This is a genomic window from Microcoleus sp. PH2017_34_RAT_O_A (genome assembly GCF_020737885.1).
Lineage (GTDB): Bacteria > Cyanobacteriota > Cyanobacteriia > Cyanobacteriales > Microcoleaceae > Microcoleus.
Window position 1 is genome coordinate 1 of the sequence record NZ_JAEQDD010000138.1, and the last position, 44,112, is coordinate 44,112.

Below are 44,112 nucleotides of genomic sequence, written 5' to 3' on the forward strand. Positions count from 1 at the left end.
CCAGATAAATCGTCTGCCCAATCTTCACAAATGGTTTGTGGAAATTTTCGCTAAACCCACATAGCTATTGGATCATTCTTTTTGTGGAGGCCTCTAAATGCCAATTTAAAGAAATAGTATAAAATAGACCTCTTGCAAAAATAGTTAGGACGATGCTCAAAGCCATCCCACAACAATCTTTTTTCTTGTGGGATGGGCTTCTAGCCCGTCCCAAAATTTGGTTAAAAGGATTTTTGCAAGAGGTTTAATGTAATTTTTAATGAATTTGATACGATCTCAAACACCAAATCAGCTTTTATTGATACTCTTATCTTCAGTCCGCGGAGGCGGACATTGTTTGTGTAGCCCCGAATTCTATTCGGTGGGCTTTATTTGTGAAACATCGCAATTAATTCGGAGGTCTTTATTTGTGAAACAATACCCTTTATTTGTGAAACACTGCGCGATAAACTGGTTCCCCGCGTTTGAGAGTAGCAATTTCTCTTTCAGTGGCTACAGGCATGGGATTTTCTGCTAACCATTCACCGTTATTTGTGCGTTTAAAGCTAGGATGAGATGAAAAGCGATCGCACATTTCGACTTCTACTTCCTCAATATCCGATTGAATAAACACTTCGCCGCCAACAGCCAGATAAGTCGCCAACTCGCCGACTAATTCCTGCTGTACCACCCGCCGCTTGTGGTGCTTTTTCTTGAACCACGGATCGGGAAATTGAATGCTAACTCGCTGCAAAGTACCAGCGGGAAGTGTTTCTAAAATAGGCTTGAGAGAACTATTCGCATTACAAAACAAATAGTGCAGATTTGTCAAGCCTTTTTCGTCCCGCCAAAGATTTGCCTCGTCTACCAGAGGTTCCCGAATTTCTAATCCGAGAAAATTCCAATCAGCTTGTGCTTGCGCCATATGCCACAAAAACCTGCCTCTGGCGCAGCCGATATCTAAATGCAGTGGCAAATTTAAGTCGCTATATATTTTCGTCCAATCTGGGGGACTGGCGGATGTTTGATATCTCATCGATAGGGGATTTACGTGTTCCCGAACTCTAACTCTTGCCAATTTTGCTGTCTCCTGAATGTAATTTTTAACCGCTGATGCGGGCAGATTAACGTTGATTAACGCAGATATTTTTAGAAATGAAAAATCGCTGTCTTAGGATTTTTCATTTCTAATTATTGTATCAAGCTTCTGGTTCAATGCCTGCTGCTCTTAATTGTGCGGCTAGTCGATCGGCTCGCTGTCTTTCCCTTTCCACCATCTCTGCACCCCACAATAACATCTGTCCGCTTTCATCCCACCAGCGCAACCAATATCCGGTTCTTTCAGCCTTTGTTCCCTGCCAAACGCCTAGAAATAACCCAACTCCTTCTATCCAATAATGATTGTTTGCATCCGGCTGCTGTGCTTCATATCTTCCTGATGAATTCAACCGATACACTTCTAGCAATCCTGCCGCAGGCTCAAAAATACCATAGATTGGTACTCGCAGCATTTGCTCGTAAAAAAACCATTTTCCCGGGGGAAAAGTTGGTTTACTTGAATATTCGTCGTACTGATTAGCTGATAAAAACTCCAGCGCGATATCCGGGATTTCTCCTTCTAAGTTTGGGGTGTAACTGCGGCGAATTTCGGGGGCAGCAAGCGGTTGTACGTTGCGGGCATAAAACCAATCTGGCGCTTTGGTAACTAGCTTGTCGTTTAATGTCGCGCACACACACATATTCGGCGCAACTAAGATTCCCTCTAACAATAGTCCGGCAATTTCTAGGATTTCGCGCAGGGCGGCGGCGAGTAATGGTTGGTCGATATTTTCCACTGGTTCCTCGTCTAAGATGAAATCGTCTGGCAATTTTTCCCAGGTAATTTTTATGTCGGCTGTACTTACTGTCATAATATTTTACCTCTTAGCAAAAAATAGATTCAGCCTCCCCGCCATCAAAACTGTGCTGTTCCAGGTAAACTGTCAACTGTCAACTGTCAACTATCAACTGTTTACTGAGACTGCTGGAGTGCGGTTTGCAATACTTCCTTATGAAAGAGCGATCGCCCTACAATAAATTTTATCCTGTCTGGCGATAGTGCGGCGCCGTTGGCATAGTGATCCATCCAGGTTTTGCTGATTAAATAGGGATCTTCGGGCAATTCTGATAATAAGTATCCCGGCATTTCTAACTCGTCCATCAATTGGCTAACTTTGGGATCGTAGCTGAGGGCAAAACAGCGACATTCTTCGGATGCTGCCATAATTAAACTGTGGTAGCGCATCCCGATCGCCATTTCGACTCCCCGGAACACTCCTTTCAACTTTCTCGGATCGTCTAAACTAAGGATGCGGCTCCTTTTCGGCAGCGCTTCGTGCAAATGTTTGGCAATTTCTAAGTCGTGGGAAGCTTGGAAAGGCAGCAGCAAAATTAAGGTGCGAGTGGCTTTTTGAAAGTCAACTAAAGCTTGAGTTAGGATTGACAAACGGGCGGGTGTTAGTGTAGAGTGCGATCGCAAACAAACCGCAACTCTCGGCGACGGCAAATCCCACAAACCGGAGACGGGGGAATTTTCCAAAGCCCACACTGGATCGGGCGCTAATGTAAAGGGAATTTGCCAATCTGCAAGTATGGTAGCTGAGCCTTTATCGCGCACGCTGACGGCTGTGCATCCACCAAAACACCGCTGAGATAATTTACGAGTAATCTCACGATTTAAAGGGCCAATTCCCTGGGCCCAAGCAACAGTTTTTAAGCCCATCTGCTGCGCTAATCCCATCAAGCCACCATAGTAAAAAGGGCTGACAAGGCTGGTACTGTCTTGGATTAAACTACCGCCACCCCAGATTAGGGCGTCAGCGCTGCGGAGTGTATCGAGGACACCAAACGCATTCATGCGATCGCGCGCAGCTACTCCGTACCGCTGATTTGTCTCGACGGGATTGCCAGAAAGGACGATCGGCGTCACCCCATCTGGTAACATTTGCAGTAGCGAAGCCAACAGCGCCTCGTCGCCACCGTTGCCTTTACCATAATAGCCGCACAAAATTGCTCGCATTTCTACTCTTTTCTTGGTTTATGATGGGAATATAAATATTACAATATCTGAATTGTTGCGATCCATAAATTATTTTAACAGTCAACAGTTAACAGTCAACAGTTAACTGCCTGAAACAACTAAATACATCTTTCAACTTATTTCACAATACAAAAAATGCACGCTTTGTCAATTCCAACCTGGATTATTCATGTCTCTAGTGTCGTCGAGTGGATTGCCGCCATCTGGTTAATTTGGACTTACGGCGAAGTCACTAAAAACCGAGCTTGGTGGGGCCTTTCTGTCGGAATGCTGCCCGCCCTTGTCAGCGCTATGTGCGCCTGTACGTGGCACTTTTTCGACAACTCCCCAGCCCTAGAATGGATTGTTACCCTGCAAGCTGCGATGACTGTCATCGGTAATTTTACTCTGTGGGCGGCTGCTTGGTGGATTTGGCGATCGGCTCAGCAGTCAGTTGACAGTTGACAGTTGACAGTTGATAGTTGATAGGAAATCAGTCATTACTAACAAACTAAGGAGAAAAATCCTTGAAAAATAGCATTGTTTGGACAACATTGGCAGCTAGTTCACTGTTATTGACAGCCACATCTTTACTTCCCAGTCAAGCTAGTAATACATCCTTAATACTCGCCCAACAACCTAACTGTAAAAGTCCTCAAACGACACTGGATCAGAATGTGTGTTCCAGCCAAGAGTTTCAGGCAGCAGACAAAAAACTCAATCAAGTATATCAGCAACTTCAACCAAAACTCAACAGCAAACAAAAGCAGAGATTGATAGTCGCACAGCGAAGTTGGCTCAAGTTTAGAGATGAATCTTGCGATTATGAAGCAGGTTACTTTGAGGGTGGTAGCGTGGCTCCTTCTATCTACGGTTATTGCAGAGCCAGAGTCACAAAAGAACGTATTAAAGATTTGGAGGGTTATTTGGAACAAGCAAGTTTGTAAAAGTGCGTAGGCGTAAGCCAGGGCGTAGCCATCGCGATCGACAACAACTTACCCATTCTATCATCCATACCACAGCAAACTGATGTATTATGGTGTCATACCCCCCACCCTAAATTATCTTAAAAGTGATAATAAGCTTTGTTTTTTATTTTATCCTTTGACACGCCAATGGTGTAAGATTTAAAATCTAAAATCTACAATATAAAATCGCTATGTCTTTCGTTGGTTTGCACATTCACAGCGATTACAGCCTGCTAGACGGGGCATCTCAGCTACAGCAGCTAGCTGAACGGGCGGTGGAATTGGGGATGCCCGCGATCGCCCTTACAGACCACGGCGTGATGTATGGTGCGATCGAGCTAATCAAAGTTTGTCGAAATAAAAATATCAAGCCCATCATTGGCAATGAAATGTACGTCGTCAACGGCGACATCGAAGTCAAAGTTCGAGGTAGAAGAAAATACCATCAAGTTGTCTTAGCTAAAAATACGCAAGGTTATAAAAACTTAGTAAAACTTACCACAATTTCCCATTTAAAAGGAATGCCCGAAAGAGGTATTTTTGCCCGTCCTTGCATCAACAAAGAACTCCTCAAACAATACTCCGAAGGTCTCATTGTTACCAGCGCTTGTTTGGGTGGCGAAGTTCCCCAAATGATTCTGCAAAACAAGCTAGATACTGCCCGCGAAGTTGCCAAATGGTATAAAGAAGTATTTGGAGAAGACTATTATATAGAAATTCAAGACCACGGTTCCCAAGAAGACCGCATGGTTAATGTTGAAATCGTCAAAATTGCCCGCGAATTCAATATTAAAATAATTGCCACCAATGATTCTCACTATATTTCCTGCAACGACGTAGAAGCTCACGATGCTTTGTTGTGCATCAACACCAACAAACTGATTGAAGAAGAAAAGCGGATGCGCTACAGCGGCACAGAATATCTGAAGTCTGCTATGGAGATGGCGCAACTATTTCGAGACCATTTGGATGATGAAACGATCGAAGAGGCGATCGAAACCACCCTAGAAGTAGCAAACAAAGTATCAAGATACGATCTAACAGGAGAAGCTCGGATTCCCACAATCCCAATTCCCCCAGAACATACCGCCGATACCTATGTAGAAGAAATATCTTGGCTAGGATTATTAGAAAGACTCAAAGCCCGTACCAGAAATGAAATCCCCCCAGTCTACAAACAAAGACTAGAATATGAGCTAAAAATGATTCAGCAGATGGGTTTCTCTGAATATTTTTTAGTGGTTTGGGACTACATGAAATATGCTAGAGACAACAATATTCCCGTCGGGCCAGGACGTGGTTCTGCGGCAGGTTCTTTAGTTGCTTATGTCCTCAATATTACCAACATAGACCCGGTACACCACGGATTGCTATTCGAGAGATTTCTCAATCCCGAACGCAAATCGATGCCAGATATTGATAGCGATTTCTGCATCGAAAGACGGGACGATATGATTAAATATGTTACAGACAAATATGGTACAGACCGCGTAGCGCAAATTATTACCTTCAACAGGATGACATCAAAAGCTGTTTTGAAAGATGTTGCCAGAGTTTTAGGTATTCCCTACAAAAAAGCCGATGAGATGGCGAAAATGATTCCAGTATCGCGGGGGAAACCGGAAAAACTCAAAGTAATGATTTCCGATGCAACACCGGCACAGGAATTTAAAACCAACTACGAAAATACTATTTGTACTAATGCCGAAACTGGCACCGAAGTCCCAGTGCGTCAGTGGATTGACATGGCAATTCGCATTGAAGGAACTAACAAAACCTATGGTGTTCATGCCGCCGGTGTGGTGATTTCTTCCATCCCCCTTGATGAAATTGTGCCCCTGCAAAAAAATGAAAATGGTGCTGTAATCACCCAATATTTTATGGAAGACTTGGAATTTTTGGGGTTACTCAAAATGGACTTTCTGGGACTCAAAAATTTAACGACTCTCCAAAAAACTGTTGATTATGTTAAGCAAACTCAAGATATAACTATCAATGCTGAAGGCTTACCTTCTGACATAGAACGCAGAGCTCAAGAGACATTTACTAGGAACAACAAGTTACCCGGTGATGTAGCAAAGACTTATCAACTATTAGAAAAAGGAGATTTAGAAGGTATTTTTCAGCTAGAATCTTCTGGGATGCTGGATGTAGTAAAAAAAATCAAACCTTCTTGTCTGGATGATATTTCTTCTATTCTGGCGCTTTATCGTCCCGGCCCGCTGGATGCTGGTTTGATTCCACAATTTATCGATCGCAAACATGGTAGAGAAGTCGTTAAATACGACCATCCGCTGTTAGAACCGATTTTAAAAGAGACTTATGGAACGCTTTGTTTCCAAGAGCAAATTATGCGGATGGCTCAAGATTTGGCGGGCTATTCTTTAGGTCAAGCTGACTTGCTGCGCCGCGCAATGGGCAAGAAGAAGGCTGATGAAATGCAGAAGCAAAAGGAAACATTTATTGATGGCGCAACTAAGAATGGTGTCGCTCAAAGAGTTGCCGAAGAGTTGTTCGGACAGATGCTTCAATTCGCGGAATATTGTTTGAGCTATGACACGAAGATATTGACTATGGAATATGGGCCGATGGCTATTGGTAAAATTGTCGAGGAAGAAATTGAATGTACCGTTTACAGTGTTGATAATAATGGCCATATTTATACACAGCCAATTGCACAGTGGCATCGCCGAGGTCAGCAGGAGGTCTTTGAGTATTGTCTGGAAGATGGCTCGATAATTCGCGCGACAAAAGATCACAAGTTTATGACTTTTGACGGTCAAATGCTACCTATTGACGAAATCTTTGAAAAAGGATTAGACTTAAAACAAATCAACTCTAGCTCACATCTATAAAATGTATATAGACTATAGGAAACTAAAATCAGAACACAAGGAACAAATCATTTTAGCTTTTAACCAAGGCATGGAGTGTCGAGAAATCCCTAACTACCTTGGGGTAAGCGAGAGAGCAGTTTCAAGAGTTTTAAAAGAAGCTGACATTAATACTAAGCGACGAAACCGCTATACTTTAAATGAAAGCTATTTTGATATAATTGACTCTCAAGCTAAAGCCTATTTGTTAGGATTGCTAGCTGCTGATGGCTGCGTTACTCAAACTAATTATGTAGCTTTTGAATCAATTGACAAAGAACTCACAGAAATGCTCAGCATAGAGCTACAATACTCTGGTGAAATTAGAATTGTTCAGCCTCAAAATTATGCTCCTCACTACCGAATAAATTTTTCTTCTGAAAAACTGGCAAGCTCTTTACAGGGCTACGGCATCATAACAGGAAGGACTTTTCAGAAGTTACCTATTTTCCTAACTCCAAATATTTAGCGTCTTATGTGTTAGGGTACTTTGATGGTGACGGTTGTGCTTATGCAAACAAAGGTAGGAGTGGCGGTTTAGTCTGCATTGTTAGTTCCTTTAAATTTCCCTGCGAACTAACAAGGCACTTAGGCATGGGTTCTGTACAAGAGCATCAATTTAAAACAGTTTATTATTGGAGAATATTTAGTCGGAAAAATATACAAGCATTCTATGATTTTGTGTATCAGTATCCCAGATTAGGTTTACAACGAAAAAAGACTAAAATTGAAGATATTCTCAGGAGTTACAAACATGGTTAAAATCATTAGTAGAAAATCACTAGGAACTCAAGAAGTATATGACATTGGCGTTGAAAGAGATCATAATTTTACACTAGAAAATAGTCTGGTGGCATCTAATTGCTTTAATAAATCCCATTCAATGGCCTATGCCTATATCACTTATCAAACTGCTTATTTAAAAGCAAATTTTCCTGTAGAATACATGGCTGCACTGCTGACTGCTAACAGAGGCGACCAGGAGAAGGTACAGAGATATATTGCTAATTGTATCAAGCTGAAGATTGATGTTGAACCACCTGATATTAATGGTTCTGAACTTACTTTTACGCCATTGCCGATGGAGATGACAAAGGCGGAAAAACATAAAATTTTGTTTGGAATTTCGGCGGTTAAAAATGTTGGTGAGGGGGCTATTGAAAATATTTTGGAGGCGCGCAGGTCAGGGGGTGATTTTAATTCTTTACCAGATTTGTGCGATCGCGTAAATCTACATTCTGTCAACCGCCGCGCCCTAGAAGCCTTGATTCACTGTGGTGCTTTTGACAAAATCGCACCCAACCGCCAGCAATTAGTAAACGACTTGGAAGGGGTTATGAAATGGGCGCAAGACCGCAAAAAAGACCGAGAAACTGGTCAAGGTAATCTCTTTGACTTGTTAGGAGATACTAGCTTTGGGAAGTCGGCGAATAAGTATGAATCTGCGCCAAAATCAAAAACTGTGAAAGATTTTGACACACAGGAAAAATTGCGTTTAGAAAAAGAATTGCTGGGTTTTTATGTATCAGATCATCCCCTCAAGTTTCTGCTTCAATCTAATCAAGATCCAGATGTTGTGACTCTCGCACAGTTAGCCGAGAAAAAGGGTAAAGTATCGGTTATTGTCATGCTCAACGCTATCAAACTGGTAGTGACGAAAAAAGGCGATGCGATGGCAATTTTGCAATTAGAAGATTTGACACATCAAATCAAAGCTGTTGTGTTTCCGAAGGCTTACGAACAATTAAAACCGCATATTATAGAGAATGCTGTATTACTGATTAGCGGGAAAATTGAGAAGGATGGTGAGGAAATTCAGATAATTGTAGATACTGCAAAGCCTGTAGAAACACCAGAGGTTACAGAGGAAATCGAGATCCCACTACCGGAAACACAAAATTCTTGGGCGGCGCCATCGGAAACACAAAATTCTTGGGTGGCGCCATCGGAAATACAAAATTCTTGGGTGGCGCCATCGGAAACGCAAAATTCTTGGGTGGCGCCATCGGAAACGCAAAATTCTTGGGTGGCGCCATCGGAAATACAAAATTCTTGGGCGAATCAACCGGTCAACTTTGGACGATCGACTAAACCAGTGGAAGTTACAGAAATGGTGATTGTCAAGTTTACACCGCCGCAGGTGCAAGATGTCAAAAACCTCAATTCTCTGAAAGCTATTTTGCAAGAACTTTCCAATCGTGGAGAGGATGCTAGCGTTTCGGTGGGGGGAATCGTTGTCGGTGAATATTGCTGTCAACCTCTTCGCATCAAGCGTCAATTGTGGGTACAAGATGGCGATGGCGCTGTTAGCCGTCTCAAGTCGGCGGGATTTGATGCTTCGGTTTTCCCTCTCGACAGTCGCGGGGATGCTGCAATATTTCGGGAAATGCGATCGCAACTTAAGATATATTCTTGGGCCAATCGCTTGCTTGACGCAGATGTCGATCGCATTTCCCAGTATCTCAGCTATCTCGCCCAACTAAACAAACGCCTGCCAAACTAACATTTGGGCCCCATCCCCACCGGTGACTAAAGTTTGACCGTCAGGACTAAAAGCCACCGGATTGCACCCAACTAGGCTGCACAAACATTCGCCTGTTTGCAAGTTCCAGACTTTAACAGTACCATCTCGACTGCCGCTAGCCATAGTTTCGCGATCGGGACTGATAGCCACCGAAATCACCGCGTCAGAATGGCCGCTCAAAGTCTTAATCAATTCCCCCGTCTGCAAGAGATTCTTGCTTTTCGCCACCATTCTGTGAGGATGCTTTGGCTTTAATCACCGCTTCCCGAAAGCCTAAAACTACTAAAATATTGGCAAGTGTCAAGAATAGTTCCGCAGAACCGTGGAGCCAATCGACATTTGCTAGCGACTCATTGTAGGCAACTTTTGCATAAATTGCTGCGGGAATAGTCACACCCACAAACACGAGAGTGCCGTAAAATCCCATCAGAGCTAAACGAGGAGTTTTTCCAGATTTCGTCAAAAACCAGAGAAAACCCAAGTAGGGAAATAGAGACAGCACAAATAAACTTTCTTTGGAAATCATTAGTATTTGGTGAGCGACCAGATACCATCATAGATTAAAAAATTAAAAATTAATGTGAATAAATTTTAACTTTTTGTGGTGAATTTTTCATGTCTAATTTAACAAAGGAACCCATTTTTGTCGAACTGCTAGAGACTCACCCAAGCCCATAGCTTTTAACCTTCTCCGCAGCAGGTCGCTAGTATTAAAAACCCCTGACCCGCGCGGAGACACAACCCGTAACTCTTCCCCTAACACCGTTATTAGTATAACACATTTTCAACCGTGCCAGTCTGTTAATTGTTACTTTACCCAGCAATCCGAAACTGAGACATTTCCAAAGTTGTCGGTCTGCTAGGTATCAAGCAAGTATCGCTCAAAACCTCTAAATCAGCAAAGCGTTTTCTATCTGTTGCGATAATTTCTTCGAGCTTAGCATCAAAATTAAAACGCGGCCCACAATCCCAAAGTTTGAATTGCCAGTGTCCGCTACATACCGTAATTTGCAGTTGAATAGGAGTTTCTGCGGGCAGATTTTTGTGAGCGTGACGAACTGCATTAGTAAAACCTTCAGCTAAAGCTAGCTGTAATTGGAACCAAACCTCATTGGGGATCGATACATCTTGCAACTGCTCCAACCAGTCCAAAACTTTAGTTAAAGCATTCATATCTGTGTTGACTTGCAGGCTGATGTTTTTCAAAGAACTTTCATTCAGTTCTGCTTCCTGCTCAATGTCATCTTGCCAATCCCACTTCTTTAACAAATTCATTAACCCATCTAAAACGCTAGCCTTTTTTATATTTTGCGATCGCGAGCGACTTTCTACTTCGTAACTTTTGCTCAGCGACAAACAATTTCGACCGTCAAGAGTCCGGGTGTAACTCAGCTCGTCTGCAATCTGCCACATGAGTTTGATGCCTCTGCCGCCTTCTGCCAGTTGATCTATGCTGTTCGACATTGATTTTCCTCGTCTGAAAGTATTAGTTGTACCCATTTTTCACACCCGCCGACACACTTTGTCGTTTTTTATACTTGCTTATTCAGTATAATTTCGGCGTTCATACCAAAATGCTATCTTTTTTGTAGAAGGCATCGCATCAGCAATATGTCTTAAGAGTCTAAGCCAATTGGCTTATTTACCGATCGCCTGTACGGAGAGCGATCGCCCCCGTAGCACAATCCGCCTGCATCCACCAGAAATTACCGAATCACTGCCGGAGCTCATTTACCCCAGCCGTCGCCAGCTACAAAATACAAGGCATTGAGCCACTGCCAACGGTGGCTCGCCGGTAGCCTGCAAAGCCGATTTGAGGTAATCGCTCTCATCCTAAAGGAGTAAGTAATATCCGCAAAGGCGATCGTCCGCCAACCTCACACCGGCGTGCCACGTCAATCGATTTTAGATTTTAGATTTTAGATTTTAGATTTTAGAGGCGACCCTACGGATAAATTCGGGGGAAGAGAGGATTTTCGATTTTCGATTTGGGATTGATTCCACGGATAAATCACGTGGCGGGTACCACAGGTCGAAATTCGCTTGTGCTAAAAATATTGGATTTGACAGCGAAAAATCTAGCAATAAACCCTGTTTTTAGCCCCGCGCGCGTTATTCCAGGAGAAAACTAGGCGATAAAACGCAGTTAGATGAATTACCCGGACTAAGCTTTGCTTGCATCTACATAGTCTGTTATGTTCGAGGAGATTCCGGCAGAGGGGAGAGATCCAGGGAGAAAGTCTGATGAGGAGATGATTTGACAACTAGGTAATAGGTAATTGACATATACAATTTAAACGCGCAACACCTGATGACAAAAATTAAACTGACAATTCTGGCAGCAGTGATTCTGCTACTCCCATTTGGCGCAGCAGTTCCCTTACAAGCTCAAAATCTGCCTCTAATCAAGCGGCTGCTAGCAACAAGAGGATGTCCCGGATGCGACTTATTTGGCGCTTCCTTGAGCCGTGCAGATTTGTTTGGCGCTTCCTTGAGTCGCGCCACTCTCAGCAGGGCCGACTTAGTAGATGCGGATTTGACTGCGGCGGATTTAATGGAAGCTAATTTAAATAACGCCAACATGAGAAATGCCTTTTTAATCGATGCCGACCTCAGCAAAGCCGACATGAGCAGGGCGGACATCAGGGGAGCCAACTTAGAAAATGCCAATCTCAGCGAAAGTTCTCTGCTCGACGCATCTCTTCAGTTGGCCAACTTAAAATGCAGTAATTTGAGCGCAGCTAAACTAAGTCGAAGTGACCTGAGAAATGCCGATTTTACTGGGGCAAACCTCAGCGGTGCTGACCTCAAAGAAGCTGATTTAAGCGGTGCAAATCTTAGCGGTGCTGACCTCAGAGGGGCCGATTTGAGCGATGCGAGATTGAACAAAGCTAATTTTATAGATGCTAATTTATGCGGCGCCCGGATGCCGAACCGCAAAATATCTCGGCGAGGTTGTGATGTTAAAAAACAACAACCGATTAGCTCGAACAATTACTGCAATTACTGCCGTGCCGTCAATGACTGGTGGTTAGATATTTTAAGGTTGAATTAATTGGTAAGCCGTTTATAGGTGTCGATCTTTAGGTACGTAGTTGCGCTTCAGCGCTCTTTCATATATATAAGATAAGAGCGCCCAAGCGCAACTACGTACCCTTTTTTATCTTTTTTTACGATCGCACTATGAGCTGACGCACCCTACAATAAAAATTTGCTCACTACCCGCAGATATTCTGCACCGCCGATTTGTGCCGCATTATTGTGTCCTCCATTGGGAACCATGTAAAGCTGTTTGGGCTCGGGTGCTGCATCAAACATTTTTTTGCTCATTTCGGCTGGAACTACAGTGTCAGCAGTCCCGTGAATAAATAGTACCGGCATTTGCAGGCGATCGACTTTTGACAGAGAATCAAACCGCTGCGCCAGCAACAAATCTATCGGAAACGCCCTAAATAGCGGTTTTTGGAAGTCTACCATTGCCCTTACCGAAGTAAAAGAACCCTCCACAATTAACCCCGCAGCCTCCGGGTGCCGCACTGCTAGATCGATCGCAATTGCCCCTCCCAAAGAATGACCGTAAATATAAATTTGATTTGGGTTAATCCCCCGCTGTTTCACCAAATAATCCCAGGCCTGTTCAACATCCTCATAAACCCGAGATTCGCTCGGAAAATCGCCCTGACTTTTTCCATAACCGCGATAATCGATCAGAAATACTGACAAACCTAAGCCATGAAATCGATTAGCGTGTTCGACATTTGCTCCCACATTTGAACCATTACCGTGCAGGTACAAAACTACCCGCCCTAAGTTCCCCTTGTGAAGTGGGGGAACCGGAACCCCCCCTAACCCCCCCTTGTTAAGGGGGGGGACAGGAACAGCCTCTCTTGCTCCCCCCCTTAACAAGGGGGGGCTGGGGGGGGTTTGGGATGGTTGAAGTGGAACCACCTCTCTTACTTCCCCCCGAAATTTGCGGGGGTTTTCCGAGGCAGGAATCCACCACCCATGTACGCTTTCCATTTCCAGCGCCGCTGTTTTAGCTGGAATTTGCAGCCAAACATCTTGATATTTCAACTTAAAATCATCTGGCGTAGTTTCGATCGCCCGCGCCGGAAAAAAGATAAACTTACCTTGCGCTACAAATAGCAATACACAAGCAGCAGAATAAGCGATCGCCAAAACTATCCCAAAAGTTATGAGGGATTTAGACAAAACAAATACCAGTAACTTGTTCATAGAAAATAAGACACGCGGGAGATTAGAAATCGGTCAAAAACTAATGACAAATGATTAATTCATATGATTAGCTTTAGATCGATTACTAACTTCCGCAGCAGCGTTCCGCCGAATTTCAAAAATTAATTCAATTCCGGGTGACGCAAGTGCCAATTAGTGGATTGTTCGTAAGCATGAGCCACTTGAAACAGCCGAGATTCTTGCAAAACATTACCAATCAGTTGTATACCCACCGGCAGTCCTTTATCATCAAATCCGCAGGGCAAACTCAAAGCTGGCAAACCAGCAAGATTCACCGGAATAGTCATCAAATCTGACAAATACATACTCAGGGGGTCGTTGAATTTTTCGCCTGCCTTAAAAGCCGTAGTCGGAGCAGTGGGACAGACCAAAACATCAACTTGAGAAAAAGCTTTTTCAAAGTCTTCTTTAATCAAAGTCCGAACTTTTTGAGCTTTGAGATAATAGGCGTCGTAATATCCAGCGGACAACACGTAAGTGCCGATCGCAATCCGGCGTTTAACTTCTGCACCGAACCCTTGAGCGCGAGTTTTGGCATACATATCCAAAAGATTTTCGGGATCGGGCGATCGGAAACCATACTTTACTCCATCATATCTCGCCAAATTCGCCGAAGCTTCCGAGGGAGCAATAATGTAGTAAGTGGGCAAACCGTAGCGGAACCGGGGACAAGAAACGACTTGAATTTCTGCGCCCAATTGTTGAAATTGCTCGATCGCCTTAGTAACGGCTTCTTTCACCGACGAGTCCAACCCTACCCCAAAAGTTTCTTTAATTACACCAATTCTAATCTGACCCTTCGGTCGCAAACTGGGTCTCAAAGCTTGGGCGTAGTCAGGAATTGGGACATTGAGACTCGTGGAATCTCTACTGTCATAACCAGCGACGGCCCCCAACAAAATCGCCGCATCCTCAACACTTCGGCCAAAGGGCCCGATTTGATCGAGAGAAGAAGCGTAGGCCACCAAACCGTAGCGAGAAACCAACCCGTAAGTCGGTTTCAGCCCCACCAAACCGCAAAAAGCAGCAGGTTGGCGGATCGAACCCCCAGTATCCGAACCCAAGCTCACGACGCATTCTCCGCCGGCCACCGCTGCGGCAGAACCGCCAGAAGAACCTCCGGGCACGCGCTCCAAGTCCCAAGGATTCGCGGTAACTTGATAGGCAGAAGTTTCCGTCGAGCTCCCCATGGCAAACTCGTCCATATTCGCCTTTCCCAGAATCACGGCACCGGCTGCTTTGAGTTTGGAGACGACGGTTGCATCGTAGGGAGGCACAAAATTCTCCAAAATCCGAGATCCACAGGTTGTGGGAATGCCCTCGGTGCACATATTGTCTTTAACGGCGATCGGAATTCCGGCCAACAGCCCAATTTCCTCGCCTGCTGCGATTTGGGCATCCACTTTGTGGGCCTGCGCCAATGCGCTGTCTGCTGTCACGCACAGAAAGCTTTTCAATTTCGGCTCTAGCTGGGTAATTCGGTCTAATGCTTCTTGAGTAATTTCCACAGCAGAGCGTTCTTTATTGACCAGTTGTCGGTGCAACTCGCGGATGGATGCCATGCTCGTACCTTTATCATTTCTACTTTCAGCCACTTAGCCAATATAGCTGGCAATTGCACGCACTTACAGCCCTTCTTCAACTGCGTCTCTATGCTTGCATCTGCGGTAAAAAAAGCTACGTATTTGCCGCGACGATCCCCAAGAAGACAATTTCATCCGGAATTCTCCCCAAAACCAAAGATATATGGTAAGAAGTTCCCGATGCCCCGTTGGAGGAATGCCACCTAAAGCTCACTTAGAATCTCACCTGACGGCAGAGGAACTCAAAATTCGCTACCGGCAGGCACAAAACACCACAGAGTCGCGCCGCTGGCACTTGCTACTCTTAGTTTCCCGAAATTGGACTATCAAACAAGCAGCCCAAGTCGTAGGGATTAACTACGACTACGCCAAAGAAATTGTCCAGCGCTACAACCGAGAAGGGCCTAACTCTGTGAGAAACCGCAGCGGAGACCGCCAGCCCCCTCCTGCCAAATCCTTGCTGAGCCCCGAACAGCAAGAAGAACTGCGACAAGCCCTGCAAGGCCCCGCCCCCGACGGCGGAGACTGGACAGGCCCCAAAGTAGCTCGCTGGATTGCCGAAAAGACTGGTAGCGCTCATGTTTGGCCCCAACGCGGCTGGGATTACCTCAAGCGGTTGGGTGTTGATTGGCGGCGCCGCCGCAGAAAGTAGATAGTTCGCAATATTTTAGAGGGGTCGATCGCCATTGGGTGCGATCGCTCCCTTTATTTTGGCAGTTGTTAGTTGTCAGTTGGCAGTTGGCAGTTGTCAGTTGTCAGTTGTCAGTATTCGTAGGGTGTGGATCCATGAAAAATCCCTAAATTAAATCGACAATTTTGTGGCGACGCACCTGATAGTATTTATCAACAAGCTTGCTACCACAAAAATGTTGGGCGGAGTGAAACGGAGGGTTGTTGCCTGGAGTTCCTGACAAGAAAAGGTGCGTCGCTCGATCGATTGTCGCTCTTTGTGGAGGATTGTCGATGTATCCGCACCCTACGGCTGCGGCTAAAATCTAAAATCTAAAATCGTTTGAATCGTGCAATAATAGCTGATTAGATTGAATTTGGTTGTGTTGAGGATGTCGAGTATGCCAGGGTTCAGCCGTTTTTTGTCGATCGCAAACAAGATGGCGGCAGTAGCAGCCAGCATCGGACTGGTTCAGGTGTTAACCATCGCCAGTTCACTTGCTCAATCATCTAATCCGCGTTCCCTAGACGAACTCTACAAAATTCGCGATCGGCTCGTCACCCAACTAGAACAACCCGCCTCACCCTCCCCAGAACCAACCCTGCTCTCTGGCTTAGTTCCCTTCGCCGGCAATTCTCAAGAAAAATTGGTACAGCAGTTGCAAGAGGTGGAAGTTCAAATATTAGTAGAACAGAGATCTAACGACAACTTACAGCAAGCAGTCCGTTTAGCCAACCGAGCCGTAGAAACGGGAGGGAAGTCAAATCAGTCGATCGAATCTTCGCAGCAAACTCAATTTTTGTGGCACCAGGCCCTAAACAACTTACAAGAAGTTCCCCAAAATTCATTTTTAGCTCCCCTCACAGCCTCCAAAGCTCAAGAATACCGGGAAAATTTAACCGTAGCAACCTCTCAAGTCCAGCAAGCAAAATCCGATTTTTTGGCAGAGGTTGCCCGTTCAAGCGGTTTGTCGAATGAAGCGTCGATCGGGATTTGCCACCTTTCTAGAGAGTGCGTCAACCTCCGGGGCGATGTGCCTCCTATCAGCCCGGCCAGCTTAATTAAAGTGCCGATAGCTGTCGCCCTGATGCAAAAACTCGACAAAGAAAAAATCAGTCTGAACCATGAAGTATTCGTCGATCCGGGCAATTTCACCGAAGACTCATCGACGAAGATTTTGTCTAGGCGCAATTACCCGGTACAACTACTGTTAGAAGAAATGATCGATCGCAGCAGCAACATCGCCACCAATCAACTGATCGATTATTTGGGTTCCGATTACATCAATCAATTCTTAGAAAATCGCGGCTACCAAGTCACCCGCGTGAACTTCAAATTAATGGGGGAAAAAACTATGCCCACCAACCCCGGTTCCGGGCCAAACCGCGTCACTGCTAACGAACTCACCGAAATGATGGTGCAAATTTACAACGGCGAAACACCGGGCGCTAAACTGTTAGTAGAAACTCTCAACCAGCAGTACGATCGCGCTTTGGGATTTGCCGCCTTGAAAGGAAGTAAAGCTCAGTGGTTGGGCGAAAAAACCGGGGAGAATTCCCTGGTGCTAGGCACAACTTTAGCGATGAACATTGACGGCGAAGCCTATGTGATGACTGTGATAGACAGCCGCACCAGTGGCGATCTACAAATCCGCAAGTCTATTGCTAAAATTGCCGATTATATTAGTAATAATCCCAGCTTTTAAAAATGTGAAAACTTGTTAAAAATTTATGTGCCTGAATCCAGGAGATATTCTGTGCGATCGCTACGAAATTATCGAAAAATTGGGGCGGGGAGGGTTTGCGATTACCTATACAGCTAAGGATTTAAAGCAACTAGAAAATTCTCCTTGTGTAGTCAAGGAAATTTTGCCTCCTCAATCTAAAGATTCGCAAGTTTTGCAAGGAGCAAAAGCACTATTTGAAAAAGAAGCTAAAGCCCTGGAGGAACTCTATAAGTGCGAGTGCACTCCTAGGTTCATCGCTTTCCAGAAAATGGAAATTTTTACTTAATTCAAGAATACATCGAAGGAACTCCGCTCAATGAAGAACTCTTTGTCGGAAAGCAGTTAGGCCTTGCTTTTGTTCCCGTCAAGTATCCGACAGCGGCTGCGGCAGGTTTAAAGTGCGATTAACATAATTAGGTACGTTGTTGCGCTTGGGCGCTCTTTCATATAGACAAGAGCGCTGAAGCGCAACTACGTACCTTAATAACGTAGATTTATATAATCGCCCAAATCAGAAAATGTCCCACACAAAACTCAACGTTTCTGTCAAAGGAAAAGGATTTCCGATTCTCTGCTTGCACGGCCATCCAGGTTCCGGCGATTGTATGTCTGTCTTCACAGAACACCTATCACAGCGGTTTCGGACGATCGCCCCAGACTTGCGCGGATATGGCAACAGTCGCACCTCAAATTCCTTTGAAATGACCGACCACTTGCTTGATTTAGAGGCACTTCTAGACCGATTGGGAGTCGATCGCACTTTAGTCATCGGCTGGTCTTTGGGAGGCATTTTAGCCTTGGAATTAGCCATGAAATATCCCCAGCGAGTCACCGGTTTGATTCTCCTCGCATCCGCCGCCAAACCGCGCGGAAGTCACCCGCCCATTTCTTGGCAAGATAATCTTTACACCGGTTTAGCCGGAATTATTAACTGGGTGGTACCCGGTTGGCAGTGGAATATTGATACTTTTGGCAGGCGATCGCTCTTTCGCTACTTAATCCAGCAGCATACAGCGACCCCTTACCGCTACTTAGCCGCAGCAGGTACTCCCGCCTACCTCCAGACTTCCCACAAGGCGACAAAGGCGTTAAATACCGCTCTCAGAGCCGGATACGATCGCTTACCACAACTCGGCGAGATTCAATGTCCGTGCTTGGTGTTGGCCGGAGAGGGCGATCGACATATCACCTCAGCATCCAGTTTAGAAACAGCCCGCCACCTTCAGGACAGTCAGTGGCAGTGCTATCCCAATACAGCCCACTTATTTCCTTGGGAAATTCCCGATCGGGTAGTCACAGATATCGATCGGTGGATTGAGAGTCACCCCCAAGCAGTTGGCAATTCCGAGTCTTGAGTTTTGAATTTTTAGAAGCAATCAATCATCCAACCGTCTAGAGTTTTGAAGCTATATCGTTGGCGTTGGCATCCGAGTTAAACAGTGCGATCGTCCCAAATGGCGATCGGGATTAGCTTGCAGGGTATAATTCCGATATTGCCGGATTTGAATTGACAACTCAAAACTCAAAACTCAAAATTCCTGCTGCTACTGGCTGCTCAAAACAGGCAACAACCCTCCCTCACCAAACTTTCCCAAATCATCTGCAACCGTCAAAGCAATAGGTTTGCAGCGCTGAATGGAAACACTCAGACCTTCTGCACCTTCATTTTCTATGTCTTCTATATATCCTGCTTTTGCAGATTCCGCCTCTTGAGCCGTCAAGAAGGGGCCAAAATAGTAAATACACCGCGGCGCTGAAGTTTTCACTTCAACCCACCAAGCCAATCCGAAAAAGTTGAGCAAGCTAATCAAGAGTTCTTTCATCTGCTTTTCTTCTAATGTATTTAACGGTGTTTTCAGGGTGCTGCGGGCAACGCCTGCGCTTTTGTTATTTACGCGGCTTTAATGCTACAAAGAAACAATCCAAACCTATTTAAAGTCAATATCTAAATAGATTGGTGTCGATTTCCTGTTTGACAGTAAGGAGAAGGCTCCTTCTACTTTCGCCTGTCCGTAACGGCGGCCGATGTATTATTACTTGTTCGGAGGGTACTACCGCTCAATGTTTTGGCGGCATTCGCATATTTTTGCATCACCGTAGTTGCTTACCTATTGGGAATAACCAAAGTGCTTTATCCTCAGAGTTATCTGTTTGTTATGCAGTTGGGCTCTAATTTGAGTACATATTAGGTGTTTTCTCAGGTGACATTCTACTCGATATTTTGGTAGTGAGGTCTCAGTAGCTAGAGACACCGATAACCAGGCTTTAGCTACTTACATAAATTACTCTGTTGTGCTGTTTTTTTCAACCAATTTGACTATCCGTGGACGTGAAATTTTTTCGGCCCGCGCTGGCGGTAAATTTCGTATAAAGCCATTCCCGTTGCTACCGAGACATTCAGGCTAGGAGTCTTTCCCCTTAAAGGAATTGAAACTAATCCATCACATCCGCGCTGTATCAAAAGGCTCAAACCGTCGGCTTCACCGCCCACAACTAAAACAGTGGGCCCGGAGAAGTTGATTGTCTCTAATGAGTCACCCACGCCTGCTGCTGTGCCGTAAATCCAGAATCCAGCCTCTTTCAATTCTTCCAAGGCCCGGTTAAGATTCACAACCCTTGCCACTGGCAGGCTTTCCAATGCGCCGGCTGACACTTTTCTCACTGCCGAGGTAATCCCAACTGCCCGTCGCTGCGGAATCACCATCCCCTGAGCTCCCAATGCTTCTGCGGTGCGAATAATCGCCCCTAGATTGTGGGGGTCGTTGAGTCCTTCGGCTACCACAATTACGGGATCTGCACAAGCAGCCTTAGCCTGTGCGATCAGTTCACTCAAATCCAGGTATTCGTAAGCTGATACTTGGGCGGCTACGCCTTGGTGGTTTGCCTTGCGCGTGATGTAGTCGAGGCGCAAATCGTCAACTTCGTCGATAATGCTGCCGTTGGCCTTGGCTTCGGTTAGCAAGCTGTGAAAGCGGGGATCGTAGCGCAGGTGCGGGACAACCCAAATTCGGTTCAGGACTTGGTTGCTTTCTAAGGCTGCTTGCACTGCATGGCGGCCGTAAATCATGTCATCTGTGTCTGCGTCTGGCTGCACGACTGTATTTGAGTTCGTGTCTACCGGGCGAGTGTCTCTGTCTTTGTCTCTGTCTCGGAAATGGTTGCCGCGGAATTCCGGCGGGCTACTATCTCTGTCTCTGTTTTTGTCTCTGTCTTTGTAATAATTGCCCCGGGATTCCTGCGGGCTGCTGTCTCTGTTTCTGTCTCGGAAATTGTTGCGGGCTGGCTGTGGGCTGCCGTCTCTGTCTCGGAAATTGTTGCGGGCTGGCTGTGGGCTGCCGTCTCTGTCTCGGAAATTTTGTTGCGGGCTGGCTGCGGGCTGCTGTCTCTGTCTCGGAAATTGTTGCGGGCTGGCCGCGGGCTGCTGTATCCGTCTCCGTCTCTGTCTCTGTCGGGGAAATTATTTCTGCCGGTGGGCGGTTGGCTGTCGGAATCGACTCTCCGTTTGAAAATTGCTCGCACGGGCATTTCTCGGGATTGGGGCGAAAAGGTCGATCGCTTTTGAGGGGCGTCTGTTGGGCGAGTGTCGGGACGGGGCTTGCGTTCAAATCTGGCAGAGGACGGTTGTGAGTCCTGACGGCGGCCTTCGCTGCTCCAGGGCTTGCTGTCGGAATTCGATCGCGAGGAGTTTGGTCTAGTAAATTTTCTCATTTGTTTGTTGTGGTCAACACGATTTTAGATTTTAGATTTTAGATTTGGGATTTAGGATTGAGGGAGCAATCTTAGGGCTTTGAGATTTTAGATGTTAGATTGAGGGAGCAAGGATTTTACTGCTGCTTAACTTGCTAACGATCGACATATCAATCTTGTTTGTCTTCGCGAGCTTTTTGCTGTTTTAGGCTAACCGTGCCAGAATTATCAATTAATTCCTCACTCTTCCCAAATTTCGGCTAAATACTTTCAGTATCAAGTTCTAAAAATCCCAAAATTTCGGTCAATCTTTCGGGGTCTGTCAGGTACAAATATCCAACCAACGTTTCTAAGCTGGTGGCTTGTTGGTATATTTCTGGATCTGCTCGCTTAGAACGGCCCGATACGGCATTGCGGCCGCGCTTGACAATTGCTAATTCTGTACTGTTCAAGTAAGGAGAGATCGATCGCAAGTGACGCGCTTGAGTTTCTGCTCGTACTTGCCCCACCACCAATTCGTGATAAGCTTGCAATCTTCTCGGTGGCATTAAATACGAACTCCGAATGTAGAGTTCGTAAACTGCATCCCCCAAATATGCCCATGCTGCGGGCGAAATTCTTTCTATTTCTGCGGGTGTCGCCCTCGGAGGATGGATTCGATCTAAACCGAGATCTGTCAGACTCAGCTTTGGGTTGTCATCGGCGATCGGCGACATACTTTTTTAAATAAAACTTCGGCACAGCTTGGCTTTTCTACACTTACTTATTTCGTCTTTTGTCACTTCAGATAATTATAGCTTTCACAGGAGTGTGCTCTGTGAGAAACTGAGATCTTCTACAGACAAGCGAGCTGAAAACTCGCGGCACAACCATAAGAATTTGCTATCCAGCATCGATCGCCGGATAGCGAATTAAACCCACTGTAGCGTCAAGCATCCTTGACGTTTTTTACCGCCTCATCAACCGAAGGCTGCAAAGACAAAAATTTCTCTAAGCGAACCAGTTTAACAGTCTGAGTTACGCGGGGATTTGAGACAATTTGCAATGTCCCTTCCATGGTTTGGGCTTTCTTGACAAGTTGCACAAGTGCGCCCAAGCCTGAACTATCCACAAAATCTATCTGAGACAAGTCCAAAATTACGTGTTTTGGGCCCTCGTCAATACATTTGCTTAGTACCTTCCGAAAAGTGGCCTCAGAAAAAGCGTCCAGCAGGCCAGTCAAGCGAAATAACTGATGGTTATTCTTGACTTCGCGAGTGCCTCTGAGGCTAACGGTCAGGGTCAATGACTCAGGAATGACACCCTCCTAGCTAGGTATGGCTTAAAGTCGAGGCTTCATTATAGGAGTTTTTTGGTATTTTGTCTACAGTTTTTTAGTTATGGGTCATGGGGCATGGGGCATGGGGCATGGGGCATTGGGCATGGGGCATGGGGCATGGGGCATTGGTCATTGGGCATTGGCCAAACAGGTCATTGGCCAAACAGGTCATCAGTCATTGGTAATCGGTCATGTTTCCTAATGACTAATGACTATTGACTATTGACCAATGACTAAGCTGGTACTTTCTGATTGTCTCGCATTGACTGGACGAATCGATCGAACAAATAGTCAGCGTCGTGGGGGCCCGGACTGGCTTCTGGGTGGTACTGGACTGAGAACAGGGGTAAGGTTTTGTGCTTCAATCCGGCTACAGTGCGATCGTTCAAGTTGAGGTGAGTAATTTCTACTTCCGGGACTAGGGAATCAGGGTCGATCGCAAAACCGTGATTTTGGCTAGTAATTTCTACCTGCTGAGTTAAACCTGCTGGATGATTCAATCCCCGGTGCCCGAACTTCAGTTTAAAAGTTTCCGCACCCAAGGAAATGCCCAGAATCTGGTGTCCCATGCAAATGCCGAACACAGGTTTGTCCGACTTCAACAAAGCTTTCGCCGTCGCGATCCCTTCCGTTACCGCCGAAGGATCTCCAGGCCCGTTGGACAGAAAAATGCCATCCGGGTTGTATTTGAGAATTGCTTCCGCTGACGTGTCGGCGGGTACAACAATTACCCGACAGCCGTAACTCGCCAAACGGCGCAGGATGTTGCGCTTGACGCCAAAGTCTAGGGCTACCACCGTCCACATTTTGCCATTAGCAGGCTTAACTGTCGGACTGAACTCCCATACGGCATCTGTGGCTTCAGACCACTCGTAAACCTCCCGGGTAGTTACTTGCTTCACCAGATTCAGCCCGGCCATGCTGGGGGCGTCTTGGACTTGCTCCAAAAGCTCCGCCTGGTCGAGAATCACGGTCGAAATGCCGCCGTTAATGGCTCCTACGGTGCGAATTTTGCGAGTCAGGGCGCGGGTATCGATGCCGTAAATACCTGGGATGTCGTACTGTTTTAGGTAATCTTGCAGGGATTTTGAACAGCGCCAGTTGCTGGGTCGGCTGCATACGTTACGGGCGATCGCACCTCGGATTTGCGGCCGCGAAGATTCTTCATCTTCGAGGTTTACCCCGGTATTGCCCAATTCTGGATAAGTAAAAGTGACAATTTGACCGCAATAGCTCGGATCGGTCAAAACTTCTTGATAGCCCGTCATTCCCGTGTTGAATACGACCTCGCCGACGACGGTGGCGTCAGCGCCAAAAGACCAGCCGCGGTAAGCAGTACCGTCAGCTAGGACTAGGAGAGCGGGTTGTGCAGTTGAAAGTGACATGGCATCCTTAAATTACAGTCGTTTGGTTTAATTCTTACCACTGCCTGGGATTTGATGCTAGCCGGCAATATACAGATATTATTGGAATTTGTGCCAGCCGAGGCAGAATGTGTTGGTGCCGGAGTCCAGGGCTATCTATGCCAAAAGGCAGTTGTCGTTGTTACGATCGAGCTAAACCGTTTAATCAAATTATGATCGGCCAATCTCCCTTACCTTTATCCTCCAATTCAATCAAGCCTCTGCTGAACCCTCAAAACCTGCGGAAACCTTTACTGGCTTTAACAGCAGTTATTTCTCTGAGCAGCTCAATTTTACTTGACACCGCCGTCTACTCTTCGCGAGCGACAGCTCAAGAGAGCGAGGGATGCTTTATGCGGAACTCCAGCGGTCAAACTGTCAGCTTGAGTCGATCGGTATGCGGTTTTCTCCCTCAAGAATCGACTCCCGCTGCTTCGCCTGCTTCGCCTGCTTCGCCTGCTTCGCCTGCTTCGCCTGCTTCGCCTGCTTCGCCTGATACCAAGTCGGGAGTGTTTCTAGTCAAAATTAAACGCCGAGAAGCTAATATCCCAGTCATAGAAGTCACCTTTAATGGCAAACAAAAGTTTGAGATGATGGTGGATTCGGGAGCCAGCCGCACCGTCATTACACCAGCAATGGCTACCGCTTTGGGGATAGTTCCTAAAGGAACCGTGCAAGCAAAAACTCCGAACGGAGAGGCTACTTTTTCTCTCGGCAGTCTTACTTCAATTGAAGCTGGCGGTTTGGCGATTAATAATATAGTTGTACCCATCTCCCCAGCACTAGAAATTGGGCTGCTCGGTCACGATTTTTTTGGTAATAAAGATGTGACTATTAAGCAAGATGTGATTGAATTTCGCTCGCGCTCATAGAGAGAAGTTCGGCAGCGGATTATGTAACAGATGTAACGCAATACGGTTCACTTAACACTTTTTGTTACCCACAGATTTCCCTCGCATCCCCCTTAAAAAGCAGGGTGCTTTTCTTGTCATCATGGAAATAAGTACGTAGTTGGGCTTCAGCCCTCTTTCAACATACCTGTATAGAGGGCTAAAGCCCAACTACGTACCTTGTACCTTGATTAATCCGTTAAATCCCGCACATCGATCGTTGCCGAACTTATTCCTTCACCGCAAAAACTCCACCAACTGCTGCAACTTCAACCAAGATTCACCACTCGATAAAATCTCCTTGGCCAAAGTAACTCCTGCTGCGTGGGAACCGATCGGAATTACACCTCCCACCTGAAAAGCCAAAGACGCATTCAAAGCTACAACATCCATTTGTGCTGCTGTACCTTTGCCTTGCAACACGTTGCTCAAAATCTCGGCGTTTTCCTCAACATTTCCGCCTTTTAACGAGCCGATCGCACTTGGCGTCAATCCTACCTGTTCCGGATGCAAACTTGTCAGTTCAACCTGGCCGCCCGACAAAACCGCCAAATCCGTCACATCACCCAAACCCGCCTCATCCAACTTTTCTCGGCCGTGAACGACTATCGCCAACTCAGTTCCCAACTCGCCCAAAGCTTGGGCAATAGTTGATACCAGACTGGGATCGAACACCCCGATTACCTGCCCTGTAGGGCGCATAGGATTGACGAGCGGCCCTAAAAGGTTAAAAACAGTCCGCACCTTCAAAGTGCGTCGGAGCGATGCTACAGCCTTAAGTGCGGGATGCCACCCAGGCGCAAATAAAAAGGTGATGCCCGTAGCGTCTACCGCAGCTTTTACCTTGGCAGGATCGGCGCCCAGGTTGACTCCGAGTGCTTCCAACACGTCAGCCGAACCGACTTTGCTGGATGCCGATCGATTTCCGTGTTTGGCGACTCGAACTTTGCCCGCAGCAGCCACAAAGGCTACAGCAGTGGAAATGTTAAATGTGGACGCACCATCGCCGCCTGTGCCGCAAGTATCAATTAATTTGAGATTCGAGATGGGAGATTGGCGATCGACAACGCTCTGGGACTCGCCCGTCAGGGACTGAGACTGCAATACCTGAGCCATTCCTGCTAATTCTGAGGCCGAGATGCCTTTGGCTTGGAGGGCTGCTAAAATGGCTCCTGAAAGCACGGGGGGTATGGCTTCTGCCAGCCATCCCTGCATTAAGTCGGCAGCTTGGACGTGCGAAAGAGATTGTCTGTCTAACAGTTGTTGCAGCAGGGCTGGCCACAGGGGAGAGTCCGCTGTCAAAGTTGAAGCTGCGGATATATCTGGTGTTGTAAGTACGGAAGAATCAGTCATGTAGCGACAATGAATTTTTTGCTGGGGTGGGCTGTTTGATGTCGGGCCTGGGCCGAGTGTCGATCGGGATTTTACCAGAGTTGCTGCCGACATTTGGCGCGCCCTGACCCAAATTTTTGCCAAAATGACAGCAGGGCGAAAAACTGTAACTAGATTGTTAGACAAAGTTGCCCATATGCGCCCGATCGTGGGTAGCTTTTGTCTTCTGTTAGATTTTCCATACTTGCTGCGGTGTCTGATATTGGTCACAATCAGACAGTGCAAGCAAGAAATATATGCCGCGAGCCAAATAAAGGAATGCCATGCTACTCGGATTTAAAACCGAATTAAAACTTAATGCCCGACAGCGAATACTGCTAGCCAAACATTGCGGGGTAGCTCGTCACGCTTGGAATTGGGGACTGTGGTTGACCAAAAACATTCTCGACCACAATCAAGCAAACCCCAACGAAAAACTCAAATTTCCTACAGCTATTGACCTGCACAAACTGTTAGTAGCTATGGTAAAATCAGAGAATGCTTGGTATTACGAGTGCAGCAAATCTACACCGCAGATCGCATTAATAGCATTGCGAGAAGCATGGAAACGGTGTTTTAAAAAGACTGCTGGCGTACCGAAGTTTAAGAAAAAAGGAAGGGGAGATTTTTTCACATTAGAAGGAACAGTCAAAATCAGCGCGAGCAACAAAATCCAAGTTCCTGTAATTGGCGTCATTAAAACTTATGAAAAGTTACCGCAAGTATTGACTAAATCTTGCACGATATCCCGGATTGCCGACAGGTGGTTTATCAGTTTCAGGTTTGATGTAGAACAACAAGAATCATGCCAAACAAATATTGTAGGAGTTGACCTCGGTATTAAAGCATTGGCTACTCTCTCAACAGGTGAAGTAGTTATAGGTGCTAAATCTTACAAAAAATACGCAGCAAAACTCTCAAGGATGCAATGGTTTAGTCGCCATAAAGTCATCGGTTCGAGTAATGGTCAAAAAGCACAGAACGAGATAGCAAGATTGCATAGAAAGATAGCTAACATCCGTAAAGATACATTACACAAACTAACGACATTACTTGCCAAAAACCACGGTGTAATAGTTATAGAGGATTTGAATGTATCCGGGATGATGGCTAATCATAAACTGGCTGCATCAGTTGCTGATATGGGTTTCTTTGAGTTCCGCCGCCAGTTAACCTAGAGCGTGCAAGTTGTACGGTTCAAAGTTGGTAATAGTTGACCGTTGGTTCCCAAGCTCAAAAACCTGTTCTAATTGTGGAACCAAAAAAGAAACACTCTCTCTGTGTGAGCGAATGTTTGAATGCAGCCATTGTGGTTTTAAGATTGACCGCGACTTAAATGCGGCAATCAATTTGTCAAAAACCGTCAGTTAGGCGGGGTTAGCCTGTGGACTGGACAAGTGCCGACACTACCAGGATGAAGCAGGAAGTAAACGAAGCCCCGAGGCATCCAACATTGCCTAATTTTGGGTCGCTTTGGGTAGGATTTATGTAACGGCTACAGAATTTATTCCACGAAACTAGCCCAATATGAATTTTTTGATACAACAATGCTCCCTCGGATTGTGACAATTTTAGATAGGGGCCTCATCTACTAAAGAGCGATCGACCGTCAGCTATATAATCTGCCAGCAAAAATCAATGGTAACTGGCACCATTGGTGGCAGCATTCAGCTAGAGTGGCGGATTGCTTGCAGCAAGTTTGCCAGCCGATGGGGCGATCGTCTAAAAAATCAGCAGTTGGTACTGTACTTTGGAGCGATCGTTGTCAAAGTCACTGCCGAAACAGGAAAAAACAGTTTACAGCTAATTTCAGCCTGTACAATTATTCCTCATTTATTCAGGAAGCTTTTAACAGACGAGTTTGGATCGAACGATCGCAACTTTCAGCAGATTGATTGGCAAATCCGATTTTGACAGTCATTTGTAGCTCAAAATAAAATAAACCCGACTGGTTAAACTTTCGTAACTCTACTAACAACTAACGGCGCAGTAGATGAAGTCAATAAATACAGCAGTGTCCGGAGAATCTCAGACTCTAGCCGTTCTCGATCGGATCCAATACACATATTCTGTAGGGACACAACACAGCGTTGTGTCCTGATATGTGTTGCAAGCAATTAAGGCTTGACAACAACGATCGCACGGCTCGGCGGTGGATTTATCGACTTGGCGATCCAGCATCTATACTACTAACAGACACTCAACAATATTGAATCTTTCACAAAAACACACCAGGGTATTCAAAAATGGCACACCAAAAATTAGCAAACAAAACGAACGACTGTAAATTAGAAAATAAAACGATAGAATGCCTGAATATAGAGGAGGCACTGCACCAAATGGAAGCAAAATATCAGAGTATGTTTGAAAATGCTGTTTCCGGCATTTTCCAAACAACCCATGACGGTCGCTACATCAGCGCTAACCCAGCTTTGGCTCGCATCTACGGATATAATTCTGCCGAAGAATTGATGGACAGCCTGACTAATATTAGCGATCAGCTTTACGTCAATCCCGATCGCCGCAATGATTTTATTTCTGCTTTGCAAGCAAAAGGCATCGTGTCAGATTTTGAGTCGCAGATTTATCGCAGAGATGGAACAGTAATTTGGATCGCGGAAAATGCCCGCGCAGTCCGCAACCCAGGCGGTCAATTGCTCTACTACGAAGGTTTTGTCGAAGATATTACCCAGCGCAAAAATGCCGAATCTAGGCTTAGAGAAAGTGAAGAACGCCTGCGAATGGTAATAGAAGGTGTTAAAGATTATGCTATATTCATGCTAGATACTAAGGGGTATGTAGCAAGCTGGAATTCGGGAGCCAAAAGAATTTTAGGGTATGAATCTAGCGAAATAGTTGGGAAAAATTCTGAATGCTTTTATACGCCTGAAGATATTGCAATTGGCAAACCCCAAGAAAAATTAATCACAGCTAGCGAAAGAGGTAGATATCAAAGTGAAGGCTACCGGTTCCGCCAAAATGGCTCCCGATTTTGGGCGAAGATTATTGTGACTCCTTTGCGGGATGAAAGCGGAGAGTTGCAGGGCTTTTCTCAAGTAATGCAGGACATTACTAACCAAAAGCGGGCTGGAGAAGAAAGAATGCAGTTGATTGCTTCTTTGCAAGCTTCAGAAAAAAAGTTTCGCACTCTGTACGAATCGACGACAGATGCGGTAATGCTGCTAGACGAAAAGAGTTTTTTAGATTGCAATCCGGCTACTTTAACTTTATTTGGATGCAGCAGTGAATCGGAGTTTTGTGGCAAGCATCCTTCGGAATTTAGCCCGCGGCTGCAACCGAACGGGCAAGATTCTATGAGTCTTTCTCTAGAGCGAATTAATACGGCTATGGAAACAGGAAATAGTCGTTTTGACTGGGTACACTGCCGTTTGGACGGTTCAGAGTTTCCGGCGGAAGTGCTGTTAACTTCTATGGATATCGGCGGCAAAATGCGGCTGCAAGCCGTGGTGCGCGATATCACTTATCGGGTGGAGGCAGAGGTTGCTCTGAAGCAGGCTAACGAGGTATTGGAATGCCGGGTTAAAGAGCGGACAAGTCAGTTGGAAGAAGCTATTAAAAGGTTGAGTTTGTCGGAGGAAAAGTTTTCTAAGGCTTTTCGATCGAGTCCAGATCCAATGACTATTACTACTTTTGCTGAGGGTCGTTTTATAGAAGCTAATGATAGTTTTTTATCGATAACTGGTTACAGTTTAGAAGAAATGACCTGCAATACAGTAGCGGGATTAAATATTTGGGTAAAGCCTCAAAACAGACTTGATTTTAGGCAATTGCTGCAAGTACAGGGTGTTGTTCGCAACGCCGAATGCGAATTTCGGGTGAAGTCGGGATCGGTGGTGGTGTGTTTGGTGTCAGCCGAATTGATTCATTTGGAGGGGGAACTCTGCGTGCTCGTGGTGATGACAGATATTACCGATCGCAAACACGCAGAAGAAGCCCTGCGGGAAAGCCAGCGCGCCTTGTCCACCCTAATGAGCAATTTGCCGGGGATGGCCTACCGCTTTCGCAACGATGCCGATCGCAGTATGGAGTTTGTCAGCGAAGGCTGCTATCAATTATCCGGCTATTCTCCCGAAGAATTTATCGGCACCCCGCAAGTTTCTCTATCGGAATTGACTCACCCGGACGATCGCGAAATCTTCTGTAATGCCGTAGAAATTGCCCTGCGAGAAAATCGACCATATCAGTTAAATTACCGCATAACTTCTAAAAACGGGGAATTAAAATGGGTTTGGGAGCAAGGTTTGGGAGTATATTCCGACTCAGGCGAATTGCTCGCTTTGGAAGGGTTAATTACTGATATTTCCGAACAAAAACGCAGCGAGGAAGCTTTGCTGCGATCGCAAACCGAGTTAACCCAGCAAAAACTTCAGCTCGAACATACTTTACAGGAATTGCAGCAAACTCAAGCAGTATTAATTCACACCGAGAAAATGTCTACCCTCGGTCAAATGGTAGCCGGTGTTGCTCACGAAATTAACAATCCCGTTAGTAGCGTCTGCGGCAATCTCGTCCACATAGGTCACTATACCGAAGATTTGCTGAATTTAATCGATATGTACCAGCAGCACTGCCCACAGCCACCGGCATCAATTCAACAGAAAATTGAGGATATCGAGCTAGATTTTCTCTTAGAAGATTTGCCAAAAGCTATCTCTTCGATGCAGATTGGAGCCGATCGCATTCGGGAAATTGTGCGATCGCTCAGAAATTTCTCTCGCAAAGACGATTCTCAAATGACCAAGGTTAATCTACACGAAGGCATTGAAGGAACGCTGCTAATCCTGCAAAGCCGCCTGAAAGCCCGAGGCAACTATCCCGAAATTGCCGTAATTAAAGAATATGGCAACTTGCCTTTAGTTGAGTGCTATTCCGGTAAAATCAATCAGGTGTTTATGAATTTGATCGGAAATGCGATCGACGCGATCGAGGAATACAACGCAGGGCGATCGGTTCTCGAAGCCAAAGCTAACCGCAGCAAGATTAAAATTAAGACGGAAGTCCAAAACTCCAATGCTGTAATTCGGGTTTCTGACAACGGCCCCGGTATGCCCGAAAAAGTTTGCCAGCAATTATTCGAGGCCTTTTTTACCACCAAACCCGCAGGCAAAGGCACCGGTTTGGGCCTGTCCATTTCCTACAGAGTCCTCCAAGAGCACGGCGGGATGCTGACTTGCGTGTCTGCACCAGGGCAAGGAGCCGAATTTATCATCGAAATGCCGATCGAGCAAATTAGTCAGTAGTCAGTAGTCATTAGTGCGAGCGTCCCCGCTCGCGAACGCTATTAGTGCGAGCGTCCCCGCTCGCGAACGCTATTAGTGCGAGCGTCCCCGCTCGCGAACGCTATTAGTGCTCGCGAACGTTATTAGTGCGAGCGTCCCCGCTCGCGAACGTTATTAGTTATTGATTATTGCGAGATATTCAAAAATAACAAATAACAACTGCCAACTGTCAACTGTCAACTGTCAACTGTCAACTGTCAACTAACTACTGACACCTAGCCAAATAAATTCGAGCCACCCTATCCCCCGGATTTTGCCGCAAACAATCAGCAAATAACCCCGCCGCTTCAGTAAAATTATAGATATTGTACAAAGACAAAGCCTCAGTAAACACTGGCAAAGTAGCCAACTTCCCCGCTTTAACGAACGGCAAATCTGCATCAAAAACCTCATAAACAGTAACCCATGCAGACTTCCCCTTAACCTGAACCTTATCAATCACGCGAATCCCATAATCAGCAGGATTTCTCAAGCCATCGACAGTCTGCTGAGTAATTAACAGCGGCACCTCGTAATTCTTCGTCAAACTTTCAATCCGAGCAGCCAAATTAACCGCATCGCCAATCACAGTACCGTCCATCCGATTGCGTCCGCCAACAGTACCCAGCATCAAAGAACCAGTATTAATTCCCACCCCAATCTGGATCGGCACATCGCCCATAGAAACGCGATATTGATTGTATTCAGCAAGAGTATGCAGCATCTCAATCCCCGCTTTCACAGCATTGTCAGCGCCCTCGCTAAACAAAGCCATAATTGCATCGCCAATATATTTATCAATAAACCCATGATTTTCCACAATCAGCGGTTCCATATAACTCAAATATGAATTTATAAATTTAAAATTATCTTGCGGTGTCATCTGTTCCGAAATCGTTGTGAAATCGCGAATGTCAGAAAACAAAATCGACATTTCCAACTCTACCGCATCTCCCAATTTAACATCAACAATACTGTCATATCCCAAAAAAGATAAAAACTGATTTGGTACAAAGCGACTTGTCGCCTCAGTGATTTTTACTTCTGTATCTAGCGCCAGTTCCAGATTACTATTAACTTGAAAAAGTTCTGTAATCAGATTTTTGCGCTCGGCTTCAGCTTTTTTGCGATCGGTAATATCTAGAATGGTATTAATAGCATAAGTAATTTTTCCGGTGCGATCGTAGATAGGAGTTGCCGAAATTTCTAAGGGAATAATTTTGTCGCCGTTGTGGACTTCTACATCGTCAGCAGCGGCATTTTCTCCTCTCAACGCCCGCACAACTGGCAAGTCTTCAGGAGGATATTCTCGATCGGTGCCTGCTCGATAAGTTTGATAAACCTCTGACAATTGTTCTGAATTTATATCCGGCACCACTCCCTTACCAAATATCTCTTTGGCTTTATGATTGATATAGTAAACTTTGCCCTCAGCATCCAGCACCCCCACACCAATTGGCATTGCTTCCAAAAACTGTGTCAAGCGATTTTCGTTTTCATTGAGTTGGGCAATCAGTAATGCTTGGTCAAAGTTTAACTTTGCCAACTCGCTATTCATTTGCTGGAGTTGGGCATTTTGTTCCGCCAACAGTTTGTTTTGATGGTAACTATTGACAGCTTCTTTTACCGTCAAACTCAGGTCTTCTTGCTGCCAGGGCTTGGCGATATAACGATATAAATTTGCATTTTTGATAGCATTTCCTACCGCTTCAATATCTGCTTGTCCTGTGAGCATGATTTTCAGAGTTTTGGGTGAAATGATATGAACTCGCCTTAACAGCTCATCTCCATTCATTTCAGGCATAATATGGTCGGAAATAATTAACGGGACTTCATAGCCATCGTCTAGCAATTCCATGATTAATTCTAATGCTTCTTCCCCACCTTCAGCAATTTCGATGATATAATCATTACTGATTGCCTCTTGAAGTTCTGCTTTCAGACTTCGGAGTACAGTTTTCTCATCATCAACACAGACAATTACTTGTAGAGCCATAATTGAGACCGACCGGATTTAATAGTTTTCAACAACTCGGCTATAGTTGCGCTAAACCAGATTTAATCGTTTCCAACAGTTCGGCTTCCGACCAAGGTTTAGACAAACAGCAATGGAGATTCGCTTCGTTCTTAGCTCGGTTAATCGCTGCTTCGTCAGCTTGACCAGTTAGCATAATTTTAATAACTTTGGGGAATTTTTTGTGAATCCGAATCAGCAGCTCATCTCCTTTAATTCCCGGCATTAGCCAATCAGAAATAATCAAAATAATACTTATATCTTCCTCATTAAGTTCTTCGATTAACTCTAGAGCTTCATCCGCATCTTCCGCTCCTTCATAGAGGTAATCACTACCGAATGCTCTTGACAGTTGCGTCCTCAGACTATTTAACACAATTCTCTCATCATCAACACACAAAATAACTGGCTTAGACATTATTTTTTATCCTCTATGATTAGCGATATAACTCTGTTGGTAGGGTGAGAACTGCACACCTTACCGCTACTAATAGTCTTGCAAACCAGCTTATGCTTCAGTCCTGATATTGGTACATTTCATAATTATACTCTAACGTTCGGCAGAAAAACATTAAATGTAGTTTCACCTGGAATTGATTCTACCTCAATCCTTCCTTGATGTTTTTCCACAATCTTCTTCACAATGTCCAGTCCCAATCCGCTGCCTTCTCCTGCGGGTTTAGTAGTAAAAAATGGCTCGAATATTTTCGCCTCGATCTCTTCAGGGATGCCTTTGCCACTGTCAGTAACGCTAATCTTTACCTGATCGGATTGCTCCGTCAATCCAATAGTTAATGTGCCACGATTATCCATTGCTTGCAAAGCATTGTGAACGAGATTTGTCCACACTTGATTTAGTTCATCTGGATAGCATAGTATCGGCGGTATTTCGGTATAGTTTCTGACTACCTCAACTCCTTGTTTGAGTAAATTTTGATAGAGAGTTAAGATGGTTTCGATCCCTTCAGCAATGCTGGCTGTTGTCTTAGTGCCTGCCTGTTCGTAACGGGCATAGGTTTTTAAGGCAAACACAACTTTTGATGCTCGATCTGTAGCTGTATTGATAGTAGCGATGCCTCTTTTTAATTCAGACAGTTTGTAGGCGGTTCCTAGGATGTGCAAACTATCCGGTTTTTGGAGTAGCAGGAGACAAGTTTCGATACGATCGTAGATCCCCATCACAACTAATAGATCTGCAACAATATCGGCATTCTCAATCTCTAATTCTTGCAGTTCGCTTCTTAAAGCTCTCTTCAATTTGCGTTCTTCTTTGGTTGATAGTATTGATTCTTGTTGGAGAGATCGCTGAAGTAATTCTGAGAATTTTTGCCCTTCTTCTGGAGAGAAAGATTGAAAAAGTGCTGGCAAATGTTCCAGAGTTTGATCCAAGAACTTAGACACATTTCCCGCTGAAGAACGAATTGCACCCAAGGGTGTGTTAACTTCGTGAGCAACTCCCGCCACAAGTTGTCCTAAAGCTGCCATTTTTTCTGATTGAATCAGCTCTTCTTGGGTGGTTTCGAGCTGTTGGAGAGTATCGCTTAGTTCTTGATTTTTCTGGTACAAAGCTGCTTCAGCCTGCTTGCGATCGCCAATTTCTCGCCACACCGTATGCAGAATTTCCTTACCATCTACAGGAATTACAGTCAGCAATACTTCCACCCAAAAGTCTTCTCCGTCGCTGCGCCGGTGCATCCATTCAAAGCGATAGCTACCTCGCGAAAAAGCAATGGCTGTGATTTCCTGGGCTTTTTCAAAAGAGTTTCTACCGTCTGGTTGAATCTCCGGAGAAAGTTGAGCCGGCGGCAAGGAAAGAAGCTGTTTTTTGTCATTGCAACGCATCATTTTGACCGTGGCGGGGTTGCAGTCGATAAAAACATCTCCATCTAAAAGCAAAATTGCATCGGCGGATTGCTCGTAAAGTTGTCGAAAACGAGCTTCTGACTGCTGGAGTTCTTGGGTGCGTTCTTCTACTTTTGCTTCTAAATTGGCATAGAGTTGGGCATTTTCGATCGAGATGGCAGCTTGAGAAGACAATAATTGTAGAACTGCTAATCGATCGAGAGTAAATGCACCCACTGTCAGGTTATTTTCTAGGTAAAGGATACCGATCGCCTTTCCTTGATGTTGAATAGGCAAACACAATACTGATTTTGGTTTGTGCTGACTTATGTATGGATCGTTAATATTTTTAATGGGAGATTCTGGTTGGTTGATTTCCTCGAACAAGTCGTTAAAAATGACATATTCTTGAGTCCTAAAAACATAGTTGATGACGCTTCGAGGTAACTTATCGCTAGTTTCAATAGGAATTGACTCCAGAACTTTTATTTCTGCAACACCGCTAATTCCGGTAGCTTCAATTACTAAATTACCTGCTTTTTGCAAAATAAAATTGCCTGTTTCTGCTCCGGCATTTTCCATCACTACTTGCATTAAAATTGACAGCAATTTGTCAAGCTGAATTTCTCCTGAAAGTGTTTGAGATGCTTTCATGATTGTCCCGAAGTCCAGGATTTCTGAAACACTGGAACTCGTGGATGAGATAGTTCCAGAGTTCATTAGCACAATTGTTTCGTCTGTATGAATGCTCTTTTTCTGGTTCAGAATAGGAGCAAGCAATTGGGGATACCGTTTTTCTAGATCCTCAACCTTTGCCTTTGCACCCCAACGCGCATAAGCGTAGTAGGCGTCGGTTAAGTAAACTGTGCCAACTTTATCTTTACCCCAAGCGAGATAGAATTTAGCCGCGAGTTCCTGGGCTAGTGCTTCTTCGTTGAGATAACCGTTTTCTTTGGCGAGGGAAATGGCGCGATCGTACAATTCGATCGCCTCTAATTTTTCCTCTAAAACTCGATGCCGTTCTGCCTCTACTAGATAAAATTTATGTAGATAATTCATCGGGGCATGATTCGCCCATTTTTGCATTTTCTCCTGATTGGCGATTACAGTTTCGAGGATTTGTTGTTGTTCCGAAATCTCTCGATCGGGATACACCGCCAACTTAGACAGAGAATCATAGGTATAAAAAATCGGTACTAATATCGAAGCTACTCCTGCATCTAAATACTCTTCTGCTCCGGCAGAATGCTCAATGGCTTGGTGGTAGTCACAAAAAAGATAACAAAGGATTAACTTATTTAAGAAAAAATAGTAACACGCTATTCTGTAATTATTGGCAATATGAATCGGTAACATTTTTGCTTCATCACAAGCTGAACCGATTAAAAAGCAAGGATTATCCGTCCTTTCCAGTAAGTTTAATACAACTTGATGGTAAATTTGATGCAATTGAAGAATGCTATCCTGATTCATCTTGTCGATCGCATCACCGTAAGTTTCCATCTCTAGTTTCACGCTTGATAGCTCGACCGATCCACTAAAGAATAAATGGTAGCAATACCTGTGGGCAGAATAGCAAGCGTGTTCTAAATCTCCTGTCTCTAAACCGCTAAAGTAAGAAGCTAGAAAAGGTTTTAAGGTCTCTGTAATATGCTGTTTCCAATGCTTGATAAAGCAAGCTTCTACAAACAGCGTCATAGATTTGAAAGGCTTAGTATCGAGTTTTTCGAGTAAATTTAGTGCAAGTTGTCCAAATTGATAGCCCGATTCTAACTCCCCCATGACTCCGCAGAGAATGAGTCCATAATTAGCATAGGCATGAGTATGAGTTGGTGCATTACCATATTTAAGGGCTAATTGAATTTGTTTAAAAGTAATGAGAGGTAGCAAAACTGGAGTGACCATGTAAGCAGAAGGACAGAGTTGTAACAGCATCTGAGTTGCTGCCAGTTTTTGCGGGTCACTCATGTCAGGTAAATCAATTAAGTCATGAATCGGTTTTTCTTGTAAAGCCAATTGCGTCTTTTCAAAAGCCAAGGGAATTTCTGTCAGTTCTGGATCTTTAGGTAGATCTATCCCCAAGAGTTTGAGAATGTCTAACCCAAAATTCAAAGATTGTTTGAGTTGGTTCTGCGCTTTCAAAGCTTGAATTTTAACTTGATAAGTTTTGATTTGATCTAAGAGCGTATTTGCCTTTTCCAGGACTATTTCTGCCAATGGCTCCATTTGCTCAAAATCACCATTCAGATACATCGCCTCTGTGGCTTCTTCGTAAAGTGCTAAACTCAGGTTGTAATGATTCTGCCAACACTCAACATCCAGGAGTTCTATGCCTAAAGTTAAATATTTTTCAGCAGCCGCGTAAGCCGTGGAAGATTTAGCTTTACGTCCAGCTATTAAATTTAATTGAGCAAGCTCATCTCGTTTGATTCGATCGGTAATTAACTCCACCCCGATATTTAATTGGTTGACAATATCAAAAATCTTCTCTTCTTGTTCTGCTTCTGGCGTATTCCTCAACAACAATTGTCCGATTTCGAGGTGGGTGGACTGTTTCTGGGATTCGGGAATCAGAGAATATGCCGCTTGCTGCACTCGATCGTGCAAAAATCTGTAGGGAACCGATAACTCCGATCCTTGAAGAATTTCAATTGATTCAGATTTCTGAAAAAATTTATATACTTCACTGGTGGGAATAATTAATCCTTCTTGCAGTGCTAGCCACAAATCGGCTGCTGTTTCCGACTCGGATTTTTTGGAGACAATTGCTAGCGTTGCTAAGTCAAATTGATTACCTACACAAGCTGCAAGTTTTAAAGCTTGCTGAGTATTTTCAGGCAATTTCTGCAACTGAATTGCCATAAACTCGACGACATCATCAGTCCAAGAAAGCGCCCTCAATTTGGCAATATCGCACTGCCACCCCCCCCTTGCCCCGGGGGTGAAATCAAATGATATAAATCCATCGCTGTGCAAAAATTGCAGAAATTTAGTTGCAAAAAAGGGATTGCCTTTGGTTTTGGCAAAAATCAATTCCGTCAAAGGCATTGCTCTTTCTATTGGACAAGAAAAAGTATCCGCAATTAGGCAATTTAGGGAAGTTAGGTTGAGAGGTGCTAAGGTAATTTGATTGACTTTCAGGACGGGTGGATCGATATCCTGCTTTTCTAGAGAAGATGCTGACGAATTAGCCTCTACTTTCCTAATCTCACCCAATGTCAACATTAGCGGGTGAGCCGGAAATACTTCGTTGTCTCGATATGCTCCCATTAACAACAGATAGCGGGTATCTGTTTCGCTCATCAGCAACTGCATCAATTTCAAAGAAGCTGAGTCTGCCCACTGCAAATCATCCAAGAAAATTACTAAAGGATGTTCTTTGGTGGCGAATACTCGGATAAACTTGCCAAATAGCAAATTAAAACGATTTTGAGCTGCGACTCCTTCTAGTTTGAGGACTTCTGGCTGCTTACCAATTAGGTGTTCTAATTCTGGGATGACATCGATAATAACTTGACTGTTTTCACCCAAAACCCCTAATATCTTGACTCGCCATTTCTGCACCTCGCCAGCACTTTCGGTGAGTAATTGTCTGATTAAATTCTGGAATGCCTGCACCCAGGAAGAGAAGGGAATATCCCGCTTAAATTGATCGAATTTACCTTTGATGAAGTAACCCCGTTGGCGGACAATGGGTTTGTGAACTTCGTTGACAACGGCTGTTTTGCCAATGCCGGAAAAGCCAGCGATTAGCATGATTTCGATATTGCCTTCGCTGATGCGATCGAAGGCTGCTAATAGGGCTTTAACTTCAGTTTCTCTACCGTAGAGTTTTTCGGGAATGACGAAGCGATCGCAAATATCCCGATTTGCCAATACAAACTCGCTAATAGTCCCATTTTCTTGCCATTGGTGCGAGCATTTTTCTAAGTCGTAGCGCAGCCCAGCAGCACTTTGATAGCGTGATTCTGGAGTTTTTGCCATCAGTTTCATGATGATATTATTCACCATCACTGAGATAGCTGGAACCAGATTGATTGGCTCAGTTGGCATTCTGGCAATATGACAGTGGACTAACTCCATTGGATCGTTAGAGTCAAAGGGCAATTTCCCTGTTAGTATTTGGTAAAATGTAACTCCCAACGAGTAAAAGTCGGTACGGTAGTCGATACCCCGATTCATGCGTCCCGTTTGTTCTGGGGACATATAAGCTAGGGTTCCTTCTAAGACGTTTGGATTTTGGATTTCCTGGTTTTCTCTGGGTAGAAGTGAGGAAATGCTGAAGTCAATTAATTTAACTTCTTTAGTTTCCGGGTTAATGATGATATTCTGGGGCTTGATGTCTTTGTGAATAATTCGGTTGTGATATAGTCCTTCTATGGTTTTGACAATCTGAATTGCGATCGGCAAAAATTCATTTAGCGGTAGAGGCGAACTCTGGAGGGAGGAAATGTCAGATTTACTGGATTTGATATTCTCCAATTGCTCTGAATTAACAGTATACTCAGCGAGGGAAATACCTCCAATATCCTCGGTAATCAGAGCAAAAGCATTCTGATAGTTTAAGAGTGCAATGGGTTTGAGAATTCCCGGAAGGTCAAGATTTTTGGTGATCGTGTACTGATTCCGAAACTGTATGAGTTCGCTAAAAGTGGGATATTCACTCCATAACAGTTTGATAATTACTTTTTGGTTTGACTCAGAAACTCCTCGATAAACCTGGGTTCTAGAGCCATTATAGATTTGCTCGGTGAGGTGATAGCCGGGAATTTTTAACATATTATCAGTCATGGTGAAGAGGTTAAATCAATATTCTGTAGATGCTATCGGAGGCTGAAAATGATAAAGCGGTAAGGTGCATATTGCACATCTTACAGAGTAGAGTTTATGCGCCCAGAACAATTAATCCAAAATTCTTGGCTGTTCAAATTTTAGATGCTCTGGCTGAAATTAATTAGGTTTTTTAGTGCTATTTAACTATTTTCGACAGGGACTAAATGACACCCGGTGAAAGACAGACACACCACAACGTTCCAAAGCTAACTTATGTTTAGCAGTACCATATCCTTTGTTGTTTGTCAAGTCATATTCAGGATACTTGACGGCCATCCGCAGGATTAATTCGTCGCGCCAAACTTTGGCGACAATACTAGCAGCGGCAATCTGAATCGATCGCGAATCACCTTTAATCATCGTCTCTTGGTCGATCGACAAATTGGGTATTCTTTGATTGCCGTCAACCAAACACAAATCTGGGGCGACATTTAATTTCAAAATCGCCCGTTTCATTGCCAACAAAGAAGCCTGCAAAATATTCAGGCGATCGATCTCCCGCACCGAAGCCACACCAATTTGACAGTCAACCGCCACAGCCCTGATTTTGACTGCTAACCGACTCCGGGCTGCGGCACTCAACTGTTTGCTGTCGCGCACTCCGCAACTTACTAATTCTTCGAGAACTTCGTCGGGCAAAATGCAGGCGGCTGCCACCACTGGCCCGAACAAAGCTCCTCTTCCTACTTCATCTACACCTGCAATTATCCGAGGGAAAGAGGGGGAGGGGGAAAGGGGGAGAGGGGGAGAGGGAGAGGGGGAGATTGGGAGATGGAAAGATGGGAAGAGAGTAAAAATTTCTACTTCTTCTTTGTTCCTTTTTCTTTGTTCCTTCTTCCTTCTTCCCTCTTCCTTCTTCTTTGTTCCTTCTTCCTTCTTCCCTTTTCCTTCTTCCTTCATAATCACTCATCCAAAACAGCAGAGGAGCGGCGACGGCGGCGGCGGTTGATCGCAGGTTCCTCGGGTTCGCTCGATTCGATCGCCTCGTGGGATTCGATCGGCTCATAGGATTCGATCGGCTCATAGGATTCGATCGGCTCATAGGATTCGATCGACTCATATAGCTTATTCGGCTGATTCGAGAAAGCCATCACATCGTCGGCTTCCTCCATCGGCTCAAAATCATCGATTTCGTCGATCGAACTTGCGCCGTAAATTTCAGCCTCATCATCAGCATCATCGTCATCGTCATCCTCAGCAAATACCGGCAGGGCAACCGACATTTCTGAATAATAATTTTGTTCCTCAACATGGGGTGCTGGCGCAGGCGCTTCAAATTCAAATTCGAGCTGCTCAAAAGGCGGCTTATTCGGCCCAGCTCCGGGGAGTGTCACCGAAACGATCGCATTTTTAGGATTTTTGACGCTGCGATCGGTTAGCACCAAAGGAGAAACCCCCATCAGAGCATAAACATCCTGCTCTTCTGGCGTCATTTCCACCGAAATCACCTCCGGAGGCTCCACCATCGGCTTCAGCAGCTCAGACTTAGTTGGCCGCACGCGATCGAATTCCTCGCGCCTGCCAACAGTTGCCATATTCACTAGCCCGAAGCCCTCAGAAGCTGCCCGGATGCCGGGGGGAGTCACCACCAGATACTCAGAGCGGGTATCTGCGACGGGCGCACTCGAAGTATTCGGTAGCCGCAACTTGCTACGTACCGGTTCCTCTTCCACCGGGACGACGGCAAAAGGCTCTTCACCAATCCGGCGGCGGCGGCGCCGTCTGGTTCCGTTGCCCAAATCCTGATAGCTGGGATGGTTGAGCAAGTCCAAAGCTGAGGCGTTGCCGCCAGTCTCAACAAAATCCAAACTTTCGCTCTGAGGTTCCCAAGCAGCCCGAGCGAGTTCGGGGGAACGTTCTTCTCGCACTGGTGCAGCAGTTGCAGCAGCTACAGGCGCCAAGCTGCGGCGTTCCAATCCTTCTGGCAAGTTCAACATCACCCGGTTGGAGGAAGTCACAGTGCGATCGGCTGCTTCCCGCACCGCTGCGCCGAAGTCCTCTTCGCCCGGGAGTTGTACCAGATGACCCAACCCACTGCAAGTAGGGCAACTGTGGCCGAATAACTCGTAAATATTTTGACCTTGGCGTTTGCGGGTGAGTTCTACCAGTCCTAATTCGGACAGTTGAGCGATTTGGGGTCGAGATTTGTCAGCTTTGAGAGCTTTATTGAAATGTTCCAGCACCTGCAACTGATCGCGGCGGGATTCCATGTCAATAAAGTCAACAATAATCACCCCGGCAATATTCCGCAGTCGCAGTTGTCTGGCAATTTCCGTTGCTGCTTCGCAATTTGTCCAGAGTACAGTTTCGCGAGCCGTTGCCGATCGAGTAAACGAGCCAGAGTTGACATCAATTACCGTCAGCGCTTCTGTCGGCTCGATAATCACATAACCGCCAGAAGGTAAATCTACCCTTGGTCTGAGAGCTTCTCGAATCGCAGCGTTGACGCGGAAAAATTCTAAAATCGAGGCGCGCTCTCGGTGGTGGTCGATCAAAACTCCCGCAGGAAGTTTACCGCCGTTCCAGCTCATCAACTGCTGCTTCACCCGCTTAATCCCATTTTGCGAGTCCACGACAATCCGGTTCACGTCACCGCTGAACATATCCCGCAATACCCGCTGGATAAAATCGTCATCGCGGTTGAGCAGTGCCGGCGCCCGGGTAGAACCGCCTTCAAGTTGAACAGCTTCCCACTGCTTTTGCAGCACTTCCAAATCTTCCATGATGGCTTCTTCGGTCATGCCTTCGGCTTCGGTTCTTACCAGCAGCCCCATCCCGGCCGGTTTCACCAAAATAGCCAGGGCTCTGAGGCGGTTGCGCTCGGCTTCCGACTTGATTCTCCGGGACAGATTGACTCCCCTGCCGTAGGGCATCAGTACCAAATAACGCCCGGGCAGGGTAATGTTGCCTGTCAGCCGGGGGCCTTTGCTGCCCGTCGGTTCTTTCATCACCTGTACCAGCACTTTTTGCTGGGGGGTGAGGAGTTCTGTAATTGCTCCTGCCGATCGCTTGAGCCGCAGTGGGCCGAGGTCTGTGACGTGCATGAACCCGTTGCGTTCTGGGTCGCCAATATTGACGAAGGCCGCATCTATCCCAGGAAGTACATTTTCGACAATTCCCAAGTAAATGTCGCTGACTTGGTGGCTGCCTGTGGCTACCACGAGTTCTTGGATTTGATCTTCTGAAAAAACGGCAGCAATGCGATGCTGCTCTGCTATAACTATCTGCTTTGTCATTCAATTTCCTCAAAAAACTGGCAGCAAGTTAGAGACACTAACGCTGAAAAGTGCCTCTGACTTTAACTGTAATTAGTAGTAGCTTAAAGAGTTATTAGCTGTCAGTTGGTGCAGGGTTGAAGGAAATTTAACTCTTCACTGTTAACTGTTAACTCTTCACTGTTACAGATAAAAAAGTAGTTAAACCCGACCCATCGAGAGTTATGAGTTATGCTCAGCAGATAAATCTGAGAGATAGAAATAAGGAGGCTTTTATCGAGTTAGCAAGATTGAGTTTTAAGTTGAGAATTGCTGTCCTCAATACTTCAAAATTCAACAGTTGCAACTCTTCCTTTGAACTCAGCGAATAAATTCAGCGCCACTCTCACCAATTTCTTAACACACAACTGAACACACAACTGAACACTACGAACTGATAACTCTGCTTGCGTGGTGGTTGAGGGCTGGTTTTAAGCGAAAGTAAGTAGGAGCGAAAGCGTAAGGACTTTTGTTGAATTCTTGCGCGATCGCTACGCCTCTAATCGCCAATTAATTGGACAAACGTGGACTCAGCATACAAAAGAAAACCTTGGCACCTCAAAAGTGGTCATTCTTTTTGGCA

Annotated in this window: 35 protein-coding genes; 16 read left to right on the forward strand and 19 right to left on the reverse strand. The window is 45.3% G+C overall.

Features of this window, described 5'->3' with window-relative positions; genetic code table 11:
• Window positions 1-424: 424 nt before the first annotated feature.
• The 3 genes from trmB to csaB all read right to left on the reverse strand — a co-directional run bounded on the left by trmB (window position 425) and on the right by csaB (window position 3,037).
• Entirely contained in the window at window positions 425-1,057 is a 633-nt protein-coding gene (gene trmB, locus JGK11_RS30315; protein WP_293214159.1) for a tRNA (guanosine(46)-N7)-methyltransferase TrmB, read from the reverse strand.
• 121 nt (window positions 1,058-1,178) lie between these two features.
• Window positions 1,179-1,889 carry a Uma2 family endonuclease gene (locus tag JGK11_RS30320; protein WP_293174847.1) on the reverse strand — a complete coding sequence of 237 codons (711 nt, stop codon included), beginning with the start codon at window positions 1,887-1,889 and terminating at the stop codon, window positions 1,179-1,181.
• A gap of 101 nt (window positions 1,890-1,990) precedes the next feature.
• Window positions 1,991-3,037 carry a polysaccharide pyruvyl transferase CsaB gene (gene csaB, locus JGK11_RS30325; protein ID WP_293174850.1) on the reverse strand — a complete coding sequence of 349 codons (1,047 nt, stop codon included), beginning with the start codon at window positions 3,035-3,037 and terminating at the stop codon, window positions 1,991-1,993.
• 156 nt (window positions 3,038-3,193) lie between these two features.
• Here csaB and JGK11_RS30330 point away from each other — a divergent pair, with 156 nt between their 5' ends.
• The 5 genes from JGK11_RS30330 (at window position 3,194) to JGK11_RS30350 (ending at window position 9,381) form a co-directional block, all read left to right on the forward strand.
• On the forward strand, window positions 3,194-3,502 hold the full coding sequence (locus tag JGK11_RS30330) for a DUF2499 domain-containing protein (protein ID WP_293174853.1): 309 nt from the start codon (window positions 3,194-3,196) through the stop codon (window positions 3,500-3,502).
• A 62-nt stretch (window positions 3,503-3,564) separates the two neighbouring features.
• Window positions 3,565-3,984, forward strand: a complete 420-nt coding sequence (locus tag JGK11_RS30335) for a lysozyme inhibitor LprI family protein (RefSeq protein WP_293174856.1) — start codon at window positions 3,565-3,567, stop codon at window positions 3,982-3,984.
• Window positions 3,985-4,196: 212 nt separating this feature from the next.
• Entirely contained in the window at window positions 4,197-6,860 is a 2,664-nt protein-coding gene (locus JGK11_RS30340; protein WP_293174859.1) for a DNA polymerase III subunit alpha, read from the forward strand.
• A gap of 1 nt (window position 6,861) precedes the next feature.
• The gene (locus tag JGK11_RS30345; protein ID WP_293214161.1) at window positions 6,862-7,347 is read left to right on the forward strand and encodes a hypothetical protein; all 486 of its coding nucleotides are present in this window, start codon (window positions 6,862-6,864) and stop codon (window positions 7,345-7,347) included.
• Between the two features lie 285 nt (window positions 7,348-7,632).
• Window positions 7,633-9,381, forward strand: coding sequence for an OB-fold nucleic acid binding domain-containing protein (locus JGK11_RS30350; RefSeq protein WP_293214164.1), 1,749 nt, complete (start codon window positions 7,633-7,635; stop codon window positions 9,379-9,381).
• Here the strand turns inward: JGK11_RS30350 and JGK11_RS30355 are convergent.
• From JGK11_RS30355 to JGK11_RS30365, 3 genes are all read right to left on the reverse strand, one after another.
• Window positions 9,358-9,594, reverse strand: a complete 237-nt coding sequence (locus tag JGK11_RS30355) for a hypothetical protein (protein WP_293174868.1) — start codon at window positions 9,592-9,594, stop codon at window positions 9,358-9,360. The genes JGK11_RS30350 and JGK11_RS30355 overlap by 24 nt on opposite strands.
• Window positions 9,587-9,928 (reverse strand): DUF3593 domain-containing protein, encoded by a 342-nt coding sequence (locus tag JGK11_RS30360; protein WP_293189641.1) that lies wholly within the window; start codon window positions 9,926-9,928, stop codon window positions 9,587-9,589. The genes JGK11_RS30355 and JGK11_RS30360 overlap by 8 nt, the downstream gene beginning before the upstream one ends.
• A gap of 287 nt (window positions 9,929-10,215) precedes the next feature.
• Window positions 10,216-10,866, reverse strand: coding sequence for an ATP-binding protein (locus tag JGK11_RS30365; RefSeq protein WP_293189639.1), 651 nt, complete (start codon window positions 10,864-10,866; stop codon window positions 10,216-10,218).
• 847 nt (window positions 10,867-11,713) lie between these two features.
• Between JGK11_RS30365 and JGK11_RS30370 the strand changes: the two genes are divergently transcribed.
• Window positions 11,714-12,457, forward strand: coding sequence for a pentapeptide repeat-containing protein (locus tag JGK11_RS30370; protein ID WP_293214167.1), 744 nt, complete (start codon window positions 11,714-11,716; stop codon window positions 12,455-12,457).
• Window positions 12,458-12,600: 143 nt separating this feature from the next.
• On the opposite strand, the gene JGK11_RS30375 is transcribed toward JGK11_RS30370, so the two are convergent.
• Both JGK11_RS30375 and gatA read right to left on the reverse strand, forming a co-directional pair.
• Window positions 12,601-13,638 carry an alpha/beta fold hydrolase gene (locus tag JGK11_RS30375; protein WP_293174879.1) on the reverse strand — a complete coding sequence of 346 codons (1,038 nt, stop codon included), beginning with the start codon at window positions 13,636-13,638 and terminating at the stop codon, window positions 12,601-12,603.
• Between the two features lie 122 nt (window positions 13,639-13,760).
• A complete protein-coding gene (gene gatA, locus JGK11_RS30380) occupies window positions 13,761-15,221 on the reverse strand; it encodes an Asp-tRNA(Asn)/Glu-tRNA(Gln) amidotransferase subunit GatA (protein ID WP_293214180.1) in 1,461 nt (486 codons plus the stop codon).
• Between the two features lie 217 nt (window positions 15,222-15,438).
• Here gatA and JGK11_RS30385 point away from each other — a divergent pair, with 217 nt between their 5' ends.
• From JGK11_RS30385 to JGK11_RS30400, 4 genes are all read left to right on the forward strand, one after another.
• Window positions 15,439-15,894, forward strand: coding sequence for a helix-turn-helix domain-containing protein (locus tag JGK11_RS30385; protein WP_293175010.1), 456 nt, complete (start codon window positions 15,439-15,441; stop codon window positions 15,892-15,894).
• Between the two features lie 418 nt (window positions 15,895-16,312).
• Window positions 16,313-17,617 carry a serine hydrolase gene (locus JGK11_RS30390; RefSeq protein WP_293214170.1) on the forward strand — a complete coding sequence of 435 codons (1,305 nt, stop codon included), beginning with the start codon at window positions 16,313-16,315 and terminating at the stop codon, window positions 17,615-17,617.
• 25 nt (window positions 17,618-17,642) lie between these two features.
• Window positions 17,643-17,924: a hypothetical protein gene (locus JGK11_RS30395; protein ID WP_293174884.1), complete on the forward strand. Its 282-nt coding sequence runs from the start codon at window positions 17,643-17,645 to the stop codon at window positions 17,922-17,924.
• A gap of 232 nt (window positions 17,925-18,156) precedes the next feature.
• A complete protein-coding gene (locus JGK11_RS30400) occupies window positions 18,157-18,993 on the forward strand; it encodes an alpha/beta hydrolase (RefSeq protein ID WP_293195741.1) in 837 nt (278 codons plus the stop codon).
• Window positions 18,994-19,182: 189 nt separating this feature from the next.
• Here JGK11_RS30400 and JGK11_RS30405 read toward each other — a convergent pair whose 3' ends face one another.
• Together JGK11_RS30405 and rlmB are read right to left on the reverse strand one after the other, a co-directional pair.
• Window positions 19,183-19,461 (reverse strand): DUF1816 domain-containing protein, encoded by a 279-nt coding sequence (locus tag JGK11_RS30405; RefSeq protein ID WP_293174890.1) that lies wholly within the window; start codon window positions 19,459-19,461, stop codon window positions 19,183-19,185.
• 494 nt (window positions 19,462-19,955) lie between these two features.
• Window positions 19,956-20,732, reverse strand: coding sequence for a 23S rRNA (guanosine(2251)-2'-O)-methyltransferase RlmB (gene rlmB / locus JGK11_RS30410; RefSeq protein WP_366054146.1), 777 nt, complete (start codon window positions 20,730-20,732; stop codon window positions 19,956-19,958).
• 60 nt (window positions 20,733-20,792) lie between these two features.
• Between rlmB and JGK11_RS30415 the strand changes: the two genes are divergently transcribed.
• Window positions 20,793-21,200 carry a hypothetical protein gene (locus JGK11_RS30415; protein ID WP_293214173.1) on the forward strand — a complete coding sequence of 136 codons (408 nt, stop codon included), beginning with the start codon at window positions 20,793-20,795 and terminating at the stop codon, window positions 21,198-21,200.
• A gap of 385 nt (window positions 21,201-21,585) precedes the next feature.
• On the opposite strand, the gene JGK11_RS30420 is transcribed toward JGK11_RS30415, so the two are convergent.
• The 3 genes from JGK11_RS30420 to carA all read right to left on the reverse strand — a co-directional run bounded on the left by JGK11_RS30420 (window position 21,586) and on the right by carA (window position 24,028).
• Window positions 21,586-22,041, reverse strand: coding sequence for a ribonuclease III domain-containing protein (locus JGK11_RS30420; RefSeq protein ID WP_293174896.1), 456 nt, complete (start codon window positions 22,039-22,041; stop codon window positions 21,586-21,588).
• A gap of 212 nt (window positions 22,042-22,253) precedes the next feature.
• The gene (locus JGK11_RS30425) at window positions 22,254-22,610 is read right to left on the reverse strand and encodes an STAS domain-containing protein (RefSeq protein ID WP_293155451.1); all 357 of its coding nucleotides are present in this window, start codon (window positions 22,608-22,610) and stop codon (window positions 22,254-22,256) included.
• A 266-nt stretch (window positions 22,611-22,876) separates the two neighbouring features.
• The gene (carA, locus tag JGK11_RS30430; RefSeq protein WP_293174899.1) at window positions 22,877-24,028 is read right to left on the reverse strand and encodes a glutamine-hydrolyzing carbamoyl-phosphate synthase small subunit; all 1,152 of its coding nucleotides are present in this window, start codon (window positions 24,026-24,028) and stop codon (window positions 22,877-22,879) included.
• Between the two features lie 137 nt (window positions 24,029-24,165).
• Between carA and JGK11_RS30435 the strand changes: the two genes are divergently transcribed.
• A complete protein-coding gene (locus JGK11_RS30435; RefSeq protein ID WP_293214175.1) occupies window positions 24,166-24,918 on the forward strand; it encodes a retropepsin-like aspartic protease in 753 nt (250 codons plus the stop codon).
• Between the two features lie 255 nt (window positions 24,919-25,173).
• Here the strand turns inward: JGK11_RS30435 and trpD are convergent, their stop codons facing one another.
• A complete protein-coding gene (trpD, locus tag JGK11_RS30440; protein WP_293175013.1) occupies window positions 25,174-26,289 on the reverse strand; it encodes an anthranilate phosphoribosyltransferase in 1,116 nt (371 codons plus the stop codon).
• 302 nt (window positions 26,290-26,591) lie between these two features.
• On the opposite strand from trpD, the gene JGK11_RS30445 reads away from it, so the two are divergent.
• From JGK11_RS30445 to JGK11_RS30460, 4 genes are all read left to right on the forward strand, one after another.
• Complete coding sequence (locus JGK11_RS30445) at window positions 26,592-27,485, forward strand: RNA-guided endonuclease TnpB family protein (RefSeq protein ID WP_293174906.1); 894 nt, start codon at window positions 26,592-26,594, stop codon at window positions 27,483-27,485.
• A gap of 25 nt (window positions 27,486-27,510) precedes the next feature.
• A complete protein-coding gene (locus tag JGK11_RS30450; protein WP_293174909.1) occupies window positions 27,511-27,678 on the forward strand; it encodes a transposase in 168 nt (55 codons plus the stop codon).
• A 267-nt stretch (window positions 27,679-27,945) separates the two neighbouring features.
• Entirely contained in the window at window positions 27,946-28,221 is a 276-nt protein-coding gene (locus JGK11_RS30455; protein ID WP_293174912.1) for a hypothetical protein, read from the forward strand.
• A 332-nt stretch (window positions 28,222-28,553) separates the two neighbouring features.
• Entirely contained in the window at window positions 28,554-31,568 is a 3,015-nt protein-coding gene (locus JGK11_RS30460; protein ID WP_293174915.1) for a PAS domain S-box protein, read from the forward strand.
• A gap of 244 nt (window positions 31,569-31,812) precedes the next feature.
• On the opposite strand, the gene JGK11_RS30465 is transcribed toward JGK11_RS30460, so the two are convergent.
• The 5 genes from JGK11_RS30465 to JGK11_RS30485 all read right to left on the reverse strand — a co-directional run bounded on the left by JGK11_RS30465 (window position 31,813) and on the right by JGK11_RS30485 (window position 43,511).
• Entirely contained in the window at window positions 31,813-33,582 is a 1,770-nt protein-coding gene (locus JGK11_RS30465; RefSeq protein ID WP_293174918.1) for an adenylate/guanylate cyclase domain-containing protein, read from the reverse strand.
• Window positions 33,583-33,622: 40 nt separating this feature from the next.
• Window positions 33,623-34,018, reverse strand: a complete 396-nt coding sequence (locus tag JGK11_RS30470; RefSeq protein WP_293155470.1) for a response regulator — start codon at window positions 34,016-34,018, stop codon at window positions 33,623-33,625.
• A gap of 125 nt (window positions 34,019-34,143) precedes the next feature.
• Window positions 34,144-40,233, reverse strand: coding sequence for a trifunctional serine/threonine-protein kinase/ATP-binding protein/sensor histidine kinase (locus JGK11_RS30475; protein WP_293214178.1), 6,090 nt, complete (start codon window positions 40,231-40,233; stop codon window positions 34,144-34,146).
• A 186-nt stretch (window positions 40,234-40,419) separates the two neighbouring features.
• Entirely contained in the window at window positions 40,420-41,175 is a 756-nt protein-coding gene (locus tag JGK11_RS30480) for a ribonuclease HII (RefSeq protein WP_293174924.1), read from the reverse strand.
• Window positions 41,176-41,177: 2 nt separating this feature from the next.
• Window positions 41,178-43,511, reverse strand: a complete 2,334-nt coding sequence (locus JGK11_RS30485) for an Rne/Rng family ribonuclease (RefSeq protein WP_293174927.1) — start codon at window positions 43,509-43,511, stop codon at window positions 41,178-41,180.
• Between the last annotated feature and the right edge of the window lie 601 nt (window positions 43,512-44,112).

Bases quoted from the DNA above. Each gene is read 5' to 3' on its own strand.
- JGK11_RS30320 (WP_293174847.1), bottom strand. From the start codon at position 1,889: ATGACAGTAAGTACAGCCGACATAAAAATTACCTGGGAAAAATTGCCA.
- csaB (WP_293174850.1), bottom strand. From the start codon at position 3,037: ATGCGAGCAATTTTGTGCGGCTATTATGGTAAAGGCAACGGTGGCGAC.
- JGK11_RS30330 (WP_293174853.1), top strand. From the start codon at position 3,194: ATGCACGCTTTGTCAATTCCAACCTGGATTATTCATGTCTCTAGTGTC.
- JGK11_RS30340 (WP_293174859.1), top strand. From the start codon at position 4,197: ATGTCTTTCGTTGGTTTGCACATTCACAGCGATTACAGCCTGCTAGAC.
- JGK11_RS30345 (WP_293214161.1), top strand. From the start codon at position 6,862: ATGTATATAGACTATAGGAAACTAAAATCAGAACACAAGGAACAAATC.
- JGK11_RS30350 (WP_293214164.1), top strand. From the start codon at position 7,633: ATGGTTAAAATCATTAGTAGAAAATCACTAGGAACTCAAGAAGTATAT.
- JGK11_RS30360 (WP_293189641.1), bottom strand. From the start codon at position 9,928: ATGATTTCCAAAGAAAGTTTATTTGTGCTGTCTCTATTTCCCTACTTG.
- JGK11_RS30365 (WP_293189639.1), bottom strand. From the start codon at position 10,866: ATGTCGAACAGCATAGATCAACTGGCAGAAGGCGGCAGAGGCATCAAA.
- JGK11_RS30370 (WP_293214167.1), top strand. From the start codon at position 11,714: ATGACAAAAATTAAACTGACAATTCTGGCAGCAGTGATTCTGCTACTC.
- JGK11_RS30375 (WP_293174879.1), bottom strand. From the start codon at position 13,638: ATGAACAAGTTACTGGTATTTGTTTTGTCTAAATCCCTCATAACTTTT.
- gatA (WP_293214180.1), bottom strand. From the start codon at position 15,221: ATGGCATCCATCCGCGAGTTGCACCGACAACTGGTCAATAAAGAACGC.
- JGK11_RS30385 (WP_293175010.1), top strand. From the start codon at position 15,439: ATGCCACCTAAAGCTCACTTAGAATCTCACCTGACGGCAGAGGAACTC.
- JGK11_RS30390 (WP_293214170.1), top strand. From the start codon at position 16,313: ATGCCAGGGTTCAGCCGTTTTTTGTCGATCGCAAACAAGATGGCGGCA.
- JGK11_RS30395 (WP_293174884.1), top strand. From the start codon at position 17,643: ATGTGCCTGAATCCAGGAGATATTCTGTGCGATCGCTACGAAATTATC.
- JGK11_RS30400 (WP_293195741.1), top strand. From the start codon at position 18,157: ATGTCCCACACAAAACTCAACGTTTCTGTCAAAGGAAAAGGATTTCCG.
- JGK11_RS30405 (WP_293174890.1), bottom strand. From the start codon at position 19,461: ATGAAAGAACTCTTGATTAGCTTGCTCAACTTTTTCGGATTGGCTTGG.
- JGK11_RS30415 (WP_293214173.1), top strand. From the start codon at position 20,793: ATGGTTGCCGCGGAATTCCGGCGGGCTACTATCTCTGTCTCTGTTTTT.
- JGK11_RS30420 (WP_293174896.1), bottom strand. From the start codon at position 22,041: ATGTCGCCGATCGCCGATGACAACCCAAAGCTGAGTCTGACAGATCTC.
- carA (WP_293174899.1), bottom strand. From the start codon at position 24,028: ATGTCACTTTCAACTGCACAACCCGCTCTCCTAGTCCTAGCTGACGGT.
- JGK11_RS30435 (WP_293214175.1), top strand. From the start codon at position 24,166: ATGCCAAAAGGCAGTTGTCGTTGTTACGATCGAGCTAAACCGTTTAAT.
- trpD (WP_293175013.1), bottom strand. From the start codon at position 26,289: ATGACTGATTCTTCCGTACTTACAACACCAGATATATCCGCAGCTTCA.
- JGK11_RS30445 (WP_293174906.1), top strand. From the start codon at position 26,592: ATGCTACTCGGATTTAAAACCGAATTAAAACTTAATGCCCGACAGCGA.
- JGK11_RS30455 (WP_293174912.1), top strand. From the start codon at position 27,946: ATGGTAACTGGCACCATTGGTGGCAGCATTCAGCTAGAGTGGCGGATT.
- JGK11_RS30460 (WP_293174915.1), top strand. From the start codon at position 28,554: ATGGCACACCAAAAATTAGCAAACAAAACGAACGACTGTAAATTAGAA.
- JGK11_RS30465 (WP_293174918.1), bottom strand. From the start codon at position 33,582: ATGGCTCTACAAGTAATTGTCTGTGTTGATGATGAGAAAACTGTACTC.
- JGK11_RS30470 (WP_293155470.1), bottom strand. From the start codon at position 34,018: ATGTCTAAGCCAGTTATTTTGTGTGTTGATGATGAGAGAATTGTGTTA.
- JGK11_RS30475 (WP_293214178.1), bottom strand. From the start codon at position 40,233: ATGACTGATAATATGTTAAAAATTCCCGGCTATCACCTCACCGAGCAA.
- JGK11_RS30480 (WP_293174924.1), bottom strand. From the start codon at position 41,175: ATGAAGGAAGAAGGAAAAGGGAAGAAGGAAGAAGGAACAAAGAAGAAG.
- JGK11_RS30485 (WP_293174927.1), bottom strand. From the start codon at position 43,511: ATGACAAAGCAGATAGTTATAGCAGAGCAGCATCGCATTGCTGCCGTT.